Consider the following 57671-nt stretch of genomic DNA (forward strand, 5'->3'; position numbering starts at 1 on the left):
ACGACCGCAAAATTAATCAAACCCAGCAATCGCACCTGGGGGCCCAGTACCATACAGACATCGGCAAATCCGGCCCGCCATTTTTCGATGGGACACTGGAAACCCAGAACTATGAGTACCACCAGGTCGACGATAATGCGCGCAGCGACGTTTCGCTGAATTACAGGTTGGGCAAGCTGAAGAAGGCAAGCCTGGAACAGATGGCCAAGCAATCCGAGCAGGTGCAGACCTTCTTCCTGGGCAAGCTGAAGTCGGACAAAACCATCCCGAGCCAGCAGTCGATCGTGCGCGACCTGCTCTCCTCGCTCACCTCGTATGAACACATCAAAGGCGATGACGCGCTGAACGACAATGTTTTCCTGCTCAGCTCACCTGGCGAACTGGTCGCCCGCAACCAGCAGTTCTGAGAGCTACGCGACCGGTGGAAAGCGGAAGGCGCCATGATCCAAAGGCAGCACCTCCCGCGCAACTGAAGCGGCGAGCGGCATGCCCCGTTCGCTCTTCGTGAGGGCCACAAAGCCATCCTTTGAAGTGGTCGACGCCATTGCAAATGCGCGGAAGCCGGGGTTGTTACCCCATTGCCAGATACAGCTTCCGCCCGCGCTTTTCTCGATACCCCAGCCAAGCCCCCATGCCAGGCCAAGCGGCTCGCTTACTTCGACTGGCGCAGCGAGCACCATCCGGATCAGGGCATCATCGGCCAGAAGCGCGGACATGAAGCGCGCATAGTCCGATGCCGTGGTGTAAAGGGTAGATGCGGCCACGGCACTTCGGAAACGGGCTCGCTGCGACAGGCCCAGGTACATCCTGCCTGCCACAGCCCGGGTTTCGAATGCGTCGCGCCAGACCAGGCTCGTATCGCTCATCCCGAGCGGCATGAACAGCTGCCGGTCAAGATAGACCGCAAGCTCGGTCTGGGTAATCGCCTCCATGATGCCCTGCAGGAGCACATAGCCTTCGCCGGAATAACGCCAGTCTTTACCGGGCTCGGAAACAAATGCCAGCGGTTTGCTGGACCAGTTCGGAAAGCCGGAACTATGATTCAGCAAATGGGCCACGGTGATCCGCTCCAGCATCTTCGGAGGAACGAGATCAAACGAATCGCGAGCCGATCGCTTTAGGGGATCGTGATAATGCCTGTAGCCGTCAGGAAGGTAATGCGACACGGGCGCAGCCAATTCGAGCCAGCCGGCCTGCGCCAACCGAAGCGCAGCGAAGGCAACAACCGGTTTGGTCAGCGATGCAGCCTGGAAAATGGCATCCGGCGCGCCGGCTACCGCGTGGGTCCCCAGTGGCGACCCTGAACGAAGTACGGAATACGTCACTGCGCTTGCGTTCAAACTCTTCGCAGACTCCGGCAGTGAACCTTTACGCCCTGGCTCCAGGGTACTCGCGCAGGACGCAAGAAGCGGCAAACCCGCTCCAGCCAAAAGAAATTCACGCCGACGTATCAAAGGGCCAACCTTCCTTAAACTTGCTCAGTGTGGTTCATGCGGTCGATACCGCGCCAGGATCGACTGGATCGTGCCACGCGCCTTAAGTGCCGCGATCGCCCGGTTCAGCTCCTCGATGCCGAGCTTGCCTCGTGCGGGAACGGCACAGAAAGTGTCGAAATCCGTAATCTTCAGGTTGTGATCCGCCAGGCGTGCCCGTTCCGGATGCACCTTGCGCTGGTAGTCGAAATAGATTCGGTTCGTGAAAATGAGATCGAAGCGCCCGAGCAGCAATTTTTCCAGGTTCTGGCTATCGTTCGCCGCATTGTCGCGCAGGATTTGGAGCTGCAGGTGCGCTACTTCCGGATACCGGTAACCACGCACCGTGCCCACCCGCAGGCCTGCAATAGCGTCCAGGGAGGTGGGCGCCGGTGTCTCGCGGCGCATGGCGACGATCATCCGATTCGAAATGATCGCGTCGGTCCAGAGGAAGGTCTGATTATCGAGCCATTCGGGCCGCAAGTCGCACAGCAAGTCGGCGTGGCCCCTCAGCAGCGCGCCTTCCACACGGGTGCGAGGCAGGACCAGGTATCGTGGCTGGAGGTGCAGCTGTGCCCCTAACGCGTCGCCGAGTTCCTTGAGTATCCCTCCCCTCAGCTGTTCGTCGCGAATGTCCGTCATAGGCATGCCACTGCCGTTGGAGATTGCCATCACCAGTTCGGATGCGAATAGAGTCTTTGAACTTAAAAGAATGACTGCAAGCAAATGGCGCGTGAAGGACATCGTCAACCCGAGATTTATCCTGGAACATGCGTTCCTAATTTCCGTTTCTTGTGATGATAACCGGACCATCTAACCGGGAGCAAAAAAGGCCCCTGAAAACTCAGGGGCCTAAAACAGGCTGGCACGGGGTGCCCCGGCCTACCTTAAGCGCAACTTCACAAATTCGACTGCATGATCGTCGCCCCAGTCAATTTGTCGCGAACGGTGACGCTACGGGCCCCAAGCGAACGCCCATCGGCATACAATGGAACGACCAATCGCCAGTCGATGGTCCCGGTCTCATCGATCCATTGGTAATCCGAGTTCGACTTCGAATACGCTTCAGCTTCGCGCCTTGCCGGGCTGTCCACATAGAAAGTGCGGCGCGTTTCGCCCTCGATCACAACTTCCCACATCCCGCCCTCGCGTGCAAACACTTTAGGAGCATAGGCGGCGATGCGCTTGACGGACTCGATCCGCGCAGCACGTACTTCGCCTTTCACAACATCGAGCTTGATCGCCAGTACGGCGACCTGCTGCTGTCCCGCCGGCGCGGTGGCCGGCTTGGCACCTTCGATATGCGCGGCACTTCGCAAAGCCCTGGAGCGCTCAGGATCTTGTTGCTGGGCCTGAGCCAGCGTAAGACCCGCTCCGCAAATCACGATGGCAACAAAAGTCTTTTTCATGATGTTCTCCTGTCATTCAAGGGTGCCATGGTGGCGGAACCGTGTAGCTCCAGTGGGCTGGTGCAAATGCCGCGGGTTGCGTGATCGCAGGAGCACCCGACAGGCCGTGATAAGCCGCGCGCATCACTGCCCAATCGGCCGGACCTGCCTCCCACACTTCGTCGCCGGCATTGCGCATGATCAGGTTGTCCGTAATATTGCCCTGCGAGCGCCACCAGACCGATCCATCCCTGCTGGAGGTCAGCGATTGGCAGTTGCGCCAGCCGGCGTTCGCGCTGTCACCATTGCAGGCCGCCTGTGAGCTGTACATGACAGGGGCCTTCGTGAAATAGCCGCCATCGCAGCAGTATTCGTCGGGCAGGCCGAACAGGCCATGGCCGGTCTCATGCACGATGGTCCTATAGCTGGTTGGCTCGGCAGTCGCCCGTCCGCCGCCGCCGCAGTCGCGTAGTTCATTACGGTGGATGAGAACGATCTGGTCGGCGAAGACACCGTCTGAATTGACCTGCCCCGGCCAGGTAACGATCGGGCAGCGGAATTGACCACCCGGACCCGGCGCCTGTTCAACCACCGTGCCGCTGGCAGTCATGTAGAAGTAGTTGTAGACACCCCAGGCATTGAAATAGGCGCGATTTTGCCAGTAGCCGTTCTCGATCACATTGGCCAGGTCGTTGACGAACGCCTGGCGGTTAGCCAGAACCGACATGTCGCCATAAGAAGTGTCAGGAACGAAGAGCACGTTGAATGCCCGATCCCGGTCGCTCTGTACCACATACATTTCGAACACCGTGCTGCCGGACACCGGCGTATCGTCATTGTGGACGGTGCGCGTAATCTGGCACCCCGTGAGCAGCGAAGCCACGATTGCCGCGAAAATGGCTCCCAGCAGATTGAGTCGATTTGAAAAGTAATGCCCTGTCATGATGAGCTCCCTGTTTTGTTGACCGAGGTGATCAGCAACTGCGCCGATACCTTGCAATGAACTTTAAGGAAGTACAGGACTGGACGAATTGGTACTGCCACCTAAATTTAAGCGACCTCGACACCCAGATTTGAAATCGGAACCTGGGGCGCAGGCACGGGGACATCGTTAAATTGTCGCTCCGATTACCGACGAATCTCCACGATGAGCGGTGGCAGCGCCGTATAAAATTGATATCACTGGCACTGACCCTTACTGCTGCCGTTCTTCGAGAAAGGATAAACCTTGAAACTGATGTCCTCTAACCTGGCGCGCCACTTCGCCGTCGCCGCATTCTGCCTTTCCTCCTTAGCCATCGCCGCACCTGCCTCCGCCAGCCCTGACTGGGCAATCGATGTCGCGGGGGGCGAAGATCATCCCTTGATCCAGCGCTATAACAATTCCTGGATGATGGCCTACAAAAAGATCGGTTTCGACCAGACGACTTTTCCTGGCAAGCTGGGTTTGGACAGCCACAATGAGTTCATCAGCCCGATCACAGTAGAGGGCCAGATCACCCGCATGGTGTACTTCGCACCGCTCGGCAAGACCCCGCTGGAAGTGCATCGCAACTATGAACAGGCATTGAAGGCGGCTGGATTCAAAGCCATCATCAGTTGCACGCCGCGCGACAAGGGGTGCGAACACATGCGCTACGGCTTTGACGACCATTACAGCAGCATGAAGGAAGCCGATTTCCGCGCCAACCGGGCACGCCATCCGGAAAAATCCGCGCTCAATAACCAGATGTTTTCGCTGGGTGGCACGAATATGCTCGGTACCGACGACCTCTATTTCACTTACGGCACCTTGACCAAGGATGGCAACACCGTGCACGCGATGCTCAATACCGGCAAGGTCTATCGCACCGATTTCACCACGACTTACATCGAAATCGCCGAGCCGCAAGCCATGCAAGGCGGCCAGGTTACGGTCAATGCGGACGCGCTGAAAAACGCCTTGCAGTCCAGCGGCAAAGTCGCCCTGTACGGCATCTACTTCGATACCGGTAAGTCGGAAATCAAAGCCGCGGAATCCAAAACGCAATTGGACGAAATGGCGAAACTCCTGAAGAGCCAGCCTGCACTGAAGGTCTACATCGTTGGCCACACGGATAACCAGGGCAACCTTGACGCCAACCAGGCATTGTCCCAACAACGTGCACAAGCGGTGGTGGCCGCGCTGACCAAACAGTATCAGATTGCCGCCACGCGCGTGGCGAGCAAAGGCGTCGCCAGCCTGGCACCGGTCGCGTCGAACGATAACGATGCCGGACGTGCCAAGAACCGCCGGGTGGAACTGGTCGTTCAGTAGCCCTGTTCACGGATCACCTGGTCTATCAATTCTAGCGCGGCGAGCTTCCTGTATCGACGTGGGCGTCGCTTAAACAGCAGCAGAGGCTGTTTAGCGACGTCATCGTTGAGGCTAGCTCACGCCATGCACACTCAACCAAATGGATGCGTTCGAATAGAGCTGTGCGTTCCGCGCGTAATCTCTTCCAGCGACGCTGTCTTCGGAAGACGGAGGAGCCTCAAGGTGGGCCTTAACGTCATTTTTTGTTCTATCACACAAGACCTGAATAGCCTTTCGCCGGGTTTCCGCGCTTACCCTCTCCGCGCAGCTTTTCGAAACCAAATGCGCCACTAATCTCTCCCTATATCGTTCCTGAGAAGATGGGACTCTCACGAATTTTTTTTCCATTCGATCCATTTCAGTCACCTTAAACAAGGTCTTCAATTCCCCCTCGTCAAGCAATAGAAATCCGTATCGATGAGCGCGTTCGCCAATAGGAATTCCGTAATCCTCCACAAATAATAGGTATCCGTCTTCAGCCAATGTAGTCATCATCGGGCCTTCTGGACTGAATAGCAAAATCCAGTCGTCAGGTGAAATCTCGTGCAGTACATTACACATGACAATGCAGTCAACGGATCCGCCATCGATTCTTGTACTCAGTTCGCGTTCGTTCAAGAAAATGCGTTCATCGCCTTGAGTTCCATAAACCGCGCAAATCTCGCGTTGCAATTGTTTGTGCTTTTCTCGATCATGCTCAAGAGCTAAGTAGTCAACGAACTCACCGATCACCTTCTCGTTAGCCAACGCCGCTACCGTTGTTAGCAAGCGGCCCACGCCAGCGCCGAAGTCGACAATCCGCAACGCTCTGGTGCGCGATTTAGCTAACTCTGAAATGATTTCAACAATTTGATTCGTCTGCGGATCTTTTGTGTCCGGCCCAACGACACCGGGCTCAACGAGGCACTCGGATAGAAACTTGAGCGCCGCATATTCAGCAGGAAGCCTTGTTAGAGCCTGAAGATCTGCTGAGCCCTTGGAGCCGCCCATAAGACTCTCTAATACTTTCATCGGGGTTCGCCCAGCTCGCTTGAAGCTTCCTGCCTCTGCATACCACAGACAATCTGGATCGAGAGCAACCATATGCGCAATCAGTGGAACTGAGTGAGTTGCTAACCAGAGCTGGCCAAAACCAGGCACGAGTCTAAGTCGGTTCACCACCTCATTTAGAACCGCTGGATGCAAATGATTTTCGGGTTCGTCCATGAGGATTACGCTTCCCTGCAGCCGGTCACCTTGCGCATGAAGCATACATGCGAGCTGAAAAAGCACTTGCTGACCTTGAGACAATTCAGAAGCGTAAGATGATGTGCCTTCTCTCCCTATGCAAAGATTTAAGTCATTATTCAGTTCAAACCAAAAGAATTCGCCCAAGAGGTTGCGTACAATCTCTCGCAGACTCGTCTCTGCTCGCTCGGCCGTCTTGTCGTTATCCCCGTGAGCCCTCGCCCGATCGCGGGACCTCATCGCAGCGCGCAGAACACTTCGTGCATATGCAGGTGCATTTTGCTCAGCATTCGCGCTGCCGCCATGAGTTAAGGATTCCGCTCGCTGTCTTGCATCGTGATCAGTCGTATGCGAAGCGTCTACCAAGCGAGCTACTCGAGGTACAAATTCGATGACCTGAAATGGCTCAGCAGGTGAAATTTGAAATGCTGTGTGTGCGCACAGAGCTCGATCGATTCGCTCAATTGCTTGATATCCGCGAGCCAAATTTCTTCCAATGTTTGCGAGCCCTTTTTCCCGTTCCAGTTCAGATGAAAGCGGAATTGATCCGTTCAGAATCGCTTCCTTATGAACCAGTTGCAGTCTTATCATATTCTCGTTGTTCTCGCGGTCGCGCTTCATGTCTTCAACAGTCGCTGACGGTAATACTTTTGATGCGAGGGACTGAATCAGGCGCAACAATCGCGATTTTCCAGCGCCATTGGCACCTGCAACTACGACGACCTGACCAAGGGAATGAAGATGAAGTGGCGCGACGTCTAATGGAAGCTCAGACAGTCCAATATTTGAATTATCGAAAGCAGTTTTGTCCAGCTTGATTGAGCGAATTGTCATTGAATTACGCATTAACGAGGATAAAGAGAGAATACTCTCAGCTAAGAACTGGCCGCAACAAATGTCTCAAATCGAAGCTGAGATTTACATGCATAAAGAATAAGTCCTATGCACACTGGACATTCAAGTTTCAAGCCAGGCCGGTGCTAAACTTCCACTCCTTGCATATGCCTTTTACTGACAACTTAGCGAAACGCAACTTCAGTCGCATACTGAACATCATTGCCACGCTTGATAGAAAGGCGCTTTCAGGCGCACCGGCCGCACGTCGAGCCGTGCATCGAAGATGGAGTAATCCTTATCGTCCAGCCCGGCACTATCCCAGCCATGCGTATGTTCATCGCGCCGCAGCATGAACTCGAACCCCAGCTCAGGAGCAGGATCGGCTACGGGCGCATCGGGCAGCTGTTCGAGGTCGAAGGCAATGCCCCGAACATGGTCGCGCGGGCCATCCACCAGTTGCGACAGCGCGCGCAGGATGGCGTTTTCACCCAGGATATCGGTATAAGCGGGACGGACAAATTCCAGATCGGGAGCAAAGCCCGGCTGACGGAACTTGATCTCGCCCTTGGCTTGCTTGGCTGCCAGCACCTGCCCCTGCAATTTGGCCAGGTCATAACGATCGCCATTATCGAGATAGGAAATGCGTACATTGCGCACGTTCACAGGCCCCGGTTCCTGCGTCGCCTGGCGCAAGTCCAGCAAGAGCGCCCCGCTGCTGCCCACAATTTCAATTTCGCTACCGTGAATAATTGCCGCAGTATTCTCATCCACCCCGAGACCCACCTTGTAGCCCTTGGCCAGCATCAGCGCCAGCATGCGCCCCACCCTGCCCCGCTTGAGGAAATGCTGGTCGATGAATAGCTGGTCGCCAACAAAGCCCAGCCCCCGGTCAATTTCCTTGCCTTCGCGCATAACGCCCTTCATCACCTGCACGGAATTCATCGCATCGCGGAACATCGTGCTGCTCATGATGGCAGCGCCGGCGCTGCTGCCGGCTATCACGCCACCGCGCGCTTGCAATTCGCGCACGGCCTGCAGGACGGGCGAGGCTACCCCGTCCGGATTCAGTACATCGGCCGTGCGCCCCTGCTCGCCGCCGGTAAAGAACACACCAGTCGCGGCGCGAATCTTGGCCACGTTGGCAGGCTCGGCCGCTGCCCGGCGCGCGGACTCCAGCGTCTCGCCGGCCCAGCAAGGTGCGATCTTCAGCAATTCCACCTGCGCACCACGGCGCCGTAGTTGTTCCACCGCATCCGCGCCCGACGTTTCAGGCTGGGACGACGCGCTGGGAATCACAACAAACCGTGCCGCGGAGCCGCCCGCCAGTTGCACCAGCCGCTGGCGTACCGCCTCATTGTCGTTGCGCACCGAGCCCCCCATTGGCACCACCGTGCCGGCGACAGGCTGAAACGAGAGCGGCTTCGAAGCCTCCGCGGCGTTCGCAACAGGACACTGAAATTGAGCGCCCAGCAGCGCCGCACACAGCAACATGGTTTTCACAAGCAAGCTCCTTCACCACAGTGGGATTGCCGCCAATCTTGCCATTGATGGAGCACCCACTATTAACTTTGTTGCAACAACACAACAAGCTCTCCTTGCGGAGTGGCGTTCGCAAGTTGCCGCGCGCGCAAGCCTAGCAAAGTTGCATACACTGAAACTGTTTCATAAGAACCCACTTACAAGGACTGATCGCATGAAAATACCTGGCAAGCACAAGGCATCGGCATTGCGCCGCTCCCACTGCACCCATGCCGTCTTACTCGCGCTTGGCGGCATGAGCTTGAACGCTTATGCGCAGAATATGCCGCGCGTGGAAATCACCGGCTCCAGCATCAAGCGCATCGAGGGTGAGGCAGCACTGCCAGTCGAAATCATCAAGCGGGAAGATATTGAAAAGACCGGCGTGACCACGGCCGCCGAACTGCTGCAAAAAATCTCCTCCAATGTCGGTGGCCTGACCGATGGCGCCAGCGTCAGCGACGTCATGGGTGGCCAGCGCGGTTTTAACGGCGCCAACCTGCGTGGCCTGGGTGTATCGAGTACGCTGGTGCTGCTGAACGGCCGTCGCATGGCCAACTTCGCCAGCCCTGGCGACAATTCAGGCGTTGACCTGAACAACATCCCGGCCGGCGCCATTCAACGCGTGGAAGTACTCAAGGACGGCGCGTCAGCGATTTACGGTACCGATGCCATGGGTGGCGTGATCAACTTCATCACCCGCAAAGATTACCAGGGTGGCGATGCCAGCATGTATGCGCTAGGGACTAGCGAGGGTGGCGGCGGAAAGAAATCGGCGACGCTGTCCGGCGGCTTTGGTAATCTGACCACCGACCGCTACAACGTGTTCGGTGCCCTGGACGTGCAGAAAACGGATCGCCTGGCCAGCTCGCAGCGAGAGTTCATGCAGGAATACAGCCTGCCTGACCGCCTGTCGCCGCAGCTATCGAGCTATTCCTTTCCTGGCAACGTCGACCTGACGTCCGCCCAACTGGCGACCTTGAACAATTCCAGCTACCTGAAGGGCTCCGGCCCCGGCGGCACCTGGGTGCCGTCGCCGGGCCGGCGCGTCAACTTCGGCAAGGATTCCTGCGTGAACGGCAGCCCCAACGTGGTGCGTCCGCTCGGTCCCGGCGGCACGGAAGGCTGTTCCTTCAACTACATGGGCGACTCCGAAGTCTATCCGGACTCCAGAAAGCAAAGCTTTATCGGCCGGGCTACCTTCCAGGTGACGGAGGCCGACCAGATATTTGCCGAAGTCCTCCTAAGCAAAGCCAAGACCAGCTATGCTGCCTCACCCGCAACCTCGGGCAGCATTAACGGCACCGACAACGGCATCTACCTGCCGGCCGACCTGCAAGCCAAGACCGGCATCATCACCCCGGTCAACTTCCGCTTCCGCCTGTCGGACGCCGGCCGCCGTACCTCGGAAGTGACCAGCAAAGCGTCACGCTTCGTATTCGGCGCGACCGGCAAGGCCGGCGATTGGGATTACGATGCGGCATTCAACCACAGCATGAACAAAGCCACCGACCTGGATATCGATGGCTGGGTTTCGCGCAGCAAGATGCTGGCTGGCATAGCCAGTGGCCAGTACAACCCGTTTGTTCCGGCCACCGATGATTCGGGGCGAAAATTCATGGACTCGATCAAAATCCATGATGCGGCACGTATTTCCAAAGGCACCAGCGACAGCGTCGACGGCAAACTGACCCGCCCGCTGATGTCCTTGGCCGGTGGCGATGTCATGCTGGCTGTAGGCGCCGAACTGCGGCGCGAAAAGACCGAATTCAGCGCCACCGACGCACTGCGCACCAACGACGTGCAGGGCGACCGCGCCAGCTCCGACGAATTGCTGGCCGATTCGTCCAACTCGCGCGACATCGCCGGCTTCTACACAGAGATCAATGCGCCATTCAGCAAGGAGTGGGAAGGCCAGTTTGCCATCCGTCACGACCGCTACAAAGGCGTGCATGATCCGCTGACCAACGTCACCACGCCGAAGCTGACAACCACCAATCCGAAAATCGCTGTCAGCTACCGTCCCAACAAGGAAGTCCTGGGCCGCGCTTCCTACGGTACTGGCTTCCGGGCACCATCGATTGCCGAACTGTTCCTGCCGGTGCGATCCGGCACCACAGCCAGCTTCGTGAAAGACCCGGTCTCCGGCGAAGTTTCCCAATTCGACCTGGACCGTTACGGCAATCCGCAACTGAAACCGGAAAAGTCCAAGCAGTTCTCGGCCGGCCTGGTACTGCAACCCAACAAAAACTGGGACGGCAGCCTCGATTACTGGATCATTCGGAAGACCGACATCATTTCGGAAATCGGCGAGCAAACCGTGTTCGACAACCCGATCTACTACAACGATCCGCAGATCGTGGTGCGAGACGACGATGGCGCCGTATCCTTCCTGCAGTTCAAGAAGGAAAACCGAGGCAAGCTCAACACTTCAGGATTCGATATTGCGCTTAACTGGCATGGCGATGCCACCTCACTGGGCCGCTTCAGCGCCAGCCTGGACGGCACGCTGATCACCAAGTACAAATTCCAGTCCGATCCGAACTCGCCGATGACGAATGGCCTGGGCGTATTCCGCGACGACAAGGCCGTGCAACGCTGGCGCCACAAGCTCAATATCGACTGGGCCCAGGGTCCGCTCAATCTGAGCCTGGGCAACACCTTCTTCTCCAGCTATCGAGACCAGAACATTCCAGGCCTGGCCGATCCGGGCTGGAACGACCGCGACGTGAAGGCCTATTCGCTGTGGGACCTGACGGGCAGCTACGCGTTCACCAAGAACCTCAAGCTACGGGCCGGCGTGATCAATATGTTCGATACGCCGCCGCCATTCACCAACCAGTCGCGCTACTTCGAAGTGACCTGGGACCCGACCTACGGCGATCCACGCGGCCGCTCGATGTTTGCCAACCTGCAGTACAAATTCTGATGCGCCACTCGGGCGGCCTGTCCTGCCAGTCAGGCCGCCCGCACTTATTTTTTGGCAGCTTCGTTGCTATCTTTGCTTGGGCCGCGTAGCAGCAGCGAAGGATTGGCCTTGACCTTTTCGGTCAGCCCGCCGACATCCGCGACAACTTTCTTGGCCTGGTTCTCGATTGCCATGAATTTTTCAACGGCCTTGGGCAGGTCATCAAGCATAGCCTTGAGACCGGATTTCTGGAATGGAATCTCGGGAACCTTGTCTGGGCGCGTTTCCGCCAGCAGGGGTTTGGCCGACTTGTCCCCGCCGCTCAATTCGACAAAAACGACGCCGGTAATGCCCTTGATCGCCAGGCTGGCCCGGGTGTCCGTCTTCACAGGCGTCTCTTTGCGCAAGCGCACGTCGACCTGCACCAGGCGCGGGTCATCCGGATCGTTGATGATGGATTTGACCGTTCCGGCATCGACGCCACGGAACTTCACTGGATCGCCCACGGCCAGGCCGCTGACCGATTCGGGAAAATGAATCCGGTACAGTACATCGTCGCGCCGGCCCGGGCTACCCAGCCAGACCGCAAACAAAGCGGCGGCAATAACGAAGCCGATGATGAACAGCCCTTCCATAAAATAGCGTTTGTCAGTTTCCATGGCTTACCTTCCTTGCTGTCATTGCCCCCTCGGCACGCGGCCCGTGGAAAAAGTCGTGTATCCATGGGTGTCTGGATTGCCGCAGGTGGTCGGCGGTCCCGATGGTAAGGCCCCGGTCGACCAGCACAGCGATGCGGTCGCAAATGGTCACCAGAGTAGTCAGGTCATGCGTGACAATCACAGCCGTGATGCCCAAGCTTCGGTTGAGCTGCAGGATCAAGTCGTCGATGCCGGCGGCGGCTATCGCATCGAGATCGGAGCTTGGTTCGTCCAGGAAAAGAATCTGGGGATCAAGTGCCAGCGCGCGGGCAAGCGACGCGCGCTTGACCATGCCGCCCGACAATGCGGATGGCAGCTTGATGCCGCTATCCGCGCTTAACCCGGTCAACGCCAGTTTCATCGCGGCGATCTGCTGCCGGTCGTCGGCCCGCAAGCTCGTATGTTCGCGCATGGGCAGCATGATGTTGTCGGCCACCGACAGGGAGGAGAATAAGGCGCCCTGCTGGAACAGGACGCCCAACGCGAAAGCACGCTCATGGGCTGAGATGGCGCCGATCGCTTTGCCCTCGAACAGGACATCGCCACTATCGGGCTGATGCAGGCCGATGAGGGTCTTGAGCAGCACCGATTTACCGGAGCCGGAGCCGCCTGCGATGCCGAGTATTTCGCCACGCTTGACGTCAAGATCGAGCTTGTCATGTATGAGCTGTTTGCCGAAACGGTTGACGATGCCCCGGGCAGACAGGATGGTCGCGGCGGCGGGATTCATACCTTGAGCTTTTCGAACAGGATCGAGAACAAGGCATCAAGCACCAGCACCAGGAAGATCGACTTCACGACCGAGCGGGTGGTTTCGCGCCCGACGCTCTCCGCCGAACCGGTCACCCTGAGCCCGTGCATGCAGGCGATGGCTGCAATGCAGAAGGCAAAGACCGGCGCCTTGAACAGTCCGACCATCAAGTCGCTCAGGCTGACCACTTGCGGCAGGCGGGACAGGTATTGTGTCGGCGACAGGTGCAACAGCACTTGCGAGATGGCCGCGCCACCGATCAAGCCCATGATGTCGGCAAAGAAGGAAAGCACGGGCAAGGTCAGTACCAGCGCGATCACGCGAGGCACCACCAGCATCTGCATCGGCTCCAGTCCCATCACGGTTAGCGCATCGACTTCGTCGCGCGTTTTCATGACGCCGATTTCAGCCGTGTACGCAGAGCCCGAGCGGCCGGCCACCATGATGGAAGTGATCAATACCCCCATTTCACGCAGTACAGAGACCGCAACCAGGTTGATCGTAAGATCTTCTCCGCCATATTGGCGCAATTGCGCGACACCCTGGTAACCGATGACGATGGCAATCATGACTGCCATCAAACCAATGATGGGTAAAGCCTGCATGCCGGTTTCCCTTACGTGGCGCGAGATCGACGACGGGCGCAAAGTGCTCGGGTGTAACGCCGCATCAACCATCCAGCTTGCGACACGGCCGATAAAGGTGATGAGGGAAAGCACTTCGTGCCTGGCGTCGTGGGCGCTTTTCCCCAGCGCCGTCACCATCTGGCGCCACCGCGGAACGGGGGCTACAGCTGGCAGCGGCTTGAGTTCGAGTGAATCGATCAGGTCGAACAAGGTTTGGTGTTCCGAACGCACCCCGGTCAGGGCTACGCCCAGGTGGCGCAAGGCGGACAGGAACAGCGCACCCGGCGTATCCAGCTGCGTAATTCCCGACACATCAAGCGTGCTGTCAGTTCCGTGCTGTGGCCAGCTCTTCAGCGAGTTTCTGGCGGTAGTAAGAGTGGCAATGACAAGCGAGCCCGACATCGCGTGCTTGTCACCTTCTCCGCTGACAACAATGGTCGGTGGTGAACGGGATGAGGCGCCTTGCGCCTGATTGGCAGCGACCTTGCTCATGGTGTCGGATTGTTTTTCTTTTGACGACGCTGGTCTTGCAGCGCTTGCGAAAAACCTGGTATTGCTTTGCGTCAGTGTAGGTTCGACGCTTCAGGCGGATCTGTGCGGCATAGCACATAGGGGGCTTATCCGGACGGCCGGCATTGCGGCCCTGGCTCACCTGCGCACTATTTGAAAAGCAGAGCGGCAAATTCGGCCTAAACTGAAAGCGCAAGCCCTCAAAAGGTGAAACCATGCAACTGATCGAACAGAGAGATATTGCGGAATTTGAATCGATCCTGCGCCAGTACCGTCTGGCTCAGCAAGACTTTTCGGTGACCGCCATCGACACAACCGATCCCAAGACCGACGAGGTATCCGGATTGCAGGGCGAACTTACGGTGACGCGTAAGTCAACTGGCAAAACCAGACAATACCTCATCAGTGACAATACTTCCTGGCTTGACCTGTTCCGTCATGACATTACAGACCGGGTCTTTGTCGGCAGGGAGAACAGTTCCAGACCTTCTCGGACCTACCCGTAGGTAGGCTGGCCCAGCTGGCGTTATTCACCAGGAAGCGCCAGGCAATTTTCATCTCGATTCGAGGTTTACACATGACTACCGAAACCGGCACCGTAAAGTGGTTCAATGACGCCAAGGGATTTGGCTTCATCACACCCGACACCGGCGGTGCAGACCTGTTCGTGCATTTCCAGGATATCCAGGCAAAAGGATTCAAGGCTCTCAAAGAAAATCAACGCGTGTCCTTTGAGCGCGCCCCAAGTCCTAAAGGCGAGAAAGCTGCGAATGTCCGGCCCGAGTGAGTGCCGTCAAAGTTAAAGCGGAGCGGCCGCGCGATCCGGTCACGAAGGCCTGTGCAGGGCTGCCAGCGCCGCCCGGCAAGCCTGCGGCCGGACAATTACGGCGGCCGCTTCTGCTGGCTTGCTCACATCCAATGATAATCCGGCCTCACGAAAACGCATCGGCAATGGCCGCCGACTCGTAAGCAGCACGGAAGGTATCGTCGAGCCGCCCGGGTTCAATCAGCTTTGTTCCCGCCTTTGCAGAAGCAATGACATGCGTCGCATTACCCTGGTGGCGCAAGACAAAAGGCCGGTCATCGGCCGGGGCGCGCAGGAAGGCCAACGCCGCAAGCCGGGCATCGCTGAACTCGATACCGCGCTGTCCACTCTTGCAAATTACGGTATACATCTCGTGCCGAACGCTATGTGACCCGAGCACTTCCGTTGTAGAGCGCATCATCACCTCCTGCTGGCCATCGCGATTCATCGACAATCTTGTGACTTGGAACCGCTGAGGCCCATTATTCCATTTCAAATCGAAATCTCAAAGGCCACTGTCGTTTTCCAGGCAATGTATAGACATCTCGTAACGTCGGGCCTTGCCCATGCTCCGCATTGCAGAAGATCAACCCCGTACACGGGACGCGACAGGTGCAGCGCCGACGGAACTCCCCGCGCGGCCGGAACCGGAATATGAGACTTTCAGAAATTGGCGCCAGACGCCGACGCCATGCGGTTGGCCGGCTTTGCGCGCGAGTTGGCCTGCAATGCGCGCAACGGCCACAATGATGACCAGTTCGATCAATGCGAAGAATAAATTGTGCTCAAGCGCGGCAGCGATGATGCCGCTGCCGGACTCGAAGCCATGCCGGTCAGTGGTTATGCCGCGGCATATCCTGCCCCACACCACGGTAGGAAACAGCCAGCTCAAGGCAGGCGCCGGACTGCAACTGGCCCACCGTGGCGCGATACAATTCCTGCCAGGGCGTCTGGCTTGGAGGGATCGGCGCCGGCGCAGCCTTTTTACGTTCGGCGAATTCCTCATCGCTGATCAGCACATCGCAGCTTCCCTCATTCAGGTCGACGCGAATCATGTCACCGGTGCGCAACCACGCCAGATTGCCGCCGGCGGCGCTTTCCGGCGATGCATTCAGGATCGACGGACTGTCCGAAGTACCGGACTGGCGGCCGTCGCCCAGCGTCGGCAGCGCTGTGATGCCTTGCTTGAGCAGCGCATCCGGCGGTTGCATGTTGACCACTTCGGCCGAACCCGGCCAGCCTATCGGCCCAGCGCCGCGGATCACCAGCATGGTTCGCGCATCGATTTCAAGGGCAGGATCGTTGATGCGCGCATGGTAGTCGTCCGAACCGTCGAAGACGACCGCGCGGCATTCGAACACCCCTTCGCGGCCCGGCGTCGACAAGTAGCGCTGGCGGAAATCCGCCGAGATCACGCTGGTTTTCATGATCGCAAAGTCGAACAGGTTGCCTTTCAGGACAAGGAAACCGGCCTGCTCCTTCAGCGGCTGTTCGAACGGACGGATCATTTCACGGTCTGCCGTCGCGCGGCCTTCCAGGTTAGTGGCCATGCTGCGCCCCGTCACAGTTGGCCGGTCCTGGCGCAGGCGCCCGGCCTGCATCAACTCCCACATGATGGCCGGTACGCCGCCGGCGCGGTGGAAGCGCTCGCCCAGGTATTTGCCCGCCGGCTGCATATTGAGCAGCAGGGGCACATCATAGCCGTAGCGCATCCAGTCTTCCGGCGTGATGTCCACCCCGGCGTGACGCGCCATGGCCATGATGTGCGGCTGCGCGTTGGTCGACCCGCCGATGGCGGCGTTGACCACAATGGCGTCGAGGAAGGCATCGCGCGTCATGACCTTCGATGGCCGCAGGTCTTCATGCGCCATGGCCACGATACGGCGTCCGGTTTCATAGGCCATCTGGCCGCGTTCACGATAAGGTGCCGGAATGGCGGAGCAACCTGTCAGCGACATGCCCAGCGCTTCGGCGATCGCATTCATGGTCGATGCGGTACCCATTGTGTTGCAATGGCCCGAAGAAGGCGCCGACGCGGTAGCGATCTGCAGGAATTTCTCTTCGTTGATCTGGCCCGCGGCAAGCATGCGGCGGCCTTTCCAGATGGCGGCGCCCGAACCAACCAGTTCGCCTTCGAACCAGCCATCCAGCATGGGCCCGCCCGACAGCACGATGGCCGGAAGGTCCATCGTGGCGGCAGCCATCAGCTGCGACGGCGTACTCTTGTCGCAGCCCGTCATCAGCACCACCGCGTCAATCGGATAACCGTGCAGAATCTCCACCAGGCCCAGGTAGGCAAGGTTGCGGTCGATCGCCGCAGTCGGACGGCGGCAGTTCTCGAAAGTCGGGTGTACCGGGAACTCCATCGGAATCCCGCCCGCGTCCCGTATGCCTTCACGCACCCGCTTGGCCAGTTCCAGGTGGATGCGGTTACAAGGGTTGATATCGCTGCCGCTCTGGGCGATCCCGATGATGGGGCGGCCCGAACGCAGTTCCTCGGCAGTGATCCCGTAATTCATGAAGCGCTCGAGATACAGCGCCGTCATGTCGATGCGCTCCGGATTGTCGAACCAATCCTGCGAGCGGAAACGGCGTTCGCTCATGTTGCCATCCTCCTTATGCACCGTACCACCCCGCGTCTACAAAGTATTCACGACCGCTGCAGCGCGCGGCGTTGGACGAGGCCAGGAACAGGGTCAGCGCCGCCACGTCATCGGGCTGCACGCGCTGCGGCAGGCATTGTGCCGCCAGGATCTCGCCTTCGCTTTCAGGCGTTTGCCACAACGCCATCTGGCGCGGCGTATTGACTGCGCCCGGCACAATGCAGTTGACGCGGATCCCGTGCGGCCCCAGCTCGCGCGCCAGGCCGCGGGTCAGGCCCTCGATCGCCGCCTTGGAGGCCATGTACAGCGGTAGCCCGGCCAATGCGAGGTGCCAGGAAATGGAACCGAAGTTCAGGATGACCCCACTCTTCTTTTCCTGCATGCCAGGCAGGACCGCCTGCGCGCAGAAAAACTGATGGCGCAGGTTGACCGCCAGGCTTTGATCCCAATATTGCGCGGTGACTTCCTGCACCTGGTGGCGCTGGTCGTTGGCGGCATTATTGACCAGGATGTCCACGGCGCCGTAGTCGCGTGCGATACCGGCAAAGGCCGCGCCAAGCTGCTCCAGGTCGGTCAGATCGCAATGCACATAGCGCGGTGGGAAGCTGGATTGGGCCAGCTTATGAGTCAGTTGCTGGGAGGGGGCGTCCTGCACGTCAAGGAACACGACATGCGCGCCCTGCCCCGCAAACGCTTCGACAATGGCGGCGCCGATGCCGGTGCCGCCGCCAGTGACCACCACCAGCTTACCCGGCAGATCAGGGTAACGGGCAAACTCCATAGGTTTTCCGGACATGCTCACTCCCCGAACGCGATGCCGCGCTGCGCCAGGTTGCTATACAGTGCACGCACTCCGAAAGTCCACGGCGGCAGCTGGTCGCTGCGCTGCACCTGGTTGACCAGGGTGCCCAGCGCCGGGCTGCTGATGCTGACGCGGTCGCCCAGGTGATGGGTGAAGCCAGAGCCCGCCGCGTCGCGGTCCTTGGTCGGCGAGAACATGGTGCCGAGGAAGAGCATAAAGCCGTCGGGATATTGGTGGTGGCGGCCGCAGGTCTGCTTCACCAGGTCCAGCGGGTCGCGGCTGATTTCACGCATGCGGCTGGTCCCGGCAAGCTGGAAGCCGTCGTCCTCGCCTTCAATGCGCAGGCTGACTTCGGCGTTACGCACCGTGTCGATGCTGAAATGCTGGTCGAACATACGGATGAACGGACCGATGGCGCAGGATGCATTATTGTCCTTGGCCTTGCCCAGCAAGAGGGCGCTGCGGCCTTCGATATCGCGCAGGTTGACATCGTTGCCCAGGGTTGCACCCAGAGCGACGCCGGCGCTGTTGACGGCCAGGACGATCTCCGGTTCCGGGTTATTCCACTTCGATTCCGGATGGATGCCTACCGCCGTGCCGTGGCCGACCGCCGACATGGCTTGCGACTTGGTGAACACCTCGGCGTCCGGCCCAATGCCCACTTCCATGTATTGCGACCACAGGCCACGCTCCAAAAGATCCGCTTTCAATTGCATGGCCGCTTCGGAGCCGGGGCGGATTTCGGACAGGTCGGCGCCGATGCGCGACTGGATTTCCTTCCGCAGCTCGGCCGCACGGGCCGGATCGCCCTTGGCCCGTTCTTCGATCACCCGTTCCAGCAGGCTGACGGCAAAGGTAACACCGCAGGCTTTGATGGGCTGCAGGTCGCATGGCGCCATCAAAAGCACGCCTTCGCTGGCACCAGCTTCGTTCGCCAAGGCAGCTACAGGGCCGAGCGGTTCACCGTCCGCCTGCATCAGCAGCTGATGCAAATCGGCGCGCTCGAACAATGCGGACACCGTCGGTGCATGCCGGGTGATATCGAACATTTCGCCCTGACGCACAACGACCACCGCCGGCCCGACGTTTTCGCGCCAGACACGCCCTACCAGCAATGCCCGCTCCAGATCGGTGGGCAATATTGCATTCGTCACTTGAATCTTCTCCCTGACTGCGTTTGTTGATTGACGAATGAATGTTGCCCGCTGCAAGTGCTATCTGCAATTGCGAAACTCACCAACGCGGCTCATAATTACGCGTACATCAGGCATCTACCGCATTTTCGCAATATAATCGCCGTGTTGCGGCATCGCGTCCACCGCCTGGCGGATGGTGTCATGCACTCGGGCGAAATGGTCCTTCATGCGCGCCAGGTCGAACAGGTCAACCAGCGGATCATACGCCTGCGGCATGATGCCAAGTCCCATCATGATCGATAGATGGGATGCCACCCCAAAGCCATCCGCGTCATAAATGGCCACCCGGCCGGTCGCCTGGAACAGCTCGATCTGGTGGCGCAGCGTGTCCGGGATCGCCATACTGGCGCAGTAGCGCCAGAATTCCGAGTCATCGCGCCGCGTCGCCTTGTAGTGCAGGATGATGAAGTCGCGCACATATTCATAGCGCTGCGACACCAAGCGGTTGAATTCATTGGCCAATTCCGGACTGAAGTCGCAATCCGGGAAAAACTCCAGCAGCCAGCCGACCGAGTTTTCGATGATGTTGATGCTGGTCGATTCCAGCGGCTCCAGGAAGCCACTCGACAGTCCAATCGCCACGCAATTTTTGACCCATGACTTGCGCCGCCGTCCCGTCGTAAAGCGAAGCTGGCGCGGCTCGTCAAGGGCGCGGCCATCCAGGCCGTCCAGCAGCACGCGTCCCGCTTCTTCATCGGTGGTGAAGCCATTGCAGTAAACGTGGCCATTGCCGGTGCGATGCTGCAGCGGAATGCGCCAGGTCCAGCCCGCGCTGCGGGCGGTCGACGTCGTGTACGGCGTAAGCGGCTCCACCTTTTCGCATGGCACGGCCTGCGCGCTGTTACAGGGCAGCATGGCGCTCCAGTCATCATAGCCAGTCTGGTAGACGCCCTCGATCAACAGCCCGCGGAAGCCGGAACAGTCGATGAACAGGTCGCCCTCGATACGGCGCCCGTCTTTCAGCTTCAGCGCGGTGATGAAACCGGTTTCCGGGTGCTGTTCAACCTCATTGATCATCCCTTCGGCGCGCTGCACGCCGCGTTCCATTGCATAACCGCGCAGGAAGGCGGCATACAGGCTGGCGTCGAAGTGGTAGGCGTAGGAGAACGCATTGGTTGCGGCAGGCTGGTCGCCGTAGGGCTCCATGAAACGGTTGGCGCGCGCCATCACCGTCGCTGTCGACCATTCCTCATACGACGGCATGTCCTTGTAGACGCTCGCCAGGCGCAGCCAATACATGACCGGGGAGCGGTTCTCGATGGCGGGACCGAAATCGCCGAATCCATGGAAGAAACGGTTGCCGATGTGGCCCCAATCCTTGAACTCGATGCCGAGCTTGAAGGTGGCCTGCGTCTTCCGGACGAAATCCGCGTTATCGATGCCGAGTGCCTGGTTGTAGTAGCGAATGGTCGGCAGTGTCGCCTCGCCCACCCCCACGGTACCGATCTCCGGCGATTCGACCAGCGCGATCTCGCAGGACTTGCCAAGCTTGAGCGCCAGCGGCGCCGCAGTCATCCAGCCTGCGGTGCCGCCGCCGACGATGACGATTTTTCGAATCGGCTTACCGGACATGCCTGTTTCTCCTTCAATATGTCCCCAGACGGATTCTCAACACCGTGGGATTGGCTGTCAAGTTGATGCCCCAGTCGGTCTGGTCGCCATTCCAGTTGCGCTCCATGATCCACTTGCCGGCAGCATCGAAACGGCCCTCTTCCACGCGCGCATACATCGATGGCTTGCCGGCGTTGGCTCCCGCGCCTTCGAAGTTCAGGCGCACGTTCTGCCCGACGACGACGAATTCATTGTCGCCTATCTGTGCCAGTGCGGCGCCGCCGTTGGGCGATTCAGTGCCCGGCGGCAGGTCGTCCTTGCTGGCGTTACCGAACTGCCACTCGCGGAAGGTAGCTGTCACTTTCCAGCCCGCGGCGGTAAACGATTGCGGCTGGCGATCATCAGCTTCCGCGATACCGTAGGTGCGGCCGGCCAGCGACCATTGCGCCCACTTGCCCGCCATCGGGCGGAAGGCAGCGTAGACCTTGCCGAACGGTTCGGCCATGGCCTTGTCTTTCAGCCTGGAGCCGAGCGGATAGTTGCTGTAATCGGCATAATCGATCCCGAACGGCGAGACACCGATCGCTCCGCGCCCGAGGATCTGGTAGACATAGCGTGCATACAAAGCGGCATTGCCCATCTCCGGAACAAACAAGGCATTGTCCTGGCGCTGGAACAAGGCCAGGGTGGCCCCTAGTTTCTTCGATTCCGGCGAGTACAGGTCCGGCGCGGCAATATCGACGTGCGGAGCCGCGGCTTTGTAAATATCGATCACATCGAAGGTCGGACCGCCGCTAGCAAAGTTGCCCTTCCACGGAGCCATCGGCTCGACCGGGTCACGCAGGGCATTGTTGACGAACATCGGCAAGTCGTACACCGCGCGCCCGGCCTTGGCCAACGTTTCGATATAGCTGGCAACCGAGTAGGCATGGAAGTATTCGTCCGCATACGGACCATAGACTTCGGCCCAGCTGCCGATGGCAGCGCCGGCAACGGGTGCTTTCTTGCGCGCCAGGACAGCCTGCGGAACCGGCTGCTTGAAAGCCGCCTGTGCCTTGGCGCCGAAGTCGCGCACGGTACCATAGGTGCCGACCTCGTTCTCAACCTGCACCATGATAACGGTGCGCTGCGCACTGTCGATTTTCTTCAGGTGCTCCATCAGCGCGACGAAAGCCCTGGTGTCGGCCTGCAAGGTCTGCTCGCCAAACGGCGACAGGCAGTAGATCGTCTTGCCGTCCTTATCGACCATACGCGGGAAGCGCTGGTTGTTGAACTTCACCCATTCCGGCGTGTACTGGGGACCAGTATTCTTCCAGGTACCAAACCAGAGCAGGACCAGCCGCATCTTATTTTGCCGCGCTTGCGCCACCAACGTATCGACGTAGCTGAAATCGAACTTGCCTTCGACCGGCTCCAGCTGCTCCCAGGCCACCGGGATTTCGACCGTGTTGGCATGCGCATCTTTTGCAGCGCCCCACACCTTATCCAGTGCGGCCGGATAATTGCTGGAGTTATGTGCCTGTACGCCGAGCATGGTGAATGGCTGGCCGTCGACCAGCAGCGCATAGCGCCCATCCTGACGTACCAGTTGCGGAATCGGCGCCTGGGCGGCATCGGCATTCGCCGTCAACATGCCTGCCAAGCAAAACGCCGCCATCAGGCGGCTGTGTATTTTTTTCAAGCGACACCCATATCAAAAAAGGCAGCACGCCGCGCGGGCGTGCTGCCGGGCCACATTAGAACGAGTAACGCGCCTGCAGGTAATAGCTGCGGCCAGTGAAGTTAGCGAAGTGCTCCTTCATGCCGATGTGCTGCTGTACGTATTGCTTGTACATGGCGTTGTTCAAGTTGCCGATGTTGAAGGCCACCGTCAGGTTGTCAGTCACCTTGTACTGCAGTCCCAGGTCCAGCTGGCCATACGCGCCGCCCCATACAGGCAGTGCGTAATTCACCGAGTTCAATTGGCCCTTGTTCGGGCTATCCGGGTTCTGGTCCAGACCATCGGTGCCATTGCTGCCGTAGGCATTGATCACTTGCAGGTACTTCGAACGCCAGCTGTACGCCAGGCGCCCCGACCACGGTCCCTGATCGTACAGCAAGGCCAGGTTGTATGCATTCTTCGACATGCCTGTCAGCGGCATATTGCCGATCACACGGCCATCGGTATCGCAGCCGGCCAGGTCACGCAGCGTGTTGGCCTCCAGCGTGCCCTTCGGCGTGCACCACAGGCCAGTCGGCGCGTGCATATCCAGCTTGCTATCGATATAAGTGTAGTTGCCCGACAAACCGATGCCCGACAGCCAGCCTGGCAGCTTGTCGAAATAGTGCTGGAATCCGACCTCGGCACCACGCGCGCGGCCATCGGCGCCGTTCACTGGTCCCGTCGTCAGGAAATCATGCGCCGTGCCTGCACTGTCCGCCAGCGTATAGGCGAACGTGCGGTTGATGATGATGTCCTTGAGATTCTTGTTAAACACGGACAAGGTCAGCGAACTGCCATGGCTGCCATACCACTCGGCCGTCAGGTCCACGTTGGTCGACGTGGTCGGCTTCAGCATCGGGTTGCCATTGGCATTGCCCTTGTAGTCGATCGAATCGAGCACTGACTGGTTGGTCGTCGCGTCGGTGTGCGTGTTCACCTTCTGTTCCAGCGTGGTGTACTGCTGCATCAGGTAGAAGTCCGGCCGCGTCATGCCTTTGGAAACAGCGAAGCGGAACTGCAGCTTGTCACCGGCTTTCATGCGCAGGTTAAGGCTCGGCAGGACGTTGGTGTAATTATGTTCAACCGTGCGCTTCTCTTCCAACTCCGCAATGACAGGCACACCCGGAGGCTGGGTCCCTGTTGGAGGGCTGAAGAGGAACATGCCAACTGCCTGCGCTTCGGTTCTCACGACCCGCGTGCCAATGTTGCCATCGACCGGGTAAGGCAGGTTGTCGAAGGCAAAGCGCAGCTGGGCATACGCCGCCTTGGTGCGCTCGTGCTGCTCATTGGTGTCGCTCGGGCCACCGAATGGCGAAGGCTTCCAGTTGGTGCAATCGCCGGTCGGTCCGGGGTTGGCGCAGAAATAGTTGGCGTAACCGTGCAACTCCTGGAACATCGCCGGCGTGGCATCGAAGGAGCCTGCCACGGTCGCCGGCGTCGGCACGATGATCGCCGGAGGAGCCGGCACGGTGCCGTTGAAGAAGCTGGGGAAGGCGTGCGCGGTGTAGTTCTGCCCCAGGCGCGGATCGGTCAGTACGGCGAATTTGCTGTATGGCTGCCAGCTGTTGCCGACCGACCAGGACTGCGTGATATTTTGCCATTCGTTGCCGCCGTTGCCGCCATGGGTTCGGTTGGTGATCGCGTCGCGCTTGGTCGCACGCACGCCGAAGCGCAGGTCCTGAAGAACGGGCGAATCGAAAATGAACTTGGCGTCGAGGCGTGCCGCATTCTGCTTGGCTACCGCCTTGTCACGGTGCTCCTGCGCAAAGCTCCAGTAATAGTGCGAGGGATCGGCCAGCCAGGCACGGTCGCCATCGTCGAAGGTGTAGGTCGGCGGCGAAGTGCGCAAGTCCATCGTTTCCTTGGGCATGAAGCCGCCCAGGCCGACAGTATTGTCGTAGCCCTTGGTGGTGGCACGGGTATGCTGCAGGTCCGCCTTGAAAACCCACTGGTCGGAAGCGCGCCACTGCGCGTTCCAGGACAGGTCGGACGTGTCGGCCTTGCGGCTGGTCGTGCGCGCGTCGGTACCGAAGCCGATGCCGTTGCTCAGGCCAAAGCCGCCATCGGTCGGATTGCGCAATACGCCCGTCAACAGCGCCCCATTGTCGTCGTAAGTCGCGCCCGGGTCGACAGTGAGGGTCGAGGCGGTGGTGGTCATGAAGAACCCGCTCTCTTCCGTGTAAATCTTGTACTTCGATTTGAAGTAGGTCAGGCCGGACGAGAGATTGTCCTTCTTCCATTGCAGCGCGCCGTACAGGCCATCGCGGGTGCGGTCGAAGGTGTTGGAATTCCAGCTGGCGCCGGGGCTGATCCAGCGCAACTGGCCTGGCGTGATATCGGCGCGCGGCAGGTAGTTGCTGACGCCAAGTGCATCGCTGGCGGTGGAGATCTGCGAATGCGACAGGTCGAGCAGCGCGCCCACCTGCCCGATCGGGGTATCCCAGCGGTTCGACACCAGGCCGGATACCGCAGGTTTGGTCTTGCCGCTGCGGCTGGCGCGCGAGCCTTCCACCGACAGCGCGGCCTTGAAGCCCTTGAAGTCGAACGGCATGGCGGTGCGCAGGTTGACCAGGCCGCCTACTGCGCCCTCGATCTGCTCGGCGGATGGATTCTTGTACACGTCAACGCCGGCCATCAGCTCAGGCGGCACGTCCTCGAAGCTCAGGGCGCGGCCACCGTTGGCGGAGAACGAATCGCGGCCGTTCAATTCGGAGCGCACATAGCTCAAGCCACGCACCGACACGCCCGTGCCTTCCGCGGCAAAGTGCTGGATGCCATCGCCCAGGCCCTGCATCGGGTCCGCGCGGTTCATGGTGCGGTCGATGCTCACGCCCGGAATGCGTTGCAGCACTTCGGTGACCGAACGGTCCGGCAACTTGCCGATATCGTCGGCCACGATCGAATCGACGATCTCGTCGGAATTCTGCTTGATCTTCTGTGCTGACTCCAGCGCTGCGCGCTGGCCTACCACCACCACGGTATTCGGATCTCCCTTGGCGGCCGGCGCGGCTGGTGTAGTCTGCGCCATCGCGACGCCGCTCGCCAATAGTGCAATATGCGCCGCTGCCATGGCGATTGCTGTCTTCTTCAAGTGTCTCACTCTGAATCCTCTCGTTCTAACTTATAAGTTTACTCACCGTGTGCCCATAAAGCGCCACCATGCCTCCGTGTCGGGGCTGATCTGCGCATGTCTTTGGAGTGCCTGGCGGGGTAAGCCCGGAGCCCCGCGCCGCGCCCTACGAGGCGCGTGCCATATCGCCGCTGTGCGCGGCAAGAATTCGAATAACCATTGGAATGTCTCCCTTGTATGTTTTATGTCGCCTGGCGATGAAACCATTCTGCCTCTCACACTTTTCAGCGGCAATTGCGAAAATCACCAATACAACAAACGAAAATCTGTAAATGCGCTGGCGGTCAGCTGATTTTCAGCGCGTTGGCATAACTCAAAGGCGGCTGGTCGCGCGGCAGCGTCACCTCCAGGCCGTCTGCCGTCTGGCGAAACGCCAAAGGGAACCCGTTGGCGATCAGCTCCACCCGCGCAATGCGCTTCTTCAGGTACGGCGAGGCGCTGCGCAGCGACTTGATTGTCACCTTGCCATCCTGCGGCCAGCCCATGACGAAGGCGAAAACCGACTCGCCCTTGGCGGTAAAGCGGATATCCGCGGCGGAAAACGGCTTGCTCTTGCCTTCATTGAAACCGGCCCCAGACATCTGCACGGCTTCCTCCATCACCGGCCCTTCACCGAACACTGCCCACGGGCGGGTGTCATAGATCGCCTCTCCGTTGCGCGCCATCCAGCGCCCTATTTCGCCGACAATAGCGCGCTCCTGCGCGTCGATCGAGCCGTTGCCACGTACCGGGATATTGAGTAAAAGGTTGCCGTTTTTGCTCACCACATCGATCAAGGTATGCACTACCGTCTGCGCGCTCTTGTAGCTGCGGTTGTCGTACACACGCCGGTCGTAATGCCAGTTTCCAATGCAGGTACAGGTTTGCCATGGCAATTCTTCAATCTGGTTGCTTTGGCCACGTTCGATATCCCACACCATGCTGCGGCGCTGCTGCGGATTCAGGATCTTGCCGTTGACGACAGCCTCCAGCTTACCTTTGGTGGCAATGCTGCGGTTGTACATATGCGCAGCCAGGCGCAAGCCGACGTCGCTGACAGGCCATAGCGGCAGCACGGTGTCGTCGTAATACACCAGATCGGGATCGTATGAGTCGATCAGGTCCCGCGTGCGGTGGAAGAATTTCTCGCAATATGCCTGGTCGGGTATGGCGGCCCCGCCGGCCCAGTGCCATTGCTCATACTGCACACCACCGTCGCCACCGGCCTTGCTCAGGGGGTGGCGCTGGGCGTACAAGCCTTGCGGGTCAAGTCCTTCCCACCACTTGCCCAGGCCATCCAGGCGCGTCAGGTTGCCGTCGTAGGCGACGCCGGCATGCGGGCCGGCCTTGTCCGCACCCTGCGCCAGCTCGTACCAGGTCCAGGCATGCGCGGCATGCACGCTGACGCCGAAGCGCAGGCCATTGGCACGTGCGGCTTTGCTCCAGCCGGCAATCAGGTCCTTGCGCGGACCAACTTTGGTGACGTTCCATTCCGGCTGGTGGCGGCTGTCGTACAGGTCCAGATTGTCGTGATGGTTTGCCATGGCGACGAAATACCTGGCGCCAGCTTTCTTGTACATGGCGACCAATTCGTCCGGCTGCCATTTGTCCGCCTTCCACCGGTGGATGACGTCCTTGAAGCCAAATTGGGACGGATGGCCGTATTTCCGCAGGTGGTGGCGGTAGGCGTCGCTGCCTTCCTCATACATCAAGCGCCCGTACCAGTCGCCGAATTCCGGCTCGCATTGCGGGCCCCAATGTGCCCAGATGCCGAACTTGGCGTTGCGGAACCAGTCCGGCACCTGGTACTTGTCCAGCGAGTCCCAGGCCGGCGCAAACGGGCCGCTGGCAATCGGCAAAGCGGCGCCCGGCGCCACCGCATCGGCGGCAGTAGCGACGCCTGACAACGCGGCGGCGGGCAAAGCGGCTCCCATGTGTTTCAACAAATCTCGGCGTTTCATCTGTTTCCTATCCAACTGGTTTTCGGTTAGCGCGACAACACGCTATTCAAGTAGGCTTCGTGAGTCGGCATTGCCGCTACGGAGGCGGCAATGCTGTCGCGTCGGAAGCATAGGGCACGCATCACATCCTCATGCGGCACGTCCCACAAGGAGGGGTCGGAACGCTGCGGCCAATGCCCCATGCCGGCATGGATGGCCAGCCAGCTTGTAGCGTCGAATCCTTCTTCATCATATTGGTGCAGGGCGCCGGCCTCGCGCCAGGCGTGGAGCTTGAAGGCCAGCGTTTCCGGCAATTCCATGCTTGCCATATCGCGCCACAGCTGACCGTCGCGCCGTGCCGTGAGGCAGTAGTGCAGGATGATGAAATCGCGAATGCGCTCGAACTGGCGGCGCATGCCGGTGTTGTAGGCGTCCACCGCCTCCTGCGCCGGCCGTTCGCCGGGAAGCAGCAGTTCGATCAACCTGCCAAGGCCGCTCTGGACCAGGAAAATGCTTGTTGATTCCAGCGGTTCCAGGAAGCCCGAAGACAGGCCGAGCGCCACCACGTTATGCACCCAGAAGCGCTCACGATGGCCGGCCTCGAAGCGCAGCAGGCGCGGTTCGGCGATGGGCGCGCCGTCCAGCTGCTGCATCAGTTGCTCGCGCGCCTTCTCCTCGTCGATGTAGCGGCTGGCGAAGACGTGGCCATGCCCGCTACGGTTGCTTAGCGGGATGCGCCATGCCCAGCCGGCTTCCAGCGCCGTGCAACGCGTTGCGGGCGCGAGTTCCGGGCCGCTGCGCTCGGAAGGACAGGCCCAGGCTCGGTCCACAGGGAGCCAGCGGCCGAAGTCGACGAAACGCTCTTCCAGCGCGCGGCCCAGCAGCAGGGAAGCAAAACCGGAGCAATCGACAAAGAGATCCCCTTCCACCACGCGGCCATCGGCCAGCGAGAGCTGCGAAATGCCGCCGTCTGCGCGGCGCGGCGCGTGCACGATGCGTCCTTCGGTGCGCCGGACACCTCGCCCTTCGGCAAGCTTGCGCAGAAAGGCCGCGTACAGCACGGCATCAAAATGGTAGGCGTAATTGAACTGTTGCTCTTCTTCGCTTGCAGCGCACATGAAGCGCCCCTCGCGCGCCATGACACTCGGCAGGCACTGCGCATCCAGGGGGCCCAGTCCGGCATCGCCTACGCGGCGGTGTTGGCCCCACAGCGAGCGCGGGCCGCTGAGGGCACCGATATCGCCAAAGGTGTGGAAGTAGCGTTCACCGAGTTCACGCCAGTCGCGGAATTCAATCCCGAGCTTGAAGGTGCCGTTGGTGGCGCGCAGGAATTGCGCTTCGTCGATACCCAGCAGCCTGTGGAAGTGGCGGATGGAAGGAAACGTGGCCTCGCCAACTCCGACAATGCCGATTTCCTCGGATTCGACCAGCTCCACAGAGGAAGCCGGGAACGCCGTCGCGAATGCCGCCGAGGCCATCCAGCCGGCTGAACCACCGCCGACAACCACGATACGTTTGTATGCAGTCTTCATTCTGTCTCCTTCGCGATCTCGTGTCCGGATCGACTCATTATGTGAATCGATTGTGCAAGCGGGCATGGGGGCACGCAATTGTGAAAAGTACCAAGTCGTTCAATGAAATCTTGCAGCCCAATTGAAGTGCGGCGCGACGCGGTGGAGAATGCGGCACTATGAAGACACTCCATGCATTGATATCGTGCGCGGTGCTTGCACCAATAGCCGCCATGGCGCAGCCACGAGAAGTGATTCCTCTCGATACTGATTGGTTTTTCCATAAGATTGGCGAGCATGGCTGGCAGGCGGTCGCCCTGCCCCACAGTTTCGACGGTTACAGGGGCCCGGCCTGGTACCGCCGCACGCTGCACCTGTCGCGAGTGCGCAACGGGAAGCAGCATTTCCTCGAGTTTGACGGCGCCTTGCTGGTGGCGGAGGCCTGGGTCAACGGCCAGTCAGCGGGACGTCATGCCGGCGGCTTCTCCCGTTTCCGTTTTAACATCACGGACCTGCTCCACGACGGCGACAACGAAGTCGTGGTGCGCGTCGATAACGCCCCCGATAGCGGCATCGCGCCGCTGGCGGGTGACTACACCCTGGCGGGCGGCCTTTATCGCAAGGTAAGGCTGGTGACGACTGGCGACGTCCATTTCGACATGCTCGATTACGGTGGGCCGGGCGTCTACTTCAAGCCCAGCGCCATAAAGCGCGAGCATGCCAACCTGGCCTGGACCGTGCGCGCCAGCAACGACCGTGCTCGCACCGTGCGCGCCATCGTCGCCACGCAATTGCGCGACGCCCAAAGAAATGTAGTCGCTTCGGCACGAAAAACGGTTGTGCTGCCGCCTCGCGGCACCGTGCAGATCGAGCTGCATGCCGCGTTGCCTGCACCGCACCTGTGGCAAGGTATCCAGGATCCTTACCTGTACACCAGCGAGGCCGCGCTCTCGGAAGAAGGCGCCGCAACGTCCGCCCATGCCGACCTGCTGTCCTTCCAGGCCGGCCTGCGAGACATTCGCCTTGATCCCCAGCGCGGCCTGCTGCTGAACGGAACCAGCTACCAGGTCCATGGCGTCAACGTGCACCAGACATCGCTGCCGGGCAAAGGCATCGCTGCCACTGATGCCGACATCGATGCCGATTACCGCATTCTGTCCGAGCTGGGAGTGACCGGCTTGCGCTACGCGCACTACCAGCACCCCCAGCGCGCATACGACTTGTCGGACCGCGCGGGATGGCTGGTGTGGACCGAATTGCCGTTGACGGCAGCCGTCAACGGTTCGGATGCCTTCCTCGCCAACAGTACACAGCAGTTGCGCGAGCTGGTACGCCAGAACAGCAATCATCCTTCCGTCATGGTCTGGGGGCTGGGCAATGAAATCTACCAGAGCGATGCGACCAGCGCGCGCGTGCTCGACGCGCTGCAAAAGGTCGCCCACGAGGAAGACCCCGGCCGGCCCACAGCCTATGCCAATTGCTGCGGGCCGATCGATGGCGCGCAAGCCTCGCATACCGATGCCGTGGGATCGAATGTGTATTTTGGTTGGTATGACGGAAAGTTCGCCGATCTCGGACCATTCCTCGACGCGAACCATGTGCGGCGCCCGGACACGCCCCTGGCAATCAGCGAGTACGGCGCCGGCGCCAGCGCACTGCAGCAGGAAGACCCGCCGCAGCGCCCGCAACCGGGCGGCCGCTGGCACCCGGAGCAATACCAGGCGCTCTATCACGAAGCGGCCTGGCCGCAGCTGGCGGCGCGGCCCTGGCTGTGGGCCAATTTCATCTGGGTCGGCTTCGACTTCGCCTCGGCCGGGCGCAACGAAGGCGACACGCCGGGCTTCAACGACAAGGGCCTGGTCAGCTTTGACCGCAGCGTCAGGAAGGACGCCTATTTCTGGTACCAGGCCAACTGGACGACACGGCCAATGGCCTATATCACGTCACGCCGGCATGCGCTGCGCACGCAGGCCGCCGCGCAGGTCAAGGTGTACAGCAACCAGCCGAGCGCCCGCCTGCGCCTTAACGGCGTCGACCTCGGCGAACGGACGGTGACCGGCCGCATCGCCACCTGGCAGGTGGAGCTGGCCGAGGGCGCCAACCGGCTGCAAGTCACGGCGGGCGCCGCCGCCGATGAAGTCGAATGGATCTATCGGCCGGCGCCCGCAGCACGCTAGCGCTTTTCCACCGGCTCCAGCGTCACCAGCACCACATCGTTACTGCGCATCGGCACGGTGAGCGAGTAGGCGCCGGACTTGCCGATACTGACTTCGCGCTCCGTCTCCGGCGCATCCTTGGTCAAGGCGGCAAGGTTGTCCAGCTGTTCCGGCGACAGTTTGTCCGGCATGCCCATCTCGATGTAGGCCGTGTAGGCATCGTTAGCGCGGAAGCCCGTGCGGCGCACCTGCAGGCGGTACTTGCCAGGTTTAGCATGCTGGAACGAAAACGCCAGCGGCGCCGAAGGCGTTGCCGGCAATACCCGGCTGAAGAAGGAGCGGTTGCTGACAGGCTGCTTCGGCAGCTGGAAGTCCCACGCCACGGCGCGCACCGCCTTGCCGTCGCTGGCCGCCATCACCTGGCCATCCGCCACGGGGATTTCCTTGCCGCTCAGGGCGTGCAGGTATTTGTACGAGAAATAGGGGCCCTTGCGCACGCCCTGCGGAGTCATCAGGCCGAAGCCGCCGTCGAACGGCCTGGTTTGCGGCCCCGGCTCTTCGAACAGGTCGGTGTAAGTCCAGTAGCTCATGCCCTGCACCAGCCCCTTCGTCCCCTTCAGTTTGCTCAGGATATAGGCGGCGCCGATATAGGAATCATGCACCTTGTCGCGCGGGTTGTAGCTCGTGCTCCATTCCGTGAAATAGAGCGGCAGCCCAGGATACTTCGATGCTTCGATTTCTCCGCGCACCTTGCGCACGTCCGCGATGATGGCGTCCGGAGCCTGCGACAGCTTGGTGTCTTCCACACCCTTCTCATCGAGGAAGCCGCTATCGACACCGTAGGTATGGGTGGTCACGAAATCGACCGCCGCGCCACTCTTCGCAACGTGGTCGAGGAACTCCGGCACCCAGGCTGCGCCTGCGGTGGACGGGCCGCCGACACGCAGCGCCGGGTCGATCGCCTTGATCGCCTTGGCCGTGACGTCATACAGCTCGAAATACGCCTTCTGGTCGGCATGCTCCCAGAAACCATCCAGGTTCGGTTCATTCCAGACTTCGAAGAACCAGCTGCGCACCTCTTCCTTGCCATAGCGCTGCTGGCAGTGCTCGACGAACGCCGACACCAGCTCACGCCAGCCACTCAGCTCCGGATGGGAGGTATTGCCTTGCCAATAGAAGATCTGGGCATTGGAGGTTGCCAGCGCCTTGGGCGTGAAACCCAATTCGACAAAAGGCTTGATCTTGCGGGCCAGCAGGTCGTCATACAGCTTGTCGATGCCGCTCCAGTCGTAAACCAGCTTGCCGTTTTCCTTCTTCACGGTCTGCAGCACATCGTGGAAGATGGCATGGAAGCGGATGTAGCGGAAACCGGTTTCATCGACCACGGTTTTCAGCTGCGCCATGCTGTCGTCGCGGCGCAGGGTTCCCGGGTAATCGGAACCGACTGACAGGTCGTAGAAGCGATCCAGCGCTTGCTCCGCTTTGGCAGCGTCCAGCACCACCTGGCGCGCGGCAACTTTGGCCGGACCAGCGGCCAGGGCGGCGTTATTTGACAGGCAAGCAGCGCCCAGCGCCGCGAGACAGATTTGCTGCAGGTGTTTCATGCTTCCTGACTCCTGATTGTGGCTGATATTGCGAGGCATGCTATCACCGTGGATTTCGCCTGTGGCCCGTTGCGGCGCAGCTTCGACTAAATCATTCCTCCACTCGGTGATTTTCATAATTGCAGCGCTCCGGCCAGTCTGCAAAGATGGCCTGATTCAATAATTATTGGAGACTACAAGAAATGCGATCGTGGATCCTGGCCTTGTTGTTCATGGCCGCGAACAGCGCGCTGGCGCAAAGCAGCATCATTCCGGTCTGGCCCGGCGGCGTGCCGAACGCGCGGCCGCAGGCCGGCCCGGAAAAAGTTGACGGAGAGCGCATCAGCAACGTCAGCCAACCGACGCTGGCAGTCTATCCGGCAGCGCTCGACCGTCCCACCGGGACGGCCGTCATCATCTGCCCCGGCGGCGGCTACCAGTTCCTGTCCAACACGCGCGAGGGGCAGCAGTACGCGCAATGGCTCTCCACCCTCGGCATCACGGCCTTCGTGCTCAAATACCGCCTGGCGGACGCAGGCCATCCGGCGCCACTGCAGGACGTGCTGCACGCCATCCGGCTGGTACGCTCGCAGGCAGCGAAATACGGCATCGCGCCGGACCGCATCGGCGTGATGGGCAGTTCCGCCGGCGGCCACCTCGCCGCCAGCGCGTCCACCCTGTTCAACCACCCGGCCGGAAAAGCCGGCGACGCGCTTGACGCCGTCAGCGCCCGCCCCGATTTCGCTATCCTGATGTACCCCGTGATCACCATGGAAGCGCCAGCGGTGCACGCCGGGTCGCGCGATGCGCTGCTCGGCTCCAAGGCGCCAGCCGCGCTGGTGCAACTGATGTCCGTGGAGAAGCAGGTCAGCGCCGCTTCCCCGCCGACATTGCTGATCCACTCGCAGGATGATGGCCTGGTCCCAGTCGACAACAGCATCCTGTACTTCCAGGCCCTGACCCGCGCCAAGGTGCCGGCCGAAATGATGATCTTCGAACACGGCGGCCACGGCATGGCCATGCGCACCGGTAACGGTACCGCCTCGAACTGGACGCGGCGCGCCGAAGACTGGCTGCGCGACCGCAAGCTGATTTCCCAATAAAGGAGTTTTGATGAACGTGCATTACAAGCGCAAAGCCTTGGCTGCAGCCGTGTCGATGATCGGCCTCGGCGCAGCCCAGGCCGCCCCGATCGCCACCCTGGACCGCAACGGAGCCTGGGTTTCCGTCGAAGCCTACGGACCGAACGTGGTCCATATCACGATTGCGGCCGACAAGGCCGAAGCGCTGAAAGGCCCGGGCTACGGCATCCTGCCCAAGAACGCCGACAATGCAACCTTCCGCCACAGCAGCGGCAACGACGGCGACAGCTTTGTCTCGCCGATGTTGAAGCTGCGCGTCAACCCGGCGCCGCAGCCGCGCGTGCCGAGCCAGATGGAGAAGTACTTTGCGCCGCAACTGGCGCCAGTCGGGCTGCAGGTTCGCAACGCCAAAGGTGACGTGGTACTCGACATGACGGGCTGGGACTTGTCGCCGCAGACAGTCGCGGGCGAAAAAACTTACCAGGCCAGTGCCAGCTTCAGTGCGCAGGCCGACGAGCATTACTACGGCATGGGCCAGAACCAGGAATCGACCGGGCCGCTCGACCTGCGCGGGCGCACGCTCGACTGCAAGCATTGGTATGACGCGCCGGCAGGCGAAACGGTCTGCGTGCCCTTCATGGTCTCGTCGAAGGGCTACGGCATCGTCTGGGACAACCCTTCCGCCACGCGTTTCATCGCCGGCGTCAATGGCCGTACCGCCTTCCAGTCCAACGTCGGCGAGCGTGTCAGCTTCTTCGTCATCACCGGCAGCACGCCGGAAGAGATCTACTCGGGCTTTGCCCGTGTGACCGGCAAGACACCTATCCCGCCCAAGGCCGCTTTCGGCCTGATCCAGTCCAAGGCGCGCTATGAGAGCCAGCAGGAAATCCTGAGCGTCGCCAATACCTACCGCCAGAAGCAATATCCGCTCGACATCATGGTGCTCGACTGGTTCTACTGGACCCGCATGGGCCAGCTGGATATCGACCCTGCGCAGTTCCCTGCGCCAGCCGCCATGAACAAGCAACTGCACGACCTGGGCATGCAGTCGATCGTGTCGGTCTGGCCGCGCTTTGAAACTTCCGGCCGCTATTTCAACGAACTCGATGCCAAGGGCTACTTCCTGAAGGACAAGGACGGCAAGACCGTCGACGGCCTGCCTTTCCGTTCCGACCGCGCCGGCGCCCTGATCGATTCCACCAACCCGGCGGCGCGCCAATGGTTCTGGGAACGCATGCGCGACAACGTGCTGTCGCAGGGCTTCGACTACCCATGGCTGGACGAAACGGAACCGGACCTGGTGCCGGACGGCTTCTTCTACTCGATCGGCTCGGGCGACCGCTATCACAATGTGTTCCCGCTGCTGCACACCGAGGGAGTACACCAGGGCATGCGTGCCTGGAAGCCGAACAAGCGCGCCCTGATCCTCTCGCGCGCCGCCTACCTGGGCTCCCAGCGCACCGGCGCCCTGTTCTGGTCTTCCGACATCAACCCGTCGTGGGAAGCGCTGGCGCGCCAGATTCCAACAGGCCTGAACATGACTGCTTCCGGCATCGCCTACTGGGGCAACGATATCGGCGGCTGGCAATGGCTGCCGCAATCGACCCGTGCCACCAAACAGCCCTTGGTCGATCCGCGCGGCGCCGAGGAAACCGTCGGCCAGAACCACGACTACCCTGAACTGCTCACGCGCTGGTTCCAGTACGGCACCTTCCTGCCGACACTGCGCCTGCACGGCGATCGCAAGCACGCTGAGATCTGGGCCTTCGGCAAGCATGCCGAGAGCATCATGGCGCGCTACGACCGCCTGCGCTACCAGTTGATCCCTTACCTGTACAGTCAGGCCAAGTCGACCTGGGACAGCGGCGCGCCGTTCATGCGTCCGCTGTGGATGGACTTCCCGCAGGACCCGAACGTGGCCAATATCGGCACCCAATACATGTTCGGCCCTGCCTTCCTGGTGGCGCCGGTGACCGAGCAGGGCCAGACCGAAAAGGACGTCTACCTGCCGGCGGGCAGCGACTGGTACAACTTCTGGACCAATGAGAAGCTGGCCGGTGGCCGCTGGATCAAGGTGGCCGCACCGATCGACCAGATCCCGGTCTTCGTGCGAGCAGGCTCCATCCTGCCGCTGGGCGCCGATATCCAGTCGACCGCCAGCAAGCAGGCGATTGCGGAGATCAGGGTTTATCCGGGCAAGGACGGCGAGTTCGCCCTGTATGACGACGACGGCGTGTCCTACGACTACGAAAAGGGCAAAGCCACACTGGCCAAGCTGAAATGGGACAACGGCGCCGGCAAGCTGTCCGTCAGCGGCGACAGCGAGCTGTCGCGCAAGGCGCCCGGCATCATCAAGGTGCTGGGGAAATGACACGCGGCAGCACCCCTGTCAACCCCTCGCGCCGCCGAGGCCTGCTCAAGCTGGCCCTGGCCGGCGCGGGCGCTGCTGCGGCTCCGCTGACACCAATGGCCGGCGCAGCCGCTGCCACCGCCGCCGGCGCGCCGGCATGTCCGCCGGGCGCGTTACAGCACGGCCACGGCATCGAGGGCCAACGCAAGGCGGACCTTGGCAACGGCATGTTCCTCAACCCGATCGTGCCCGGCGACCATGCCGACCCGACCATCCTGAAGGACGGCGACGATTACTACATGACGTTTTCGTCTTTCCTCTCCTACCCCGGCGCGGTGATCTGGCATTCGCGCGACCTGGTCAACTGGGCTCCCGTCTGCGCCGCACTGACCAAACCGATCGGCGACGTATGGGCGATGGACCTGGCCAAGCACAATGGCCGCTACTACCTGTATATCCCCGCCGGTGATTCGATCTTCGTGATCCACGCCGACAATATCCGCGGCCCATGGAGCGATCCCGTCGACCTCAAGATCAAAGGCTGCATCGACCCCGGCCACGCGGTCGGCGAGGATGGCAAGCGTTACCTGTTCTTCAACGGTGTGCGGCGCATCGCGCTCTCGGACGACGGGCTATCGACCGCCGGTCCGCTGGAAAAAGTCTACGATCCCTGGCGCTACCCCGAAGACTGGGTGGTTGAAATGTTCGCACCCGAGGGCCCCAAGATCTTCCGCCGCGGCGAATGGTTCTACCTGGTGACCGCCGTCGGCGGCACCTCGGGCCCGCCCACCAGCCATATGGTGACCGCGGCGCGCTCGCGCTCTATCCACGGTCCGTGGGAAAACTGCCCTGCGAACCCGATCGTTCGCACCAGCAGCGCGGACGAACCGTGGTGGTCGCGCGGCCACGCCACCGTCTTCGAAGGACCCGGTGGCGACTGGTGGATGATATACCACGGCTACGAGAACGGCTTCCGCACGCTGGGCCGCCAGGCCTTGCTGGAACCGGTCGAGTGGACCAGCGACGGCTGGTTCCGGGCGCGCGGCGGCACACTGTCGCAGCCCATGCGCAAGCCCAAAGGCGGCCGTTCATCGCCGGCCGGACAGGCGCTGTCGGATGACTTCAGCACCAATAAATTCGGCGTGCAATGGAGTTTCTTCGCCCCCGGACCGGATGAAATACAGCGTGCCCGCTTCGACGGCAAGGGACTGGTCATCAAGGGCAAAGGCAGCTCGCCTGCGGACTGCTCCCCGCTCACCTGTGTTGTCGGCGACCGTGATTACGAGGCGTCCGTGGTACTCGATATTTCAGCCGGCGCGCAGGGCGGCCTGCTGCTCTATTACAGTCAACGCGCCTATTGCGGCATCGGTTTCAGCCCGGAACAGATGTTCACCTACCATTGCAGCGAAGAGCAAAGCTGGATGCGGGAGAATGTCAGCGCCGGGACCATCCACATCCGGCTCACCAATCGGGCCAACGTCCTGACTTTTCATTACTCCTGGGACGGAGTGCAGTGGATCAAGCACCCATGGCAGATGGAAGTCTCCGGCTTCCACCACAATGTCTTCGGTGGCTTCAGGAGCCTGAAAGTCGGCATCTACAGCGCCGGCAGCGGCGAAGTCAGGGCGCGGCAGTTTTCCTACCGCGGCCTGAAACCCGCCTAAGCTTCCAGCGACAGCCGGTAGACGGAAGTCTGCCGGTACACCTGGCCGGGCAACAGCATCACGTTCGGCCAGGCGGCGCTGGCCAGTTCAGGACGCGCCCGCGATTCGATGGTGAAGCCGCCTTGCGGCCCCGCCCGGAACTGCACCGCAGCCTCGGTAGTATGGACCTGCAGGCACCGTCCTGAACCGGGATCGGCGATACGTGCCACCTTGCGCAACGGCCCCTGCCCCCCGGCAAAATGGTCCCGCACGAAAAAACCGTGGTCAAAGCCCGACTGCCCGACAAGCTGGCTATCGGGCCAGCGCAAACGCGCCCCGATCGGCGCTGGCTGCCGGAAGTCAAACGCGGTGCCGGCTACCGAGGCCACGCCGGTCGGCGCGCCGCAGGCATCAGCTTCAACAAAATAATCGGCATCGATCTGCACCATGTGGTCGCCCACGTCGGCCGTGCCGCCATTCAGGTTAAAGCGAGGATTGGACGCCGTTTCAAGCGGCGTCAAGGCCATGGCCACCACCTCGTGCTCAACGGTCAGGCTGCCATCGTCATCCAGGCGGTAGCGCGCCAACTGGGCCAAGCCCTCGCTATTTTCCATCCGCAAAAGCCGAACGCCGCCATCATCGTGGCGTCCTTGCCACAATGCCGCTTTGGCGCTGCGCTCGGGTTCCAGCAGTACGTCGGCGATCCGGCCATAACGGTCTGGCGCGCGCCAGCCGCACAAGGCGGCGCCGCACTCGCTGACCATCACCACCATATCGCTGGCGTTCCTGAGGGTAAACACGCGGTATTCGTCCGCTTCGGACGCTGCGCCGGAAATATGTTTCGTCATCATTAAAAATCGGGCTCCCTGTGCACACTTCGGCACCGTGTCATTCTGCAATCCGGCGCATACCGATTCAATTACTAAAATCACCAAGCCACCGAACGATTCTGGCGAACTGCGCGGCAAAGGGCTTTTTTGCGGCGCGGATTGGGCAATAATGCAAACGCATCAGCCTCGGCAGGCCAGCGCCAGCCGACTTCAATAAGAGGGTGCGACGCAAGCCCACGCGTTCCCGCCCAGAGACAAACCATATTGTGAGCACCGCATGAGTACCTTTTCAACATTGGACTTGATTGTCTTCCTGATTTACTTCGTCGCCGTGGCCAGTTACGGCATCTGGATCTACCGCCGCAAACAAAGCGGCTCCGGCCAGGCATCGCATGACTACTTCCTGGCTGAAGGCTCGCTCACCTGGTGGGCCATCGGCGCTTCCCTGATCGCATCCAACATCTCCGCCGAGCAGTTCATCGGCATGAGCGGCTCCGGCTACAAGATCGGCATGGCAATCGCCGTCTACGAGCTGATGGCAGCCGCCACCCTGGTCATCGTGGCCGTGTTCTTCATGCCGGTGTACCTGAAGAACCGCATCTACACCATGCCACAGTTCCTGGAGCAGCGCTACGGCAAGGCCGTCGCCACCACCATGGCCCTGTTCTGGCTTGGTCTGTACGTGGTGGTCAACCTGACCTCCATCCTCTACCTGGGCGCACTGGCGATTTCCAGCCTGTCCGGCATCGCGCTGCTGCCTTGCATGCTATTCCTGGCCATCTTCGCCGCCATCATCACCTTGGGCGGCATGAAGGTGATCGGCTATACCGACGTGGTGCAGGTGGCCTGCCTGGTAGTCGGCGGCCTCGTCACCACCTGGCTGGCGCTCGACCTGGTGGCGGGCCTGGCGGGCAAGCATGGCGCGCTGGACGGCCTGTCCGAACTGTTCGGCGTGGCGCGCGGCCACTTTGACATGGTGCTGAAACGCGAAGACCCGAACTACATGGACCTGCCAGGCCTGTCGGTTCTGCTGGGCGGCATGTGGATCGTCAACCTGAACTACTGGGGTTGCAACCAGTACATCACCCAACGTGCACTGGGCGCCGACCTGCCGACCGCACGCAAAGGCCTGCTGTTCGCAGCCTTCCTCAAGCTGCTGATGCCGGTGATCGTGGTGCTGCCAGGGATTGCCGCCTACGCGCTGGACAAATCGGGCGCCCTGGGCGACGCCATGCGCCAGGGCGGCGAACTGAATCCCGACCGCGCCTACCCTGTGCTGCTCAACCTGCTGCCGTCCGGACTGAAAGGCGTCGCCTTCGCAGCACTGACCGCAGCCGTCGTGGCATCGCTGGCCGGCAAGGCAAATAGCATCGCCACCATCTTCACCCTCGACATCTACAACAAGACCTTCAACAAGCAGGCCACCGAACAGCGCATGGTGTGGATCGGCCGCGTCAGCGTGGTGGTCTCGATGGCGCTCGCCGTGCTGATCGCGCCGATGCTGGGCATCGACAAGAAAGGCGGCTTCCAGTACATCCAGGAATATACCGGCTTCGTTTCGCCTGGCATCCTGGCCATGTTCCTGATGGGGTTCTTCTGGAAGAAGACCACCTCCGGCGCAGCCATGTTCGCTACCGTCGGCGGCCTGGCCGGCTCCATCGTGCTGAAATTCCTTCCGACCATGATCGACCTGTCCTTCCTGGTGCCGATCGGCTTTGCCAAGGTCACCTCCTCCGGCGTGGCCGAGATCCCATTCCTGGACCGCATGTTCATCGTGTTCTGGTTTGTGATTGCCGGCATGGTCCTGATCAGCAAGGCCGCCGAAGCCAAGCGCGATGGCGTGGCGAAGCACCTGCACGTGGATACCTCGATGTTCCGCGTCGACGGCGCCTTCACCTTCGGGTCGGCCATTATCGGCGTGGCGCTGGCAGCAATTTACGGCACGCTCTGGTAAGCAAAAGCCTGGATTCACAGTAAAAAGCAAGGGGCCGCAAGGCCCTTTGTTCATTTTCTGACAATTATTGAGCAATTTCATTCAACCACTTGGCGATCTTCAGAATTGCAAGGGCTACCGTCCACTACCACAATGCAACTTGCGTATGCGGCAATTGACACTTATTCGAAGGGGAAGCATGAACAAATTCAAAATGCGGACGATCGTCCTCGCGATCATCGCGGCAAGCCTCGCCGCAGGCTGCGGCGGTGGCTCGAGCGGCTCCGGCGGCGGAACGGCTACCGGCAGCACGGGCAGTACGCCGGGCACAGGCAGCACGGGCAGCACAGGCACCCCACCTGCCACCGGTGGAACCGATACCGGCACCCCGCCTGCCACTGGCGGCAGCACCGACACTGGCAGCACCGGGGGCGCATCGGCCAGCAAGGGTACCACCTGGAACAGCGTGAAATGGGGCGGCGGCGGCTATGTCAGCGGCCTGATTTTCCATCCGACGACGGCCAACCTGCTGTACGCACGCACCGACATCGGCGGCGCCTACCGCTGGAACCAGGCTACCTCGTCCTGGACGCCGATCACCGACGGCCTGGGTTTCGGCGCGGCCGAGAGCAAATACCACGGCATCGAAAGCATCGCCCTCGACCCGAATAACGACCAACTGGTCTACATGGCAACCGGCATGTACACCTTTGAAGGCAATGGCCGCCTCTACATCTCCAGCGACCGCGGCGACCACTGGACGCACGTCGACCTGCCTTTCGCGCTGGGCGGCAACAATCCCGGCCGGGCCATGGGCGAACGCCTGATGGTCGACCCGAACAAACCTTCGACCCTGTTCTACGGCTCACGCGCGTCGGGCCTGTGGAAGAGCACCGACTCGGGCAAGACATGGGCACAGGTGACGGCACTGTCCTCCGTCAAGATGACGTCGGACCAGATCGGCGCCGCAAATGGTGCGATGGGCGTCGAGCTGGTGGTCTACGACACCGGCACCAAGGGCAGCGGCACGGCCACCCAGACCATCTATGCCGCCATCGCACCGGACTACGTCAGCGTTGCGGGCCTGGCATCGAATATGTACAAGTCCACCGACGGCGGCGCGAGCTGGTCGCCGGTCCCGGTGCCTGTCTCCGGCTATCACATCCCCCACATGGTGCGCGCTGCAGACGGCATGTTCTACGTGGTATTCACCAAGGATACGGGCCCTGGCGCCGGCGGCCCTGGCCGTTTCTACAAGTTCGACGGCAGTACCTGGACCCTGCTCAAGAGCGAAGACCCGCTTAACGGAACCAACTTCGGCCTTGGTGGTGTTTCCGTCCAGGGCAGCGGCGCCACCACCCGCATTGCGCTGGGCGTGACCAATTCCTGGGGCAATTTTAGCGGCCAGCAGACCGTACAGCTGTCCGACGACGCCGGCAAGACCTGGCGCGAAATCGAAGCGATGACGCCGGGCGAAAACGCCTCGGGCTGGGTCGACGATGTCGAGATCGATCCGGCCAACCGCGACCACATCCTGCACGTGCACGGCGGCGGCATCATTGAAACCAAGAACGCTTCTTCGGCTTCCCCGACCTGGAGCGGCAACATCACCAATATCGAGGAAACCGCGACCCTGTCGCTGGTGACGCCGCCGGCTGGCGCACCGTACAAGTTCATCAACAGCGCGGGCGATATCGGCACCTGGCTGCAGACGGACGTTACCGTCAAGCCAACCTTGGCCCCGACCTCCAACTGGAGCAACGGCAACGCCGCCGACATGGCGTGGGCCGACCCGCTCTTCATCGCCGGCGCGGGCGTGGCGAACTGGAACGGCACCGGCAGCTTCGGCTTCTGGTCCGGCGACGGCGGCAAGACCTGGTCGAACTTCGCGACCCTGCCCGCCGGCGCGCAGGCCAATACCGGGTCCAGCGCCAGCGTGGCAGTCCCGGCCCGCAACAGCATCATCTGGGCCCCGGCCAACTCGGTACCGTCCTACACCACCAATAACGGCGCCAGCTGGACCGCCACCAACCTGCCGCCGCTTCCCGCAGTCGCGCAAGGCTGGGACCGTGGTTACCACCTGGTCGCCGACCGCAAGAATCCGAACAAGGTGTACGCCTACGATTCCGGCGGGGCAAGCTGGGCAACGGCAGGCAAGTTCTATGTATCGACCGATGGTGGCCACACCTTCACATTGAGCCAGGGCTCGGTCACGGTCAACCTGGCACCCAAGGCGTTCTGGGAGACTTCGGTTGCCGTCAACCCGAACGCGGAAGGCGACTTGTGGCTGGCTGACGGCAACACGGTCTACCACTCGGTGGATTCCGGCGCGACCTGGACCAAGCTGAACAACTTCGCATCGGGCGCGGGCACGCAGGGCGCCAGCCTGATCGCGCTGGGCAAGGCAGCCAGCGGCGCCAAGTACTCCGCCGCAATTTACGTGGTCGGCACGATGGGCGGCGTGTGGGGGGTGTACCGCTCCGACGACGCCGGTGCGACCTGGACCCGCTTCAACGACGACGCCCACCAGTTCGGCGGCATCGGTGTGCTGGCTGCGGACCAGAACACGTATGGCCGGATCTACGTCTCCGGCACCGGCCGCGGCCTGTTCTACTCGAACTAAGGGCAGCCGGTCGTAGAGAGACCGTCCCTTCGAAAAGGGGCGGTCCGGCAAGCGGTCAGCTTAGCGCAGCCGCTTGCCCTTCACGTCGTAAATGGCCGATTCCAGGTGCACGACCTGGCTTACGGCCTGGCTGCCGGCCGCGTCGGCCGCCAGGATCACCTTGTAATCCCCCGCAGCGACCTGCCACGTCTTGGAGGCAGAGTCATACGTTGCCAACAAGCGCGGATCGACTGTCACCTCGCCCCTCGCGCTCGCGCCCGGCTTCACATCGACTTTCTGGAAGCCCGCCAGGCGCTTCGGCGCCTCCCAGCGCACACCAAGCGGAGCCACGTAGACCTGCGCCACTTCCTTGCCCGCCAGCTTGCCGACGTTTTTCACCGTGAATGAAGCGTGCAGGATACCGTCCCTGACCGTTGCTGCCAGGCCGGATAGCGTGAATTCCGAATACGACAGGCCGTGGCCGAAGGGGAACAGCGCCTGCTGCCCTTTGAGGTCGAACCATTTGTAGCCCACTGCCGCGCCTTCGTGGTAGTCGACGTCGAAGCGGCGATCCTGCACTTCGGGATAGCCATCAAGCACCGGGCGCGGCAATTGGGATTCCGACGCTGGGAAGGTGACCGGCAAATGCCCGGACGGGTTGATTTCGCCGAACAACACGCTGGCGATCGCTTCGCCGCCGCTGGTGCCGGGATACCAGGCCTCCAGCACCGCCGGCACCTGCGACAGCCACGGCATCGTGACTGCGCCGCCGGTTTGCAGTACCACCACGGTTTTCGGGTTGGCCGCCGCCACCGCGGCAATCAGCTCATCCTGCTTATCCGGCAGCGTCAGGCTCGGCGCATCATACGCTTCGGCGGTCCATTGGTTGGCAAACACCAGCACGACGTCGCTCTCGCGCGCCAGGCGGGCAGCGGCCGCCACGTCTCCCCCATCGTGGAAAGCCACGGTCGCCGACGGCACACGCCGCTGGATCGCTTTCAGCGGCGCGGACGGATAATACGTGATCGGTCCCGGCCAGGCTTTCGGCCCCAGGCCCGGCACGGCGTTGCCACCGTCCGCCGACACCAGGGAGGAACCGCCGCCAGCCAGCACGCCCTTGTCGGCATAGCCGCCAATCACGGCGATGCGCCGCGCGGACTTAACCAGCGGCAGCAGGCCGGCGGCGTTTTTCAGCAGCACCATGCCTTCCTGAGCATCTTTCAGCGACACCGCGGCGTGCGCCTTGCGGTCTATGGTCTCCGGCGCCGGCTTGACGGGATGGTCCACCACGCCGTGCTCGAACATCGCGTGCAGCACACGGCGTGCCATATCGTCCAGGCGCGCTTGCGGCACCCAGCCATTGAGCACGGCTTCCTTCAGCGGCGGACCGAAATAGTCGGCCAGATCGAATGGCATGCCCGACTGCTGGTCCAAGCCTGCATTCGCGGCCGGAATCGTGCTATGCAGCGCGCCCCAGTCGGACATCACCCAGCCCTTGAAGCCCCAGTCCTGCTTCAGCACTTCGGTCAGCAGGTAACTGTTCTCGCAGGCATAGACGCCGTTCAGGCGATTGTATGAACACATCACCGCGCCGGGATTGCCCTCCTCCGCCGCGATTTGCAGCGCCAGCAAATCCGACGTGCGAGCCGCCTGGTCGCCGATCTTGACATCCAGCGTCGTGCGCCCGGATTCCTGGTCATTCAGCGCAAAATGCTTGAGGGTGGAAATCACCCGGTTCGACTGGATGCCGCGGATCTGCGCCCCGACTATTTTCCCGGCCAGCAGCGGGTCTTCGCCGCCATATTCAAAGTTGCGGCCATTGCGCGGCTCCCGCACCAGGTTCACGCCGCCCGCCAGCATGACGTTGAAGCCGAAGGCGCGCGCCTCCGCACCGATCATCGCGCCGCCGTCCTGGGCCAGTTTGAGGTCCCAGGTGGCGGCCGTGTTCATGCCCGATGGCAGTGCTGTACCGGGGCGGGTATCCGGACCGGCCTGGCTGGCCACGCCAAGGCCCGCATCGGTTTCCCACAGGTGCGGGATGCCCAGGCGCGGCACGCCGTAAATAAAGCCGGCCGACTGCAGGCGGGATTCCGCCGGACGGGTGGATTTTTTGTAGTCCATGTCGGCGCCCAGATAGCCATAAACCAGCTTGAGCTTTTCGTCCAGGGTCATGGCCCGGACCGCAAGTTCGGCGCGTTCCCCGGGCGCCAGGCGGGAGTTCATCCAGGGCTGGTCGCCAGGCGCCGCATTGGCAAAGGCAAGCCCGCCTTGAGGGGCCAGGATGGTGCCGTAGCACATTGCGACGGCAAGGAAAATTCTATTCAGTTTCATGTGTGCTTTCATCGAAAAATGGGCAGCCGAAGCCGCCCCTGAAAGCATTCTGGAAGCCGCGTCATGCCGCAGCAATTGTGAAAATCACCAGTCCGTACAACGATTTTTTACATAGCTGCGTCACTTCTCGAGCAGTTCGACTCCCGACGGCTCCAGGCGCAGCACGCCTTGCCAGCGTTTCCCAGTGAGTACCCCGTTCATGGCGCCCTCGATCACCACGTCCTTGGGCTCGCCCGTGGTATTGACGTATAGCTTACGGCCTTCCACAACACGCGCATAGACCCCATCGGGGGTTTTCGGCCCCGGCGTAATGCCCAGGCTGGCGTAAAGCTGGCGGTACAGGAGCCCCATGAGTTGCGGATGCGCCGCCGTGGCAACGTAGATGGCGCGTCCCTTGCCGAAGCGGTTGACTGTGATGGCCGGCACGTTGCCGTCCGAGTTCGAGAAGCGCGCCAGCACCTCGGCGCTGGACGGTTCCAACACCTCATAGGGACCCAGCTCGGCCTTGACCTCCTCGCCGCCGATCGTGGTCTGCAGCGTACCGGCGTTGTAGAAGGCGTTGGTGCGCAGGCCGAATACGTCAGTCAGGCCGCCGGGCAGCGGCGTGTCGAACCACTGGTTGTTGTCGTTCACCTTGGCCGACTGCGCGGTCATGATGACCGTGCCGCCATCCGACACGAACTTGCGAAGGTTCGTCCTCGAAGCGGTATCCAGCAAGTACATGCCGGGCACGATCACCAGTTTGTATCGGCTCAGGTCCTCATGGCCGATGTGGATGACGGCCACATCGATATTGTCCTTGAACAGCGGCTCATATGCGCCGTGCGCCTGCTTCATGTAGCCCGGGTTGACGTATGGCCGCACCGTGTTGTTCATGCCTTCCTTCGGCAAGTTGGTGGCGATGATGTTGTCGAACGCGTAGGCGATGGCCACCTTGGGCTCTTGCAGGCGCGGGAAGCCCAGCTTTTCCAGCTTGGCGAATTCCTTCGCGATAGTAGCGAACTCGTCGAGCTTCCAGGAAGGCCGGTCGTCGTGGTCGATCAGGCCGAACAGCGCCTGTTCCTCGCCGCCGTGGTGGCTGTGCCAGGTCCAGGGCATCACCGCCTGCGCGCCCATCAGCAGGCCGAAGTGCGCCCACATGCGCGAACGTCCCGGCGTGCCGTAGTAGCCTGGCCCACCCGCAGTAAACTCGTTGAACCAGATCGGCGCCTTCATACCGGCCCGCATCATCGTGGATTCAAACCCGGCGCTCAGCGGGTCGCCCGGATAGAAGCCCATCGCGCCATAGCTCGCATACTTGCGGTAGTTGGCCAGCATGTCGAAACCTTTGCGCCAGGCGCTGTCCCACAGGTTGGAGATGGCGGGCTTGTCCGGCACGTTCTTCTTGCGCACCGCTTCAAGCAGCTCCAGTACTTCAACGGTCTGGTCCGACCAGAAACGCCGCATGTCGAGATAGCGCTCGTAGGGTCCAGCGCCCTCGATATACGGCAGGCGCACCTCATCCCAAGTGTTGAGGTGGCGCGACCAGCGCTGCGTGGCCCAGGCCTTGTTCAATGCGTCCATGCTGCCGTACTTGCGTTTGAGCCAGCCGATGAAGCGCTTGCGGTCGGCCTCGGAGTACGACACCATGCCATTCCCGCTCTCGTTGTTGTAGCCGATGGCAAACAGTGCCGGATGTTTTGCATAACGCCTGGTCATGGTGTCGGCCAGGCGCACCAGCAGGCGCCTGTAGTCCGGATCGCTGGTGTCGTCCATGTAGCGTTCGACCGGATCGAGCCGCGCGCCGCGCTCGGTGACAATGTCGACGCCCGGGTACTTCTTGTGCAGCCAAACCGGCGCAGGTTGGCCTGGGATATCCATGATGACCTTCAGGCCCGCGGCTTGCATGCGGTCCATGATCCAGTCGAACAGCGTGAAATCGAATTTTCCTTCGGCCGGTTCGAAGGCGTCCCACGCCAGGTCGCCCATGCGCACGACCTTCATCCCGGCCTGCTTCATGCGTTGGATGTCGCGCTCGATCTGGTCGCGGCCACTACGGTCGAAGGGTTGGTAGTTGGTGCCGACAAAAAGCTGGCCGGCGCCTGGCCATTCAGGATGGCCTTCAGCAGTTTGGGACCAGGCATCTGCGGTGGTGAAGCCGGCCAGCGCCAGCGCGCAGGCGGCGGCAATTCTTTTGAATTTCATTGTCTATGCGGGGTAAAGTTGAAATGCTCGCATCGCATTCTGCGAGCGCCCGCATCGCACTTCAATTGCGAAAATGGTCAACGCAGTCAATGAAATTCATCGGCAGGAAAATCGGAGGCACGCCGAGGGCCACCGCAGTGGCGCCCTGCACGCCCGGCCAATTGTTGCTGTCCCGGCAGGTGAGCGCAGGCCCCAGGAAAAAGGGCCCGCAGGCCCTTGGTTCATTCCGTTTCCACCGCCAGCGCCCTGTCGCGGTAGGCCCTCGGCGTACAACCGAGCTCGCGCTTGAACACCAGGTGCATGTATTGGGTCGAGGTAAAGCCGCAGCCCAGTGCCACGTCGGCAATACTGCGCTCGCCGCACTCCAGGCCGGCCTTGGCGGCATCGAGCTTGAACTGCAAGATCACGTCGTGCACGCTGCAACCGAGCTCCTGGCGGAAATAGGCTTCGAGCGAAGAACGCGAGACGCCGACATATTCCGCCACCTGGTGCGTCTTGATGCCCTGGCAGGCGTACTGGCGGATGAAATGGCGCGCCCGTGCCACGTGGGGATGGCGCACAGCCTGGTGCTGGCTCGATGCGAATACATTGATCCCGGCCGGCGGCATCAGGATGCGCGTGTTCGACAGGCGCACCCCATGCAGCATCTGGTCCAGCAAGTGCGCTGCGGTGCGTCCCATTTCCTGGGCGCCCTGGATGACGGAGCTGAGCGGAATGCGGGTCAGCATGCGCACCAGCGGGTCGTTGTCGATGCCGATCAAGGCCACCTGCTCCGGCACCGCGATGCCGGCAATGATGCAGGCCTGCAGCAGCTGCCGCGCCCGTGCATCGGTGACGGCGATGATGCCGACCGGCTTGGGCAGGCTGCGCAACCAGGCGATCTGTCCTTCCACCGATTCATCCCAGGCCGAAGCGCTGGTCTCGCAGCCGCGGAAGATCGGCGCTTCCATCTTGTCCGCTTCCATCAGGGTGCGGAAGGCATTCTCGCGTTCCTGCGCCCAGCGGTTTTCCTTGGCCTTGGGCAGGCTGAACATGGCAAAGCGGTGCAAGCCGACATCGATCAGGTGGTCGCGGGCCAGTTTGATCAGCTTGAAATTGTCAGTGGCCACATATGGCAGGCCGCGCGGATATTCGGCTTCGTCCGAGTAGGAGCCGCCAACTGCCACTACCGGAACGCTGCAGCGGGACAGTGCCGCCGCGACCGCAGGATCGTCGAAATCGGCGATGATGCCATCGCCTTGCCAATTTTCAATTCCCGCCAGGCGCAGGCGAAAATCCTCTTCCAGAAATAAATCCCAGGTGGCCCGGGTACTGCCAAGATAGGCAGCGATGCCGGAAATAACCTCGCGGTCAAAACTCTTGTTTGCATTAAACAGCAAGGCAATACGGTGTGCTTTCGAAGTATTCATAATCGCCAATCGCCAAACAGGTTTCAAATGAATGCTAGGAAGCGGACTGTGTCGCAATGACACGCTTGCGCGGCATATTGCCTGTTCGAACGAATTTCGCCGGGGGATTATGTTTACCGCTGCTGGACCAAATAGTTTTCATGGTGTCTCCAATTAGCCGGGCTGGCGCCGCGGATGGTTCCGGGGCGCTGTTGCTATTTTTTTATTTAGTGGATAGCGGAAGCTAAGCCACAGCCCAAGCATAGGCGGACACCCCCGCAAGCCAGTAACGCCCACGGGAGAATTTCTATCAATATGCAAAAATTGCGATTAGTTCTGCAGGGAGTGCAAGTGCGTCAGGCGGATGGTACGCCTTCAGGGGACGGGGTGTCGGCAGGATTGTCGGCAGGATTGTCGGCCAGGACGGCGGCGTCCGGCGACTCCAGTTGGCTGGCCAGGGAACGGAAGGCCTTCGGCGTGCAGCAGTATTCTTCCTTGAACAGCTTATTAAAATATGAAACGTTGGAGTAACCGACAGAATAAGCGATTTCCGCCACGGCCGCACCACTTTTTTCCGCCAATAACCTGGCAGCTTCAGTCAACCGCAATTTATTCAGGTAACTGGTAAATGTCATGCCCAATTCGGTTTTTAAAACCTCATTGACTTTATTGCGGTTGGTGCCGGTTGCCAATACCACGGATTCCAGGTCCAGCTCGGTATTCGTATAATTGGTCGCGATATAGCGCAGGACGGTCGCCTTTTCCTTATCCTTGTACGGTTCGAGGGTTAATTGCCGGTAAGCGACCAGTGGCAAATCCTTCTTCATCTTCAGATTCAGGCTGGCGGTCAGCGCGTGGGCGTGGGCACGGAAGAACCATACCGCGAACGCCAGCCAGCTCGCCAGCAGGACGATCGCCAGCGCGCCGATGTAGCGGTAGTCGCGGCCATTCAAGGTCAGTTCGCTGATGTCCAGGTAGGAGTCAACGCCCATCGGGCTTTGGCTGCTGGTACCGAAGACTATCTTTGACACCTTGTTCAATTCATAACCCTGGTGCGACAGGTCCAGCTTGACCGAATAGAACCACCAGTCCGGGATGGCGAGCCGCGTCAGGTCGAGCGTAACCGGCACGCCCCGTGCATTGCAGGAGAAATAGGTCCCCGGCGAGCGATAGGTGATGAAATCGCCGACCCTGGAGATTTTGTCGTCGAAGGTTGAGATCCCGAAGATCATCGAGTTCGATGGCGCGCACTTGGCCAGGAAGGAAATTTCGCTATAGCGGGTCCAGTCGGCCTGGGCCAATTTTCCCTTGGCATCGTGAAGGAGCATGCCCGCGGAGGTAAAAGGATACTGCCCGACCTTGGTCAACTTGAAGTCGAAGCGCAACTGCTCGCGCTGGGGATCGGGGATACGCGCAGTCGAAGTGCCCCCCATCGCCGCGTCCGTGTTGGTCATGTAATGCCAACCCGCGCCGGCCTTGTTCGTTGCCAGCAGGGGAACCGACAGGTAGCTTTGGTAGATCAGGAAAAACGCCAGCACCGCATCGCCGATCACCAGGGCGATCAGTGCCAGCAGCGCCTTCTTATAAAACTCTTGCATTATTTAAAATGGTTGAACTGTCTCTTTCGATGCAATGCCTCTTGCCGGGCCTGCTATTTGCATCATAACAGTTCAACCAGTTAAAGGGGACCAATCGTGCTCCCCTCCCCCTCGTTCAGCGCGAACGGTGCAACGGCTTGCCGTTGACGTCATAGCTCACCGCTTCCAGGTGGACCACGGTGCTGATCGCGCCAGCACCCGCCGCATCGGCCGCCACGGTGACTTTGTAATCGCCTTTGGCGACCTTCCAGGTCTTGCTGGCCGAATCGTACATGGCCAGCAGGCGCGGGTCGACCGTAACCGAGGCTTTGGCTGCGCCGCCCGGCTGCAGGTCGACCTTCCGGAAACCGGCCAGGCGCTTGGGCGCTTCCCACTTGGCCTTGAGCGGCGCCACGTATACCTGTGCCACTTCCTTGCCCGCCAGCTTGCCGGTATTTTTCACCGTGAACACCGCCTCCAGCGTGCCGTTCTTCACGCTGGCAGACAAGCCGCTGAAACCGAACTCGGTGTACGACAGGCCATGGCCGAACGGGAACAGCGGCTTCAGCCCCTTCAGGTCGAACCATTTGTATCCCACAGCCGCACCTTCATGGTAATTGACGTCGAAACGCTTGTCGGCGACCTCGGGATAGCCATCCAGCGCCGGGCGTGGCAGCTGCGATTCGGACGCCGGGAAAGTGGCCGGCAGGTGGCCGGACGGATTGACTTCGCCGAACAGCACGCTGGCGATCGCTTCCCCGCCGCTGGTACCTGGATACCAGGCTTCCAGCACTGCCGGTACCTTCGGCAGCCAGGGCATGGTGACGGGGCCGCCGGTTTCCAGCACCACCACCGTTTTCGGATTGGCCGCACCCACCGCCGCGATCAACTCATCCTGCTTGCCGGACAACGACAGGTTGCCCGCGTCGAGCGCTTCGCCGACCCATTGCGTGCCGAATACCAGCACCACGTCGCTCTCCTGCGCCAGTTTCGCTGCCGCTGCCACGTCGCTGCCGTCGTTGAACGACACCTGTGCCGTGGGCGCGCGCTTCTGGATCGCTTTCAGCGGCGACGACGGGTAATACATGATCGGGCCCGGCCAGATTTTCGGTTCCAGGCCAGGCACGGCATTGCCGCCGTGGGGATAAACCAGCGATGAACCGCCGCCGGCCAGCACACCCTTGTCGGCATAGCCGCCGATCACGGCGATGCGCTTGACGGACTTCGCCAGCGGCAGCAGGCCACCTTCATTCTTCAGCAGCACCATGCCTTCCTGCGCGTCCTTTTGCGAGACGGCGGCGTGGGCATTGAAATCGATGGCGTTCGGAGCGGATGCCACTGGATGGTCGACCACACCGGCTTCAAACATGGCATGCAGCACGCGGCGCGCCATATCGTCCAGCCGTGCCTGCGGCACCCAGCCATTCAGCACGGCTTCCTTCAGCGGTGCACCGAAATAGTCGGACAGGTCGAACGGGAAGCCCGATTGCTGGTCCAGCCCCGCATTGGCGGCCGGGATGGTGCTGTGGGTCGCGCCCCAGTCGGACATGACCCAGCCCTTGAAGCCCCAGTCCTTCTTCAACACTTCGTTCAGCAGATAGCTGTTCTCGCAGGCATACACGCCATTGACGCGGTTATACGAGCACATGACCGAACCAGGCTTGCCCTCTTCGTTTGCAATCTGGAAGGCCAGCAAGTCCGACATGCGTGCCGACTGGTCGTCGATCTTCACGTTCAGGGTGGTGCGGCCGCTTTCCTGGTCATTCAGCGCGTAGTGCTTCAGCGTCGACACCACATGGCTCGACTGGATACCCTTGATCTGGGCGCCGACCATCTTGCCGGCCAGGAGTGGATCTTCGCCTCCGTATTCAAAATTGCGCCCATTGCGCGGGTCGCGCATCAGGTTCACGCCGCCAGCCAGCAGCACATTGAAGCCGTAGCCGCGCGCCTCGGCACCGATCATGGCGCCGCCCGCGAATGCAGTCTGCGGGTCCCAGGTCGCCACTGTGTTCAGCCCGGATGGCAGCGCAGTGGCCAGCCGCACGTGCGGGCCGCCCTGGCTCGCCACGCCGACGCCGGCGTCGGTCTGCCACAGGTTGGGAATGCCCAGGCGCGGCACGCCGTACACGAAACCAGCCGACTGGTTGTACGACTCATCCGGACGTTTGAACTTCTTGGCCTCTTGATCCATGCCGAAGTAGCCGAAGACCAGCTTCAGCTTTTCGTCCATGGTCATTTCCTTGACCACCAGCTCGGCGCGCTCGGCGGCGCCCAGCTGCGTATTCATCCAGGGTTTTGCATCCGATGCGGCCAGCGCAGACCCGCAGCACATGGCAACCGCGGCGGACAGGAGACTGATCGTTTTCTTCAATTTCATGGGTTCCTCGAAAAAAGGGGCGGCCGTGGGGCCGCCCCGAAAACTACCGGAAAGGGTAGAGGAGACTACAGGGTACAACAGGAGCACCAGGAAGGCGGGCCGGCATCAACCGCCCCGCGTCCAGGTCAAAACTGGTACAACTAACGCGGCCGGGCCGCATCAACAATGGCCGATATCACATCGGGGAAAGTCTGCTTGCCGGTCGCGCGGTCGAAAAGGCCCATCTGGTGGTTGGCGGCATAGCCGTTATCCCAGTACATCGGCACCACGCCGCGCGTCCATGCAGCCTGCGTAATATGCTGGTCCCAATACTTGCGGTTGACGCCGGATGGATCATGTTCCGTGCGCCGGATAGCCCCGTATTCACCAAGCAGGACCGGCACGCCTTTGTCGATAAAGCCGTTCTTCATTTTCTGGAACTGGCGGTCGGCGTGTGGCTCATTAAACCCGCCGGATGGATCGGCCGCCTGGCCCCACTTCCAGGAAGCGCTCTTCTCGTCCAGCGCAAAGCTGTAAGGGTCGTAGTAATGGACCTCCAACATCATGCGATTGGCGACGCGGTCGGCCGGCATGGTGGCGTTGCAGCTGACAGAGTGATCGATATTGGTGTTGAAGGCCTGGACCACCAGGTGGCGGGTAGCGTTATTGCCGCCCGTAGCGCGCACGGCGGAGATGAAGGCCTGGTTGAAGCCTTTCTGCACCTCGCAGTATTCGGCAGTAGGCGCGTTATAGTCGCCATCGACCATGACTTCGTTGGTGCCGGCAAACAGCAGCGTGTCGTCGTGATTCCTGAAATTGTTGGCAATCTGGGTCCAGAACATGGCCAGCCTGGCGTTGGCCATGGCCTGCGCGGCGAAGGTTGGCTGCATCCAGCCGCCATCCCAATGGATGTTGATCATCGCAACCAGGCCGGCGTTATGGGCATAGTTGACGACTTCGGTCACGCGCTCCATCCATTGCGGACTGATATTGTCATCGGCATCGGCGTACTGTTTCCACGACACTGGGATCCGCACGCTCCTGAAGCCGGCTTCCCTGATGGCGTTGAACAGCGCTTGGGACGCCTTGGGATTGCCCCAGCCGGTCTCGTTGAAATTGCGGCTGCCCCAGATGTAGGCGCGGCCCGTTGCCTCCAGCGCATTGCCCAGGTTCCAGCCAGGCGCCATTTGCGCCGACAACTGCATGCTGGTCATATCGCGCATGACGCCAACGCGCGCGGCATGCGCCGCCCCGGATTGCAAGCTGCTTGCGCCGGCCTTAAATTTGATCCAGTACCAGTAGACCGTGCCCGGAACCGCACTACGGTCGACATAACTGGTAGCGCTCTTCTCCGGCAGCGCGACCTGGCTGGCGCCTGCCATGCTGCTGTCGGTATCGCGGTATACCTGAAGGTCGCTGACGGCTCCTTCGACGGTCCATTCGAGGCGGACGTCACTGCCGCTGCCGTTGGCACTCAGGCATACGATTGCCCCGCCACCGCCACCGCAGTTCTGCGCCTGTGCCAATGGCGCAGAACACAGCGCCAATGCCAGGACCGCATTTGTCACCCCAGGTTTCATCGTTCTGCCTTTTCCCTTGTTCCAGTGTGCATTGTGTAAGTTGCTCCATGCCGCTGCAATTGCAAAATACGCCAACGCGGAATATGAAATTGCGCAGACCGCGGTTAAAACATTGGCTTGCAGCGATAGTATCCACACAATGGGGACATTGGAAAACAACACCGGGGATAATCTTCAATGCTTCGACAGAAACTACTCTTTTCCGCGCTCGCCTGCGCGTTCGCCGGCGCGGCCTGGGCTCAGGCGCCCTCTTCCGCAGTGCCGCCCATGTCCACCATCCTGTACGGTACGGCTTACTACCACGAGTACATGCCTTACGAACGCCTTGAAAAAGACGTGCAGATGATGAAAGCCGCCGGCTTCAACGTGGTACGCCTGGGGGAATCGACCTGGAGCCTGTGGGAACCCGAAGACGGCCGCTTCGAATATGCCTGGATGGATCGTGTGGTCGATGCCATGGGCAAGGCAGGCATCAAGGTCATCATGGGTACGCCAACCTATTCCATCCCCGCATGGATGGCCAGGCAGAACCCGGAAATCCTGGCCCGCAAGTTCAACGGTGCGCAGAATATGTACGGCATGCGGCAGAACATGAATACCGACTCGGCGGCTTACCGCTTCTATGCCGAGCGCCTGATCCGCAAAATTACCAGCCGTTACAAGGACAATCCGAACGTGATCGGTTGGCAGGTCGACAACGAGACCGGCACCTACGGCGCGGCCAATGAAGATGTATTCGTGCGTTTCCAGCACCACCTGGAAAAGAAATTCGGCACACCCGAAAACCTGAGCAAGGCATGGTTCCTCAATTACTGGGGCCAGGACTTGCACTCCTGGGCCGACCTGCCACGTCCCGACGCGGCCCAGAGCACGGGCTACAAGCTTGAATGGTCGCGCTGGGGCCAGATGCGCGTGACCGACTTCCTGCACTGGCAGGCGAAGCTGGTGCGCGAATGCGCGTCGGCGCGCCAGTTCGTGACGCACGACTTCGCCGGTTCCATGCATAGCGACGTCAATGAGGAAGCCGTGTCGGCCGCACTCGACGTGCCGGCAGTGAATATCTACCACTGGGGCCAGCGCGAATACTACAATGGCGCCGATCAAACCATGCAAGCGGACTTCACCCGCTCGCTCAAGCGCAATAACTTCCTGGTCACCGAGACCAACGCGCAGACCACGGACTGGAGCTCCTCGTTCCAGTATCCGCCATACGACGGCCAGTTCCGGCAGGACGTCTACACGCACCTGTCCAACGGCTCGAACATGGTCGAATACTGGCACTGGTCGTCGATCCATGCCAACCAGGAGACCTACTGGAAAGGCGTGCTGTCGCACGATATGGAGCCGAACCGCGCTTATGCGGAAATGAGCCGCACCGGCCGCGAGCTGCAGAAGATCGGCCCGCGCCTGGTCAACCTGAAACTGCGCAACGACGTTGCCATCTTGTGGAGCCGGGACTCGCTGAATGCACTCAACGACATGCCTTTCGCCAAGGACTCCCAATGGGGTGGCGGCGGCAGCAAGGCCGATTACGGCTCACTGGTGCGCCAGGTGCATCGCGCCCTGTACGACATGAAGGTCGGCACCGACTTCGTGTTCCCGGAGGTGCAAGACTTTTCACAATACAAGCTGCTGATCGTGCCGGCCCTGTACGTGGCCGACGACGCGCTGCTGAAGCGCATTGCCGACTACATCCGCAAAGGCGGCCGCGTGGTGATGACCTTCAAGAGTGGGTTCACCAACGAAAACGCTGCAGTTCGCTGGTCGATGGCACCGGGGCCGCTGCGCGACGCGCTGGGATTCCATTACCAGGAATTCTCCAACCTGGCGCAGCCCCTGACGCTGAAAGGCGATCCATTCCAGGCAGGCGGCGACAACAAGGTCCAGTACTGGGCCGAGTTCCTGCAGCTCGATACCGCAAAGGCCCTGGCCTACTACGACCATCATTTCTTCGGCCGTTGGCCGGCCATCACGCAGAACCAATACGGGGCCGGCAAGGTGATCTACGAGGGAACCTACCTGACGGACAAGCTGCAGAAGGCGGTGCTGAAGACGGCGTTGGAGGATGCGGGACTGTCCAGTCCCCACCAGCAGTTGCCGGCACAAGTCCACACTCGCAGCGGCACCAATGATTACGGCAGGACGGTACGCTATTTCTTCAACTATTCCGGCGCCGCCGCCAGCTTCAAGTACCAGTACAAGGGCGGCACCGACCTGCTCACATCCCGCCCGGTCAAGGCCGACGAAACGGTTAGCCTCGGTCCCTGGGACCTGGCGATCGTGGAGGAAAGTCGCTAGGAAGTCAGGCGCCCGGGCGCCTGCCGCTTATTTCAGGAGCGCCTCGATGTCGGGGCGAATCGCTTGCGCCAGCAACTGGTAGCCCTTCTCCGAGAAATGCAGGAGGTCGGGCTGCAGCTCCCTGGACAGGACGCCGCCTTCGCCCAGGAAGACAAGGCCATAGTCACGGTAGAAGATGTTCTTGCCATTTCCCAGCGTTCTGACCTTCAGGTTCAGCGCGATAATGCGCCGGCGCTCCTCCGAATCCGGCGCGCTTTCCGGCAGCACGGCATTGAGCAGGATGCGCGCT

The 57671-nt window shown here is 61.0% G+C and carries 39 protein-coding genes (2 of these 39 running past the window's edge); 12 read left to right on the forward strand and 27 right to left on the reverse strand.

What is annotated here, in order from left to right:
* Positions 1-407: the final stretch of a hypothetical protein gene (locus ASD58_RS24185; protein WP_057263930.1), read on the forward strand. It extends 1009 nt beyond the left edge of the window; 407 of the gene's 1416 nt are visible here — the last part of the coding sequence; the start codon falls outside the window, past its left edge; it ends in the stop codon at positions 405-407.
* Positions 408-410: 3 nt separating this feature from the next.
* Here ASD58_RS24185 and ASD58_RS30805 read toward each other — a convergent pair whose 3' ends face one another.
* The 4 genes from ASD58_RS30805 to ASD58_RS24205 form a co-directional block, all read right to left on the reverse strand.
* The gene (locus tag ASD58_RS30805; RefSeq protein WP_162253056.1) at positions 411-1325 is read right to left on the reverse strand and encodes a serine hydrolase; all 915 of its coding nucleotides are present in this window, start codon (positions 1323-1325) and stop codon (positions 411-413) included.
* A gap of 153 nt (positions 1326-1478) precedes the next feature.
* The gene (locus tag ASD58_RS24195) at positions 1479-2216 is read right to left on the reverse strand and encodes an ABC transporter substrate-binding protein (protein ID WP_057263933.1); all 738 of its coding nucleotides are present in this window, start codon (positions 2214-2216) and stop codon (positions 1479-1481) included.
* A 155-nt stretch (positions 2217-2371) separates the two neighbouring features.
* Positions 2372-2881 (reverse strand): hypothetical protein, encoded by a 510-nt coding sequence (locus ASD58_RS24200; RefSeq protein WP_057263935.1) that lies wholly within the window; start codon positions 2879-2881, stop codon positions 2372-2374.
* A gap of 16 nt (positions 2882-2897) precedes the next feature.
* The gene (locus ASD58_RS24205) at positions 2898-3803 is read right to left on the reverse strand and encodes a hypothetical protein (RefSeq protein ID WP_057263937.1); all 906 of its coding nucleotides are present in this window, start codon (positions 3801-3803) and stop codon (positions 2898-2900) included.
* A gap of 294 nt (positions 3804-4097) precedes the next feature.
* Here ASD58_RS24205 and ASD58_RS24210 point away from each other — a divergent pair, with 294 nt between their 5' ends.
* A complete protein-coding gene (locus tag ASD58_RS24210; RefSeq protein WP_057263939.1) occupies positions 4098-5156 on the forward strand; it encodes an OmpA family protein in 1059 nt (352 codons plus the stop codon).
* 111 nt (positions 5157-5267) lie between these two features.
* On the opposite strand, the gene ASD58_RS30810 is transcribed toward ASD58_RS24210, so the two are convergent.
* The gene (locus ASD58_RS30810; RefSeq protein WP_162253057.1) at positions 5268-7256 is read right to left on the reverse strand and encodes an AAA family ATPase; all 1989 of its coding nucleotides are present in this window, start codon (positions 7254-7256) and stop codon (positions 5268-5270) included.
* A 219-nt stretch (positions 7257-7475) separates the two neighbouring features.
* The gene (locus ASD58_RS24220) at positions 7476-8750 is read right to left on the reverse strand and encodes a cyanophycinase (protein WP_082565648.1); all 1275 of its coding nucleotides are present in this window, start codon (positions 8748-8750) and stop codon (positions 7476-7478) included.
* 202 nt (positions 8751-8952) lie between these two features.
* On the opposite strand from ASD58_RS24220, the gene ASD58_RS24225 reads away from it, so the two are divergent.
* Positions 8953-11706, forward strand: coding sequence for a TonB-dependent receptor (locus ASD58_RS24225; RefSeq protein WP_162253058.1), 2754 nt, complete (start codon positions 8953-8955; stop codon positions 11704-11706).
* Positions 11707-11750: 44 nt separating this feature from the next.
* Here ASD58_RS24225 and ASD58_RS24230 read toward each other — a convergent pair whose 3' ends face one another.
* From ASD58_RS24230 to ASD58_RS24240, 3 genes are read right to left on the reverse strand one after another with little or no spacing between them, the layout of a single operon-like run.
* Positions 11751-12344, reverse strand: coding sequence for an MlaD family protein (locus ASD58_RS24230; RefSeq protein ID WP_057263947.1), 594 nt, complete (start codon positions 12342-12344; stop codon positions 11751-11753).
* A complete protein-coding gene (locus ASD58_RS24235) occupies positions 12334-13113 on the reverse strand; it encodes an ABC transporter ATP-binding protein (RefSeq protein ID WP_057263949.1) in 780 nt (259 codons plus the stop codon). Before ASD58_RS24235 ends, ASD58_RS24230 begins: the two co-directional genes overlap by 11 nt.
* Positions 13110-14252, reverse strand: a complete 1143-nt coding sequence (locus ASD58_RS24240) for an ABC transporter permease (RefSeq protein ID WP_082565650.1) — start codon at positions 14250-14252, stop codon at positions 13110-13112. Before ASD58_RS24240 ends, ASD58_RS24235 begins: the two co-directional genes overlap by 4 nt.
* A 233-nt stretch (positions 14253-14485) precedes the next feature.
* Here ASD58_RS24240 and ASD58_RS24245 point away from each other — a divergent pair, with 233 nt between their 5' ends.
* Positions 14486-14776, forward strand: a complete 291-nt coding sequence (locus tag ASD58_RS24245; protein WP_057263953.1) for a hypothetical protein — start codon at positions 14486-14488, stop codon at positions 14774-14776.
* A gap of 71 nt (positions 14777-14847) precedes the next feature.
* Complete coding sequence (locus ASD58_RS24250; protein WP_057263955.1) at positions 14848-15057, forward strand: cold-shock protein; 210 nt, start codon at positions 14848-14850, stop codon at positions 15055-15057.
* 145 nt (positions 15058-15202) lie between these two features.
* On the opposite strand, the gene ASD58_RS24255 is transcribed toward ASD58_RS24250, so the two are convergent.
* The 9 genes from ASD58_RS24255 to ASD58_RS24295 form a co-directional block, all read right to left on the reverse strand.
* Positions 15203-15523 carry a hypothetical protein gene (locus ASD58_RS24255; protein WP_156401460.1) on the reverse strand — a complete coding sequence of 107 codons (321 nt, stop codon included), beginning with the start codon at positions 15521-15523 and terminating at the stop codon, positions 15203-15205.
* Positions 15524-15908: 385 nt separating this feature from the next.
* Positions 15909-17678 carry an IlvD/Edd family dehydratase gene (locus tag ASD58_RS24260; protein WP_057263958.1) on the reverse strand — a complete coding sequence of 590 codons (1770 nt, stop codon included), beginning with the start codon at positions 17676-17678 and terminating at the stop codon, positions 15909-15911.
* Positions 17679-17691: 13 nt separating this feature from the next.
* Positions 17692-18459 (reverse strand): SDR family NAD(P)-dependent oxidoreductase, encoded by a 768-nt coding sequence (locus ASD58_RS24265; protein WP_057263960.1) that lies wholly within the window; start codon positions 18457-18459, stop codon positions 17692-17694.
* 17 nt (positions 18460-18476) lie between these two features.
* Positions 18477-19634 carry a fumarylacetoacetate hydrolase family protein gene (locus ASD58_RS24270; RefSeq protein WP_229210088.1) on the reverse strand — a complete coding sequence of 386 codons (1158 nt, stop codon included), beginning with the start codon at positions 19632-19634 and terminating at the stop codon, positions 18477-18479.
* A 117-nt stretch (positions 19635-19751) separates the two neighbouring features.
* Positions 19752-21248 carry a tryptophan halogenase family protein gene (locus ASD58_RS24275; protein WP_057263962.1) on the reverse strand — a complete coding sequence of 499 codons (1497 nt, stop codon included), beginning with the start codon at positions 21246-21248 and terminating at the stop codon, positions 19752-19754.
* Positions 21249-21261: 13 nt separating this feature from the next.
* Positions 21262-22908 carry a DUF5597 domain-containing protein gene (locus ASD58_RS24280; protein WP_229210089.1) on the reverse strand — a complete coding sequence of 549 codons (1647 nt, stop codon included), beginning with the start codon at positions 22906-22908 and terminating at the stop codon, positions 21262-21264.
* 55 nt (positions 22909-22963) lie between these two features.
* Positions 22964-26029, reverse strand: coding sequence for a TonB-dependent receptor (locus ASD58_RS24285; protein WP_057263964.1), 3066 nt, complete (start codon positions 26027-26029; stop codon positions 22964-22966).
* A 314-nt stretch (positions 26030-26343) separates the two neighbouring features.
* Positions 26344-27999 carry an alpha-L-fucosidase gene (locus ASD58_RS24290; RefSeq protein WP_057263966.1) on the reverse strand — a complete coding sequence of 552 codons (1656 nt, stop codon included), beginning with the start codon at positions 27997-27999 and terminating at the stop codon, positions 26344-26346.
* Positions 28000-28025: 26 nt separating this feature from the next.
* Positions 28026-29510: a tryptophan halogenase family protein gene (locus tag ASD58_RS24295; RefSeq protein WP_057263968.1), complete on the reverse strand. Its 1485-nt coding sequence runs from the start codon at positions 29508-29510 to the stop codon at positions 28026-28028.
* A 212-nt stretch (positions 29511-29722) separates the two neighbouring features.
* On the opposite strand from ASD58_RS24295, the gene ASD58_RS24300 reads away from it, so the two are divergent.
* Complete coding sequence (locus ASD58_RS24300; protein ID WP_229210090.1) at positions 29723-31666, forward strand: glycoside hydrolase family 2 protein; 1944 nt, start codon at positions 29723-29725, stop codon at positions 31664-31666.
* Here the strand turns inward: ASD58_RS24300 and ASD58_RS24305 are convergent.
* Positions 31663-33249, reverse strand: coding sequence for a beta-xylosidase (locus ASD58_RS24305; RefSeq protein ID WP_057263971.1), 1587 nt, complete (start codon positions 33247-33249; stop codon positions 31663-31665). The genes ASD58_RS24300 and ASD58_RS24305 overlap by 4 nt on opposite strands.
* A gap of 182 nt (positions 33250-33431) precedes the next feature.
* Between ASD58_RS24305 and ASD58_RS24310 the strand changes: the two genes are divergently transcribed.
* Genes ASD58_RS24310 through ASD58_RS24320 form a run of 3 tightly spaced genes read left to right on the forward strand, consistent with a single transcriptional unit; the run spans position 33432 to position 38324 of the window.
* Positions 33432-34331: an alpha/beta hydrolase gene (locus ASD58_RS24310; protein ID WP_057263973.1), complete on the forward strand. Its 900-nt coding sequence runs from the start codon at positions 33432-33434 to the stop codon at positions 34329-34331.
* A 10-nt stretch (positions 34332-34341) separates the two neighbouring features.
* A complete protein-coding gene (locus ASD58_RS24315; RefSeq protein WP_057263976.1) occupies positions 34342-36681 on the forward strand; it encodes a glycoside hydrolase family 31 protein in 2340 nt (779 codons plus the stop codon).
* Positions 36678-38324 carry a family 43 glycosylhydrolase gene (locus ASD58_RS24320; RefSeq protein ID WP_057263978.1) on the forward strand — a complete coding sequence of 549 codons (1647 nt, stop codon included), beginning with the start codon at positions 36678-36680 and terminating at the stop codon, positions 38322-38324. Before ASD58_RS24315 ends, ASD58_RS24320 begins: the two co-directional genes overlap by 4 nt.
* Here the strand turns inward: ASD58_RS24320 and ASD58_RS24325 are convergent.
* Positions 38321-39154: a hypothetical protein gene (locus ASD58_RS24325; RefSeq protein WP_057263980.1), complete on the reverse strand. Its 834-nt coding sequence runs from the start codon at positions 39152-39154 to the stop codon at positions 38321-38323. The two genes, ASD58_RS24320 and ASD58_RS24325, sit on opposite strands and share 4 nt — an antisense overlap.
* A 256-nt stretch (positions 39155-39410) precedes the next feature.
* On the opposite strand from ASD58_RS24325, the gene ASD58_RS24330 reads away from it, so the two are divergent.
* Both ASD58_RS24330 and ASD58_RS24335 read left to right on the forward strand, forming a co-directional pair.
* The gene (locus ASD58_RS24330; RefSeq protein WP_057263982.1) at positions 39411-41087 is read left to right on the forward strand and encodes a sodium/solute symporter; all 1677 of its coding nucleotides are present in this window, start codon (positions 39411-39413) and stop codon (positions 41085-41087) included.
* A 178-nt stretch (positions 41088-41265) separates the two neighbouring features.
* On the forward strand, positions 41266-43689 hold the full coding sequence (locus ASD58_RS24335) for a sialidase family protein (protein WP_082565652.1): 2424 nt from the start codon (positions 41266-41268) through the stop codon (positions 43687-43689).
* Positions 43690-43749: 60 nt separating this feature from the next.
* Here ASD58_RS24335 and ASD58_RS24340 read toward each other — a convergent pair whose 3' ends face one another.
* From ASD58_RS24340 to ASD58_RS24365, 6 genes are all read right to left on the reverse strand, one after another.
* The gene (locus ASD58_RS24340) at positions 43750-45999 is read right to left on the reverse strand and encodes a glycoside hydrolase family 3 C-terminal domain-containing protein (protein ID WP_229210091.1); all 2250 of its coding nucleotides are present in this window, start codon (positions 45997-45999) and stop codon (positions 43750-43752) included.
* 120 nt (positions 46000-46119) lie between these two features.
* Positions 46120-48183: a beta-galactosidase gene (locus ASD58_RS24345; RefSeq protein WP_057263986.1), complete on the reverse strand. Its 2064-nt coding sequence runs from the start codon at positions 48181-48183 to the stop codon at positions 46120-46122.
* A gap of 221 nt (positions 48184-48404) precedes the next feature.
* Positions 48405-49592, reverse strand: a complete 1188-nt coding sequence (locus ASD58_RS24350; protein ID WP_057263988.1) for a DNA-binding transcriptional regulator — start codon at positions 49590-49592, stop codon at positions 48405-48407.
* A gap of 335 nt (positions 49593-49927) precedes the next feature.
* Positions 49928-51169: a helix-turn-helix domain-containing protein gene (locus tag ASD58_RS24355; RefSeq protein WP_082565653.1), complete on the reverse strand. Its 1242-nt coding sequence runs from the start codon at positions 51167-51169 to the stop codon at positions 49928-49930.
* A 115-nt stretch (positions 51170-51284) separates the two neighbouring features.
* Positions 51285-53525, reverse strand: a complete 2241-nt coding sequence (locus ASD58_RS24360; protein WP_057263990.1) for a glycoside hydrolase family 3 C-terminal domain-containing protein — start codon at positions 53523-53525, stop codon at positions 51285-51287.
* 140 nt (positions 53526-53665) lie between these two features.
* Positions 53666-55072, reverse strand: coding sequence for a glycoside hydrolase family 5 protein (locus ASD58_RS24365; RefSeq protein ID WP_229210092.1), 1407 nt, complete (start codon positions 55070-55072; stop codon positions 53666-53668).
* A 279-nt stretch (positions 55073-55351) separates the two neighbouring features.
* Between ASD58_RS24365 and ASD58_RS24370 the strand changes: the two genes are divergently transcribed.
* On the forward strand, positions 55352-57382 hold the full coding sequence (locus ASD58_RS24370; RefSeq protein ID WP_229210093.1) for a beta-galactosidase: 2031 nt from the start codon (positions 55352-55354) through the stop codon (positions 57380-57382).
* A gap of 27 nt (positions 57383-57409) precedes the next feature.
* Here ASD58_RS24370 and ASD58_RS24375 read toward each other — a convergent pair whose 3' ends face one another.
* A protein-coding gene (locus tag ASD58_RS24375; RefSeq protein ID WP_057263996.1) for a GDSL-type esterase/lipase family protein crosses the window boundary here: on the reverse strand, positions 57410-57671 show its 3' portion. Its footprint extends 461 nt past the window's final position; the window shows 262 of its 723 coding nt (coding positions 462-723); the start codon falls outside the window, past its right edge — the gene reads right to left on this strand; it ends in the stop codon at positions 57410-57412.

Source organism: Duganella sp. Root1480D1 (genome assembly GCF_001427305.1).
GTDB lineage: Bacteria > Pseudomonadota > Gammaproteobacteria > Burkholderiales > Burkholderiaceae_D > Rugamonas.

Excerpts from the sequence above, each read along its gene's own strand:
- ASD58_RS24235 (WP_057263949.1), bottom strand. The coding sequence starts at position 13,113 with ATGAATCCCGCCGCCGCGACCATCCTGTCTGCCCGGGGCATCGTCAAC.
- ASD58_RS24200 (WP_057263935.1), bottom strand. The coding sequence starts at position 2,881 with ATGAAAAAGACTTTTGTTGCCATCGTGATTTGCGGAGCGGGTCTTACG.
- ASD58_RS24255 (WP_156401460.1), bottom strand. The coding sequence starts at position 15,523 with ATGAATCGCGATGGCCAGCAGGAGGTGATGATGCGCTCTACAACGGAA.
- ASD58_RS24325 (WP_057263980.1), bottom strand. The coding sequence starts at position 39,154 with ATGATGACGAAACATATTTCCGGCGCAGCGTCCGAAGCGGACGAATAC.
- ASD58_RS24310 (WP_057263973.1), top strand. The coding sequence starts at position 33,432 with ATGCGATCGTGGATCCTGGCCTTGTTGTTCATGGCCGCGAACAGCGCG.
- ASD58_RS24315 (WP_057263976.1), top strand. The coding sequence starts at position 34,342 with ATGAACGTGCATTACAAGCGCAAAGCCTTGGCTGCAGCCGTGTCGATG.
- ASD58_RS24330 (WP_057263982.1), top strand. The coding sequence starts at position 39,411 with ATGAGTACCTTTTCAACATTGGACTTGATTGTCTTCCTGATTTACTTC.
- ASD58_RS24260 (WP_057263958.1), bottom strand. The coding sequence starts at position 17,678 with ATGAGCGAACGCCGTTTCCGCTCGCAGGATTGGTTCGACAATCCGGAG.
- ASD58_RS24265 (WP_057263960.1), bottom strand. The coding sequence starts at position 18,459 with ATGGAGTTTGCCCGTTACCCTGATCTGCCGGGTAAGCTGGTGGTGGTC.
- ASD58_RS24335 (WP_082565652.1), top strand. The coding sequence starts at position 41,266 with ATGAACAAATTCAAAATGCGGACGATCGTCCTCGCGATCATCGCGGCA.
- ASD58_RS24305 (WP_057263971.1), bottom strand. The coding sequence starts at position 33,249 with ATGAAACACCTGCAGCAAATCTGTCTCGCGGCGCTGGGCGCTGCTTGC.
- ASD58_RS24240 (WP_082565650.1), bottom strand. The coding sequence starts at position 14,252 with ATGAGCAAGGTCGCTGCCAATCAGGCGCAAGGCGCCTCATCCCGTTCA.
- ASD58_RS30810 (WP_162253057.1), bottom strand. The coding sequence starts at position 7,256 with ATGACAATTCGCTCAATCAAGCTGGACAAAACTGCTTTCGATAATTCA.
- ASD58_RS24290 (WP_057263966.1), bottom strand. The coding sequence starts at position 27,999 with ATGAAACGCCGAGATTTGTTGAAACACATGGGAGCCGCTTTGCCCGCC.
- ASD58_RS24230 (WP_057263947.1), bottom strand. The coding sequence starts at position 12,344 with ATGGAAACTGACAAACGCTATTTTATGGAAGGGCTGTTCATCATCGGC.
- ASD58_RS24355 (WP_082565653.1), bottom strand. The coding sequence starts at position 51,169 with ATGCAAGAGTTTTATAAGAAGGCGCTGCTGGCACTGATCGCCCTGGTG.
- ASD58_RS24220 (WP_082565648.1), bottom strand. The coding sequence starts at position 8,750 with ATGTTGCTGTGTGCGGCGCTGCTGGGCGCTCAATTTCAGTGTCCTGTT.
- ASD58_RS24250 (WP_057263955.1), top strand. The coding sequence starts at position 14,848 with ATGACTACCGAAACCGGCACCGTAAAGTGGTTCAATGACGCCAAGGGA.
- ASD58_RS24275 (WP_057263962.1), bottom strand. The coding sequence starts at position 21,248 with ATGTCCGGTAAGCCGATTCGAAAAATCGTCATCGTCGGCGGCGGCACC.
- ASD58_RS24295 (WP_057263968.1), bottom strand. The coding sequence starts at position 29,510 with ATGAAGACTGCATACAAACGTATCGTGGTTGTCGGCGGTGGTTCAGCC.
- ASD58_RS24300 (WP_229210090.1), top strand. The coding sequence starts at position 29,723 with ATGGCGCAGCCACGAGAAGTGATTCCTCTCGATACTGATTGGTTTTTC.
- ASD58_RS24320 (WP_057263978.1), top strand. The coding sequence starts at position 36,678 with ATGACACGCGGCAGCACCCCTGTCAACCCCTCGCGCCGCCGAGGCCTG.
- ASD58_RS24205 (WP_057263937.1), bottom strand. The coding sequence starts at position 3,803 with ATGACAGGGCATTACTTTTCAAATCGACTCAATCTGCTGGGAGCCATT.
- ASD58_RS24210 (WP_057263939.1), top strand. The coding sequence starts at position 4,098 with ATGTCCTCTAACCTGGCGCGCCACTTCGCCGTCGCCGCATTCTGCCTT.
- ASD58_RS24345 (WP_057263986.1), bottom strand. The coding sequence starts at position 48,183 with ATGAAATTCAAAAGAATTGCCGCCGCCTGCGCGCTGGCGCTGGCCGGC.
- ASD58_RS24370 (WP_229210093.1), top strand. The coding sequence starts at position 55,352 with ATGTCCACCATCCTGTACGGTACGGCTTACTACCACGAGTACATGCCT.
- ASD58_RS24340 (WP_229210091.1), bottom strand. The coding sequence starts at position 45,999 with ATGAAACTGAATAGAATTTTCCTTGCCGTCGCAATGTGCTACGGCACC.
- ASD58_RS24350 (WP_057263988.1), bottom strand. The coding sequence starts at position 49,592 with ATGAATACTTCGAAAGCACACCGTATTGCCTTGCTGTTTAATGCAAAC.
- ASD58_RS24245 (WP_057263953.1), top strand. The coding sequence starts at position 14,486 with ATGCAACTGATCGAACAGAGAGATATTGCGGAATTTGAATCGATCCTG.
- ASD58_RS24225 (WP_162253058.1), top strand. The coding sequence starts at position 8,953 with ATGAAAATACCTGGCAAGCACAAGGCATCGGCATTGCGCCGCTCCCAC.
- ASD58_RS24195 (WP_057263933.1), bottom strand. The coding sequence starts at position 2,216 with ATGTCCTTCACGCGCCATTTGCTTGCAGTCATTCTTTTAAGTTCAAAG.
- ASD58_RS24360 (WP_057263990.1), bottom strand. The coding sequence starts at position 53,525 with ATGAAATTGAAGAAAACGATCAGTCTCCTGTCCGCCGCGGTTGCCATG.